Genomic DNA, 44480 nt, shown 5'->3' with positions numbered 1-44480 from the left:
GCGCCTGCTACGACGTCTGCCCCGTCGCCATCAACATCCCCCAAGTCCTCGTCCACCTCCGCGAACGCGTCGCCCAGGGCGCCACCACCACCCACAACGGCCAACGCGTCACCATCAAACCCGCCAAAGGCCACGCCGCCGAACGCGCCACCATGCGCGCCGCCCGCTGGACACTCGACCACCCCGCCCTCATGCGCCAGGGCCAGCGCCTCGCCACCCGCACCCGCCGTCTCCACCCCCAACGGCTCCCCGGACCCGCCAAAGCCTGGACCGCCACCCGCGACCTCCCCACCCTCCCCCCACAGACCTTCCGCGACTGGTGGCAGAAAAACCAACCAGCCAACCACCCCCAGACCAAGGAGAACGGCCAGTGACCTCCCGCGACACCGTCCTCACCCGCATCCGCAACGCCCTCGCGGACGTCCCCCGCGACGACCGCCCGCACGACACCCCCCTCACCAGGGACTACCTGCACACCCACGCCGACCGCACCCCGCAGGAAACCGCGACCCTCCTCGCGGAGAACCTCACCGACTACCGGGCCCACGTCCACCACACGGACGAGACCGGACTGCCCGCGACCGTCGCCCGCCTGATCGCCGAGCACGGCAGCCGCAGCGTCGTCACCCCGCAGGGCCTGCCCGCGCACTGGCTCGACGCGATCGGCCCCGACACCGAGCGGCACACCGACCGGCCCGAGCAGACCACCTACGACCTCGACGCGATCGACACCGTGATCACCGGCTGCGCCCTGGCCATCGCCGAGACCGGCACCATCGTGCTCGACACCTCCCCCGACCAGGGCCGCCGCCGGATCACCCTCGTCCCCGACCACCACATCTGCGTCATCACCCCCGCGCAGATCGTCGCCTCGGTCCCCCAGGCCCTCCCCCGCCTGGACCCCACCCGGCCCCAGACCTGGATCTCAGGCCCCTCCGCCACCAGCGACATCGAACTCGACCGCGTCGAAGGCGTCCACGGCCCCCGCACCCTGGACGTCATCATGGTTGTGTGATCGCACAAACGAGGCGGACAGCTGGATCATGCGGCTTATGCAATGCGCCAGGAGACTTATCCCTCGCAGATGCGTCACTATGATCGTCACAATGACCTGGTGCGCGGCAGAGAGAGAGTTCCTGTGATGATCCGTACCGAACGGCGCCGCGGCATGGTGGCGGCCGTCGGCGGCGCCGCCGTACTGCTGGCGCTCACTGCCTGCTCGTCCTCGGACAAGGGTTCCGACGCCTCGTCCTCGTCCCCCTCCGCCTCGTCCTCCGCTTCCGCGTCGGCGACCACGCCGAAGGTCACCGGTTCCGTGACCGTGTTCGCGGCGGCGTCGCTGAAGGAGTCCTTCACGACGCTCGGCAAGCAGTTCGAGGCCGCGTACCCCGGCACGAAGGTGACGTTCAACTTCGGCGGCAGCGACGTGCTCGCGGCCAGCATCACCTCGGGCGCGCCCGCTGACGTCTTCGCGGCGGCCAGTACGAAGACGATGAAGATCGTCACCGACGCCAAGGACGCGGCGGGCACTCCCGCCCCCTTCGTGCGCAACCAGTTGGAGATCGCGACGCTGCCCGGCAACCCGGACAAGATCGCGTCGCTGAAGGACCTGACGAAGTCCGGCCTCAAGGTCGCGCTGTGCGCGAAGACGGTGCCGTGCGGGGCCGCCGCGCAGACGGCGCTGACCGACAGCGGGCTGAAGCTGACGCCGGTCAGCTACGAGCAGGACGTGAAGGCCGCGCTGACGAAGGTGGAGCTGAAGGAGGTCGACGCGGCGGTGGTCTACAAGACCGACGTGAAGGCCGCGGGCGGCAAGGTGCAGGGCGTGGACTTCCCCGAGTCGGCGAAGGCGATCAACACGTACCCGATCGTGGAGCTGAAGAACGCGCCCAACGGGACGGCCGCGCAGGCGTTCATCGCGCTGGTGCGGTCCGCCGAGGGCCAGAAGGTGCTCACCGGGGCGGGCTTCCTCAACCCGTGACCGGTCGGGAGCGGTGGGGCGCCGCGGCCGGTCCGGGACTTCCCGGGCACCGGCCGCGGCGCCGCTTCGTGCGCAGCCGCGGCGGTGTCCCGCTGCCGTTGCTGCTGCCCGCGCTGATCGCGCTCGTCTTTCTGCTGCTGCCGCTGCTGGCGCTGCTGATCCGGGCGCCGTGGCGGAGCCTGCCGTCGCAGCTCACCAGTTCCGAGGTGTGGACGGCGCTGCGGCTGTCGTTGGAGACCGCGACCACGGCGACCGCCGTGTCGCTGGTGTTCGGGGTGCCGCTGGCCTGGCTGCTGGCCCGTACGACGTTTCCCGGCCGCGGTCTGGTGCGCTCGCTGGTGACGCTGCCGCTGGTGCTGCCGCCGGTGGTCGGCGGTGTGGCGCTGCTGCTGGCGCTGGGGCGCAACGGTGTGGTGGGGCGCTGGCTCGACTCGGCGTTCGGCGTCACGCTGCCGTTCACGACGGCCGGTGTGGTGGTGGCGGAGACGTTCGTGGCGATGCCGTTCCTGGTGATCACCGTCGAGGGGACGCTGCGGGCGGCCGACACGCGGTTCGAGGAGGCGGCGGCGACGCTGGGCGCCTCGCGGTTCACCGCCTTCCGCCGGGTCACCCTGCCGATGATCGCACCGGGTGTCGCGGCGGGCGCGGTGCTGGCCTGGGCCAGGGCGCTGGGCGAGTTCGGCGCGACCATCACCTTCGCGGGCAGTTTCCCCGGCCGTACGCAGACGATGCCGCTGGCGGTGTATCTGGCGCTCCAGGACGATCCGGCCGCCGCCATCGCGCTCAGCCTCGTCCTGCTCGCGGTCTCCGTCGCGGTCCTCGCCGGGCTGCGCGAACGCTGGACGGCCGCGTCATGAGACTCGACAAGGGGGACGGGCCCGACGTGCGGGGCGCCGAGGACGCCGACGGCCTCGACGCGCGTCTCGTCCTGGACCGCGGCACCTTCCGGCTGGACGTACGGCTGTCGGTGCCGCCCGGCGAGGTGCTGGCGCTGCTCGGTCCGAACGGCGCGGGCAAGACCACCGTGCTGCGTACGCTGGCCGGTCTCGCCCCGCTGTCCGGCGGCCATCTGCGGCTCGACGGGCGGACGCTGGAGGAACCGGCGGTACGGCGGCGGGTGCCGGCCGAGGACCGGCCGGTCGGAGTGATCTTCCAGGACTATCTGCTCTTCCCGCATCTGACCGCGCTGGACAACGTCGCCTTCGGGCCGCGCTGCCACGGCGCGTCCAAGGCGGACGCGCGGGCGCGGGCGGCGGATCTGCTGGACCGGATGGGGCTCGCGGACCACGCGGGCGTCAAGCCGCGGCGGCTGTCCGGCGGGCAGGCCCAACGCGTGGCGCTGGCCAGGGCGTTGGCGACCGGGCCGCGGCTGCTGCTGCTCGACGAGCCGCTGGCGGCGCTGGACGCCCGCGCGCGGCTGGACGTACGGGCGGAGCTGCGCCGCCATCTGGCCGCGTTCGAGGCGGTGGCGGTGCTGGTGACGCACGACCCGCTGGACGCGATGGTGCTGGCCGACCGGCTGGTGGTGATCGAGCACGGGCGGGTGGTGCAGGAGGGCACGCCCGCGGAGATCGCCCGCCGTCCGCGTACGGACTACATCGCGCGGCTGGTCGGGCTCAACCTCTACCGGGGCGAGGCCGAGGGGCATACGGTCCGGCTCGGTCCGGAGCTGACCGTGACCGCCACGGAGGAGCTGACGGGGCCCGCCTTCGTGGCCTTCCCGCCGAGCGCGGTCACGCTCTCCACCGACCGGCCGGACTCCAGCGCGCGCAACACCTGGCGGGCCAGGATCTGCGGCCTGGAGTCGCACGGCGACCAGATCCGTGTCGCCCTCACCGGAAGCGCCGACGACCTGCCGCTGACCGCCGACCTGACGGCGGTGTCCGTGGCCGAACTGGGCCTGCACGAGGGCGCGCAGGTGTGGGCGACGGTCAAGGCGGCCCAGACGCACGCCTATCCCGCGTGAGCCGGCCGGGCGGCGGGGCTCAGCGGTACCGACGCGGCGGCCCTCAGCGGGAGTTCGGCGGCGAGCCGGCCCCCGGTGTCACGGCCAGCAGATTGCGGGCGATGGTCAGCAGATAGGCGCGGACGGTGGCGCTGCCCGGCTCGATCCGGCCGAGGTGCAGCCAGGCGCGCAGCAGCGTCTCGTGGGCCACGTCCTCGGCCTGCGCGCGGTCGCGCACGTGGCCGAGGGCGAACGACACCAGCATCTCGTAGTGCTCGGTGTGCTGCCCGGTTTCGCGTTCTTCCGGTGTCACCGGTCGTCCCCTCCCCCGGGGGCGGCGCACGCCGCAACCCCTGTGGGAGTAATACGCGACCGGCGCGCGCCGCGTTCATCCGGGGTGGGTGTGGCCTCAGGTGGGCGTGGGGCGTACGAGTACGGAGCCGGGCCGTGGCCCGGCTCCGCTCGGGTGTCGGCCGGCCGCGGAGATCAGCCCGGCCGGGGGATCAACTCGGCAGCGTCCACTGCTGGTTGGCGCCCGTGCCGCAGGTCCAGATCTGGAGCCGGGTGCCGTTGGCGCTGCTGGGGCCCGTCGCGTCCAGGCACTTGCCCGACCCGGCGTTCACCAGCGTGCTCCCGCTGCGCGTCCACTTCTGGGCGGCGCTGCCGTTGCAGTCGTAGAGCTGCACCTTGGTGCCGTTGGCCGTGCCCGCCGAGGTGACGTCCATGCACTTGCCGAGGGCCTTGAGCGTGCCGTCGGAACCGACCGCCCAGGTCTGGGCGCTGGTGCCGTTGCAGTCGTAGAGCTGTACGGCCGCGCCGTTGGTGCTGCTGGCGCCCGCGATGTCCACGCACTTGCCGCCGTAGCCGTGGATGGCGCCGGTCGGGCCGCCCTGCGGCGGGGTGACCGGGCCGCTCTGGCCCGCCGCCCAGCGGATCTCCTGGATCAGCAACTGGTTCTGCTGGGCGCTGGCGAAGGTGGACGACAGCGCGGTGTTGGTGTCGTAGTTCATCGCGTTGTGCCCGAAGTTGTTGTAGACCATCTTGTAGTTCTTGTTGGTCCACACGATCGGGTAATAGCCGCTGTACCAGGTCTGGTTGGGGTCGGTCCCGATCGGGAACGTCGACTGGTCCATCGAGGCCAGGATGTCGATGTTCGGGTTCTGCCGCAGGTCGTTCTGCCAGCTATACCACTCGCTGACGGACGAGGCGATCGTGCCGGGCAGGCCCGCGGTGGCCGGGTGGTTCGGGTCCTCGATCTTCAGCGTCTCGGCGGTCGGCCCCCAGGTGTTGGACTTGAAGGTGCCGGTGCCGAGGAAGGTCTGGTGGTACCAGGACCAGCCGTTGGACGACGCGTCGTTGTAGGCCGCGACATGGAAGCCGATCCAGCCGCCGCCGTTGTTCATGTACGTCTGGAACGCGCTCTGCTGGGCCGCGGTCTGCGGGGCGTTGTCGAGGAACATGACCACCTGGTACTGGGCCAGGTTGGCGGTGTTGAGCTGGCTCCAGTCGTTGGTCGAGGTGTACGAGAAGCCGTACTGCGCCGCGTGCTGCGGGAACCACGCGTTCGCTTCGTGGACGAAGTTGATGTGGGCGGCGTCGTACGTGCCGTCGTAGAAGGCGATCACCTTGAAGTCGGCGGCCTGCGCGGTGTGCGCGGGCCCCGCCTGTACCCCGAGCACCACGGCGAACAGCGCGAACAGCCTCAACAGGGTGCGCGACCAGGGTATTTGTGTGCGGGATCTGATCATGTGGGGGACCTTCCTTGTGCGCGACGGTGGGGGACGTGCGCCTGTACCGCGATTGAAAGGTCCAGACTATGTTCATGTCAATGACTCGCGGTCGAATCCTTGACCTAGTAACAGCGTTGACCGGCGGGTGAGTTGTTTTTCGTTCACTTCCTTGACCCAGCCCTTGACGCGGCGGCCCGGTGGGGCGATCCTTCCGAACCAACGGACAAGAAGCTTTCCTTCCACGCACCACCGCATACCTCCCCCTTACCACTGGCCCGTACTCCTCCCCGTCGGGCCCCGTCCGACCCCATCGGCCTCATCCGACCCCAACGGCCTTCATCAGTCCCCATCGGCCTCATCGCATCCTTCGGACCGCGTCGCCCGCGGAGCACGGTGCGCGACCGCGGCGACGCTCACAACCCCGGTGGGGGCCGGGGGGTCGCAGGTCGGGCGCCGGGTGTCCGTTTCGTTCAAGACACCCGGCGCCCGGCCCGCCTAGCGTGACCGGCATGAACGCACCCCTCACGCCCCGTATCGATCTGATCGGCCTCGTCGTCGCGGACATGGCCGCCTCGCTCGCCTTCTACCGGCGCCTGGGCATCGAGCTGCCCGCGGCGGCGGACGCGGAGCCGCACGTCGAGGTCACGCTCCCCGGCGGTCTGCGGCTGGCCTGGGACACCGTGGAGACCGTCCGCTCCTTCGACCCCGACTGGTCGCCCGCCACCGGCTCCCGGATGTCGCTGGCCTTCGACTGCGGCGCCCCCGAGGGCGTGGACGCGGCCTACGCCGAGCTGACCGGGGCCGGGCACACGGGCCACCTCAAGCCGTGGGACGCCTTCTGGGGCCAGCGCTACGCCGCCGTGTACGACCCGGACGGCAACACCGTCGACCTCTTCGCCGCTATGCCGGAGCCGTCGGCTGGATGAGCCGCCCGAGCGGCACGCCCGCGAGCGACTTGACCTCGCGCGCGAGATGAGCCTGGTCGGCGTAGCCCGCGACCGCCGCGACCTGCGCGAACGCGGTGCCCCCGCGGGCCAGCTCCAGCGCCCTTTGCAGCCGCAGCACCCGGCCGAGCGTCTTGGGCCCGTAGCCGAACGCGGCCTCGCAGCGGCGGCGCAACTGCCGCTCCCCCAGGCCCGTCCCGGCCGCGATCGCGCCCACCGGGCGGCCTGCGGCCAGCGCCCTGGCGACGCCGCCCGGGAGGGGATCGACGGGCCCCGCCGCACGGAGCCGCGTCACCGCCCAGGCGTCGAGGACGGCCGCGGCGTCCCGGCCGCCCAGCCGGTCCGCCAGCCGTCCGGCGCGCGCCGCGGGCCACAGCGCGTCCAGCGGCACCCTGCGGTCGCGCAGCTCGCGGGCCGGCACTCCCAGCACCAGCGGGCCGAGCCCCGGCGCGAACCGCAGCCCCGCGTACGAGCCGCCCGGCGGGTCGTCGGCGACGAACGCGCGGGTGTCGGGGCCCGCGACCAGCAGACCGCCGTCGTACCAGATCAGGTCCATGCAGCCGTCGGGCAGCACGCGGTAGGACCCGCCGCCGTTCTCACGGGTCCACACGGTGACGCCCGGCACCGCGGCGGCACGTTCCTCGTACATGCCTCCATGGTGCACCGCGACCCGGCCGCCGGTCCCGCCGAGCCGAGCCGCGCGTCACAGCTCCGGCGGAAAGGGCGGCATCGGCGGCGGGGGCGCGGCGGGCGGCGGAGGCGCGGGCCGGGAGGCCGAGCGGTGCGGGGCCGAGTGCCGGGCGGGCGGGGGCGCCGGAGCCATCGGCGGTACGTCGGGGCGGCGGCGCAGCCGGGACCGCACATCGGCGTGCGGCAGGAATTCCGCCCACCGCTCGGGGTATTCGGCGGGCGGGTCGTCGTCGGGGTCGCCGTCCTCGTCCCCTGCGTACGCGGCCCTGCGGGCGGCGGCCTGCGCGACGACCTCGGCCGCCGCGGCCTCCCGCAGCCTGGCGTTCTCCTCGCGGGCCGCGGCGGTGGCCAGCGACGGCCACACCCGGTCCACGGCCGCGTTGACGGCCGCGCCGACCAGGACGGCGAAGGCGGACACGCCGATCCACAGCAGGACGGCGACCGGCGCGGCCAGCGAACCGTAGATCGTCGGTCCCTCGACGGTGTGGGTGAGGTAGATCCGCAGGACGAAGCTGCCGACCACCCACATCAGCAGCGCGATCAGCGCGCCGGGCACGTCCTCGTACCAGGCGGAGCGCACCGGCACCGACACGTGGTAGAGCGTGGTGAGGAAGGCGATCGTGGCGAGCAGGACGGCGGGCCAGTACAGCACCGCGACCGCGCCCTCGCCGCCCGGCAGCACGTCGACCACCGCGTCGGGTCCCGCGACGACCAGCGGCAGTACGGCGGCGCCCAGTATCAGCGCGACGACGTACAGCACCAGCGACATCAGCCGGGTCTTGACGATGCCGCGGCGGCCCTCCAGGCCGTACATGATGGTGATGGTGTCCACGAAGACGTTGACCGCGCGGGAGCCCGACCACAGGGCGATCAGGAAGCCGAGCGAGATCAGGTCCGGGCGGCGGCCGTGGAAGACGTCGTCGACCAGGGGTTTGACGAGCTGGTTGACGCCCTTGTCGGAGAGCACGGTGGAGGACGCCGTGAGGATGTTGTGCCGGATGTGGTCGATGGTGTCGAGGCCGATGACGGTGTCGACGTAGCCGAGGGCGCCGACCAGGCCGAGCAGCAGCGGCGGCAGCGACAGCAGGACGAAGAAGGCCGCCTCGGCGGCGAGGCCGGTCACCCGGTACTCCATGCAGGAGTTGACGGTGTCCTTCAGCAGCAGCCAAGCGACCTTGCGCTTGGAGACGTTGCGGTACACCACCCGAGCCCGGCGCCACCTGCTCGGGCGACGATGGCCTCTTTCTTCGGCTGCTTGCACCCCCTTACGTTAGCTGCCATGAGCACCCTCACTCACACGGTGACCAATCAGGCTCCGCCGCTGGTCGGCCATGACGTGTACAGCACCGACAGCGCCCTCGTGGAGGCCGTGGCCCGCCACGCCGATCCGGCCGGGCTCACGGAGATCACGGACGAGTTGAGCGAGCTGGGCAAGGCCGCGGGATCCGCCCAGGCACAGCGCTGGGGCGAGGAGGCGAACACGTACTCGCCCGTGCTGCGCACCCACGACCGCTACGGCAACCGGATCGACGAGGTGGACTTCCACCCCTCGTACCACCGGCTGCTCGGGCACGCGGTCACCGCCGGTCTCACCGACGCCTGGTCGCGGCCCGACGGGCACCTCAGGCGGGCCGCCGGGTTCCTGGTCTGGTCGCAGGTCGACGCCGGGCACGGCTGTCCGGTGTCGATGACGCACGCGGCGGTGCCCGCACTGCGCACCGACCCGGCGCTGGCCGCCGAGTGGGAGCCGCGGCTCGGGTCGCGGGTCTACGATCCGCAACTGGTCGCGGCCGGCGAGAAGCCGGGCGCGCTGTTCGGAATGGGCATGACGGAGAAGCAGGGCGGCTCCGACGTACGGGCCAACACCACGCACGCCGAGCCGCTGGCGGAGGACGGCGCGTACGCGCTGACCGGGCACAAGTGGTTCTGCTCCGCGCCGATGTCGGACGGCTTCCTCGTCCTGGCGCAGGCGCCGGGAGGGCTGACCTGCTTCCTGCTGCCGCGCGTGCTGCCGGACGGCACCCGCAACGTCTTCGCGATCCAGCGGCTGAAGGACAAGCTCGGCAACCGCTCCAACGCCTCCTCGGAGGTGGAGTTCAGCGGTACGTGGGCGCGGCGGGTCGGCGACGAGGGGCGCGGCGTGGCCACCATCATCGAGATGGTCGCGGCGACCCGTCTCGACTGCGCGCTGGGCTCGGCCGCCCTCATGCGGCAGGCGGTGGCGCAGGCCGTGCACCACGCCACGTACCGCAGCGCCTTCGGCGGGCCGCTTGCCGACAAGCCGCTGATGCGCAACGTGCTGGCGGACCTCGCGCTGGAGTCGGAGGCCGCGACGACCACGGCGCTGCGGCTGGCGGCGGCCTGCGACGCGGACACCGAGCAGGAGCGGCACTTCCGGCGGCTGGCGGTGGCCGTCACCAAGTTCTGGGTCACCAAGCGCTGTCCGGTCGTCGCGGCCGAGGCGCTGGAGTGCCTGGGCGGCAACGGCTACGTGGAGGAGTCCGGCATGCCGCGGATCTTCCGCGAGTCGCCGCTGAACTCGGTGTGGGAGGGCTCGGGGAACGTCCAGGCCCTCGACGTGCTGCGCGTCCTCCAGCGGGAGCCGCTGGCCCTCAACGCCTTCCTGGCCGAGCTGGGGCTGGCCCGCGGGGCCGACCACCGCCTCGACGGCGCCGTCAAGGACCTCCTCGGCGAACTCGCGGACCTCGACGGTGTCGAGACCCGCGCCCGCCGCATCGTCGAGCGCATGGCGCTGGTCCTCCAGGGCACCCTCCTGGTCCGCTTCGCGCCCCCCGAGGTCGCCGACGCCTTCTGCGCCTCCCGCCTCGGCCACGACTGGGGCGCCACCTTCGGCACCCTCCCCCACACCCTGGACCTGTCCTCGATCGTCGACCGCGCCCGCCCGGTCCAGTCCTAGGGCGCGTCCGCGAAGTCCCGTCGCGGCGGAACGGAAAACGGCGCGGCAGCGGCTGTCCCTCCGCTCGCCCCCCGAAGGGGGAGCAGAAAGGTTTCCGCCGCCGCGCCCACGGAGGGTGGCGCCGCGCCGACTCGGCACCACCCCCGGTCTGTTGGGCCGTCAGGCCGACCGTCCCGGCAGCGCGGGCGGGGGGCTGCCGCGCGCCGGTGACGCCGCGTCACTCTCCGTCGAAGTCGCGTACGCTCGCAATGGTTGCAGCCCGTTGCACATGTCGTCAGGCCGTGCGGGGACCTCCGGCGGAGGGGAGGGAAATCGCGACGGCCGGGCCCGTACGGCGGCACCATGGGCAGTGGAAGACGGAGAGCACGCAGGGCGGGGGCGACGTGACACACTTTCCGATCCAGGTCGGCCGGAGGGACGCGATGGACGCCCGCGCGTCCGCGCACCTGCTGGCCTCGGTCCGGGAAGCCACTCTTGCGGGTGATGTACCGCCGAAGCCGCCGCGGCCGGTGATCGGCGAGTCATGGACACGCGCCCTGAGCCGGGGCCTGGACCCGGACACCGGTCGCAATGACGGGCTGCTGGGCACCGACGAGCTGGAGTACCGGCGGCAGTCCACCCCGCTCGGCGCTCTGCTGCCGCTGCTGCGGGACGGTCTGCACGCGGTCGCGGACGTGGCCGGGCACATCATGATCGTCACCGACCCGGAGGGCCGGGTGCTGTGGCGCGACGGCAGCCTCGCGTCCCGCAAGTCCCTCGCGGACCGGCTGGGCTTCGCCGAGGGCGCGAGCTGGGCCGAGGACGCGGTCGGCACGAACGCGATCGGCACGGCGCTGGTGACGGGCACCCCCCTCCAGGTGCACTCGGCCGAGCACTACGTGCGCAATCTGCACGGCTGGACCTGCGCCGCGGCCCCGCTGCACGATCCGCGCGACGGACGGCTGCTGGGCGTGGTGAATGTGACCGGTCCCGCCTCCACCGCGCACCCGGCGAATCTGTCGCTGGTCTCCGCGGTGGCCAGGGTCGCCGAGGGCGAACTGCGGGCCAGGCACTGGGCGGCGGTCGAGCGGCTGCGGTCGGTGGCCGCGCCGCTGCTGGCCCGGATGGAGGGCCAGGCGCTGGCCGTCGACCCCAACGGCTGGGTGGCGGCGGTGGCCGGGATGGCGCCGCCGGACCGGCTGCAACTGCCCGCGGCCGTCAGCGCCGGGCAGATGTGGCTGCCCTCGCTCGGCCTGTGCTCGGTGGAGCCGCTGCCGGGCGGCTGGCTGGTACGGCTGGGCAGCCGCGAGCGGGCGTCGGGCGCGAGCCAGGTGGTGCTGGACGTGAGCCGTCCGCGCAACTGGATGGTGACGGTGAGCGGCGCGGCCGGGAGCTGGGCGCAGCAGCTCAGTCCGCGCCACGCGGAGCTGCTGTTCGTGCTCGCGGTGCACCGCGGCGGCAGGACCGCGGCCGAGCTGGCCGCCGATCTGTTCGGCGATCCGAGCCGTACGGTGACGGTGCGCGCGGAGCTGTCCCGGCTGCGGCGGAATCTGGCGGGCGTGCTGGCGCACCGGCCGTACCGCTTCGCCGACGGGGTGAATGTCGAACTCATCCGTCCGCACCACCCGTTGGACCTCCTCCCGCACTCGCTCGCGCCCGCGGTGCTGGCCGCGCGCCGCTGACCGTACGGCCGCCGGGCACGGCCGGTCACCGTACGTGTCCGGCCGCATTCGCGTGATGACCATCGAAACGAGTCGGCGGCGCGGCCGTCAAGAGGACGTGTCCGCGCGGTGGGGGCGCGCGGAGCGCGGTACGGGCGCGGGCCGGGGGCGAGATCCGGCCACCGGGTGCCCGGTCGCGGCGTCCGGGGCGGGCCCGGGGCGCCGGGCCGCACCGCCTAGGGTGGGCCGCATGAGTACGCCCGTGACCACCTGGTCCCTCGAACTGACCTCGCCCGACGAGCTGCGGGCCGCGGCCGTGCCGCCCGAGGCGTCGGGTGTCCGGATCGTGCGGTCGCAGGTCCCGTCGGCCGAATTCGGGCGCTTTCTGTATACGGCGGTCGGCGCGGACTGCGCGTGGCGGGACCGGCTGCCGTGGCCGCCAGAGCAGTGGCGGGCGCATCTGGCGCGGCCCGGCACCGAGGTGTGGGTGGCGTACGAACACGGCACCCCCGCGGGTTATGTGGAGCTGGGGGCGCAGGACGCGGGCGTGGTGGAGATCGTCTACTTCGGGCTGCTGCCGGACTCCAGGGGCCGCGGTCTCGGCGGCCATCTGCTGTCCTTCGGCACCGAGCGGGCCTGGGACCTGGGCGACCGCTGGGAGGGAAGGGAACCGACCGAGCGGGTGTGGGTGCACACCTGCTCGCTGGACGGGCCGTACGCGCTGGACAACTACCGGCGGCGCGGCTTCCGGGTGTTCGACACGACGGTCGCCGCTTCCCCGTCCACTCCGCCGGGCGCGTGACCGCCCACTCCGCCGGGCGCGTGACCGTCCGCGCGCCGGTCGCGCCGGGCGGGGCGTGACCGACGCCACAGTTTCTCACCTGGTGAGATTATCTGGTCCACATAATGGATGGCGGTGGACTCTCCGGAGACCCGCGTGCCACGCTTTCGTCATGTCACGCACTGGAATCGCCTTGGTAGGTCGGCCGCACGTCGACTTCTGCCGCGTGTCCAGCGCCATCTGTCCGGCGGTCTGACCGACTTAGCTCCGCTCCCCGCCATCCCCGTCGTCGTGGATGCCCGGGAGTCCCCGGCCGCCCCGCTGTGTTTCACAGCCCTGCGTTTTCCCAGGCCATAGGGTGCTCCCGCGCGTAATCGACCGTATTCGAGCCTGCCCGAAGGACGCATCGCCATGGCTTCCACCCCTGACCTGCCCCAGACTCCGGCCGGAGACGCCGCCGCCGGGGCTGCCGCGTCGCGCCGCAAGGCCGGACGGCACCGCGGTGAGGGCCAGTGGGCCATGGGGCACTTCACGCCGCTCAACGGCAACGAGCAGACCAAGAAGGACGACGACGGTCTCAATGTGCGGACACGCATTGAGACGATCTACTCCAAGGCCGGATTCCAGTCCATCGACGGCGCCGACCTGCGCGGCCGGATGCGCTGGTACGGGCTGTACACGCAGCGCCGCCCCGGGATCGACGGCGGCAGGACCGCCATCCTGGAGCCGGAGGAGCTGGACGACGAGTTCTTCATGATGCGGGTCAGGATCGACGGCGGCCGGCTGACCGTGGCCCAGCTCCGGGTGATCGGCGAGATCTCGCAGGAGTTCGCCCGCGGCACCGCCGACCTCACCGACCGGCAGAACATCCAGTACCACTGGATCCGGATCGAGGACGTACCGGAGATCTGGCGCCGCCTGGAGGCGGTCGGCCTGTCCACCATGGAGGCGTGCGGCGACACGCCCCGCGTCATCCTCGGCTCGCCCGTCGCGGGCATCGCCGAGGACGAGATCATCGACGGCACCACCGCGATCGACGAGATCCACGACCGCTACATCGGCAGCAAGGAATTCTCCAACCTGCCGCGGAAGTTCAAGACCGCGGTCTCCGGCTCGCCGCTGCTGGACGTGGCGCACGAGATCAACGACATCGCCTTCGTCGGCGTCCGGCACCCGGAGCACGGCCCCGGCTTCGACCTGTGGGTCGGCGGCGGGCTGTCCACCAACCCCAAGCTCGGTGTGCGGCTGGGCGCCTGGGTGCCGCTGGACGAGGTGCCCGAGGTGTGGGCGGGCGTCATCGGCATCTTCCGCGACTACGGCTACCGGCGGCTGCGCGCCCGCGCCCGGCTGAAGTTCCTGGTCGCCGACTGGGGTCCGGAGAAGTTCCGCCAGGTGCTCCAGGACGACTACCTCAAGCGCGAGCTGACCGACGGTCCGGCGCCCGACCAGCCGGTGCGGCAGTGGCGCGACCACATCGGCGTGCACCGGCAGCGGGACGGCCGCTTCTACGTCGGCTTCGCCTCGCGGGTCGGCCGGATCGACGGCGCGACGCTGACGAAGATCTCCGAACTGGCCGCCGAGCACGGCTCCGACCGGCTGCGGACCACCGTCGACCAGAAGATGCTCGTCCTGGACGTCGAGGAGTCCCGGGTCGAGTCGCTGGTCGCGGGTCTGGAGTCGCTGGACCTCCAGGCCACGCCGTCGCCCTTCCGGCGCGGCACCATGGCCTGCACCGGAATCGAGTTCTGCAAACTCGCCATCGTGGAGACCAAGGCGCGCGGCGCCTCGCTCATCGACGAACTGGAGCGGCGGCTGCCGGACTTCGACGAGCCGGTCACCATCAACATCAACGGCTGCCCCAACTCCTGCGCCCGTATCCAGGTCGCGGACATCGGTCTCAAGGGACAGCTCGTCACCGACGCCGACGGCGAGCAGGTCGAGGGCTTCCAGGTGCACCTGGGCGGCAGCCTCGGCCTGGAGGCGGGCTTCGGCCGCAAGGTCCGCGGTCTGAAGGTCACTTCGGCGGAGCTGCCGGACTACGTGGAGCGGGTGCTGACCCGCTTCCAGGCCGGTCGCACCGACGGCGAGCGCTTCGCGCAGTGGGCGGCGCGCGCCTCCGCTGAGGAGCTGTCATGAGCGAGCGGGCCGCGCCGTTCTACTGCCCCTACTGCGGGGACGAGGACCTGCGTCCGTCCGAGGAAGGCCACGGCGCGTGGGAATGCCACGCCTGCAATCGCGCATTCACGCTGAAGTTCCTCGGGCTGCTGTCCAGGGGAACGACCGCCAACTCCCCGCATGGAGGCGCCTCGTGACCACCGCACAGCACACCGCCGAGGACTTGCGCACCCTGGCCGAGCAGGCGGGCCGCGACCTGGAGGAGGCGTCCGCGCTCGACGTGCTGCGCTGGGCCGCCGACACCTTCGGGCCGCGGTTCTGCGTCACGTCCTCGATGGAGGACGCCGTGGTCGCGCACCTCGCCTCGCGGGCGCTGCCCGGCGTGGACGTGGTCTTCCTCGACACCGGCTACCACTTCCCCGAGACCATCGGCACGCGGGACGCGGTCGCGGCCGTGATGGACGTCAACGTCATCACGATCAGCCCGCGGCAGACCGTCGCCGAGCAGGACGCCGAGTACGGGCCGAAGCTGCACGACCGCGACCCCGACCGGTGCTGCGCGCTGCGCAAGGTCGCTCCGCTGGAGGAGGGCCTGCGCGGCTACGAGGCGTGGGCGACGGGCCTGCGCCGCGACGAGTCGCCGACCCGGGCCAACACCCCGGTGGTGTCCTGGGACGCCAAGCGGCGGAAGGTCAAGATCGCGCCGATCGCCCGCTGGACGCAGGACGACGTGGAGGCGTACGTCGCCGAGCACGGGGTCCTCACCAACCCGCTGCTGACGGACGGTTACGCCTCGGTGGGCTGCGCGCCGTGCACCCGCCGGGTGCTGGAGGGCGAGGACGCCCGCGCCGGCCGCTGGGCGGGCCTGGGCAAGACCGAGTGCGGGATCCACCTGTGACGGCCGGTCGGACGGGGACCGGTGCCACGAAGGCCGGCCCCACGCGGACCGGCGCGGTGACGACCGAGGCAGTGACGACCAGTCAGGAGTTGGGGATGACCACCGGCGCCACCGTCTGGCTCACCGGTCTGCCGAGCGCGGGCAAGACCACCATCGCCCACGCACTCGCCGAGCGGCTGCGCGCGCAGGGCCGCCGGGTCGAGGTGCTCGACGGCGACGAGATCCGCGAATTCCTCTCCGCGGGCCTCGGCTTCAGCCGCGAGGACCGGCACACCAATGTGCAGCGCATCGGCTTCGTCGCCGAACTCCTCGCCTCGCACGGCGTGTTGGCGCTCGTCCCGGTCATCGCGCCGTACGCCGACAGCCGCGAGGCCGTCCGCAAGCGCCACCAGCAGCAGGGCACCGGCTATGTCGAGGTGCATGTCGCGACACCGGTCGAGGTCTGCTCGGTGCGTGACGTCAAGGGCCTGTACGCCAAGCAGGCCGCGGGTGAACTGACCGGCCTGACCGGCGTGGACGACCCGTACGAGATCCCGGCCGACCCCGATCTGCGGATCGAGACCCAGGGCCGCACGGTCGAGGAGTCGGCTTCCGTACTGCACGCGCTGCTTGTCGAGAAGGGGCTCACCATATGACCGCCGCCGTCGCGCACTCCGGAAGCACGGACAGCCCGTACGCCCTCTCGCACCTGGACGCGCTGGAGTCCGAGGCCGTGCACATCTTCCGGGAGGTGGCGGGCGAGTTCGAGCGGCCGGTGATCCTCTTCTCCGGCGGCAAGGACTCGATCGTCATGCTGCACCTGGCGCTGAAGGCGTTCGCGCCCGCGGCGGTGCCGTTCTCGCTGCTGCACGTGGACACCGGGCACAACTTCCCCGAGGTGCTGGAGTTCCGGGACCGTACGGTCGCCGAGCACGGCCTTCGGCTGCATGTCGCGATGGTGCAGGAGTACATCGACGACGGGCGGCTGCGCGAGCGCCCCGACGGCACCCGCAACCCGCTCCAGACGGTGCCGCTGACCGAGGCCATCAGGGAGCACCGCTTCGACGCGGTGTTCGGCGGCGGTCGGCGCGACGAGGAGAAGGCGCGGGCCAAGGAGCGGGTGTTCTCGCTGCGCGACGAGTTCTCGCAGTGGAATCCGCGCCGCCAGCGCCCCGAGCTGTGGCAGCTCTACAACGGCAAGCACGCGCCGGGCGAGCACGTACGGGTCTTCCCGCTGTCCAACTGGACCGAGCTGGACGTGTGGCAGTACATCGCCCGCGAGAAGATCGCGCTGCCCGAGATCTACTTCGCGCACGAGCGCGAGGTGTTCAACCGGTCGGGGATGTGGCTGACCGCGGGCGAGTGGGGCGGCCCGAAGGCCGGTGAGCCGGTGGAGACCCGCCAGGTGCGCTACCGCACGGTCGGCGACATGTCCTGCACGGGCGCCGTCGACTCCGCGGCCACCACGCTCGACGCGGTGATCACCGAGATCGCCGCCTCCCGGCTGACCGAGCGGGGCGCGACCCGCGCCGACGACAAGATGTCGGAAGCCGCGATGGAAGACCGCAAGCGCGAGGGGTACTTCTAACCATGACCGCCACCACGGGTCCCACCAACCCCCTCACCGCCGAGCAGTTGTCGGCCACCACGCTGCTGCGCTTCGCCACCGCGGGCTCCGTCGACGACGGCAAGTCCACGCTGGTGGGGCGGCTGCTGCACGACTCCAAGTCGGTGCTCACCGACCAACTGGAGGCGGTCGAGCGGGCGTCGCTCGGCCGCGGCCAGGAGGCCCCGGACCTGGCGCTGCTCACCGACGGCCTGCGGGCCGAGCGCGAGCAGGGCATCACCATCGACGTCGCCTACCGCTACTTCGCCACCGCGCGGCGGCGGTTCATCCTCGCCGACACCCCGGGCCATGTGCAGTACACCCGCAACATGGTCACCGGCGCCTCGACGGCGGAGCTGGCCGTGGTGCTGGTCGACGCCCGCAACGGCGTGATCGAGCAGACCCGGCGGCACGCGGCCGTCGCGGCCCTGCTGCGCGTCCCGCACGTGGTGCTCGCGGTCAACAAGATGGACCTGGTGGACTACGCGGAGCCCGTGTTCGCCGCCATCGCCGAGGAGTTCACCTCCTACGCGGCCTCGCTGGGCGTCCCGGAGATCACCGCGATCCCGATCTCCGCGCTGGCCGGTGACAATGTCGTCGAGCCGTCCGCGCACATGGACTGGTACGGCGGCCCGACCGTCCTGGAGCACCTGGAGACGGTCCCGGTCAGCCACGACCTGACCGGCTGCCCCGCGCGGTTCCCCGTGCAGTACGTGATCAGGCCGCAGACCGCGGAGCACCCGGACTACCGCGGTTACGCGGGCCAGATCGTCTCGGGGCTACTGCGCGTCGGCGACGCGGTGACCGTGCTGCCGTCGGGCCGTACCACCACGATCTCCGGGATCGACGCGCTCGGTGAGGCCGTCGACACCGCGTGGGCGCCGCAGTCGGTGACGGTGCTGCTCGCCGACGACCTGGACATCTCGCGCGGCGACATGATCGCGCCGACCGCGACGGCGCCCGCGATCACCCAGGACATCAGGGCCACGGTGTGCCATCTGCACGAGCGTCCGCTGCGGATCGGCGACCGCGTGCTGCTCAAGCACACCACCCGGACGGTGAAGGCGATCGTCAAGGGCCTGCCGTACCGGATCGACCTCTCGCACGGTCTCGCGCACGACAACGAGCCCGCCGAACTGGAGGTCAACGACATCGGAGCGGTGCTGCTGCGCACCGCGGAGCCGCTGCCGGTGGACGCGTACGCGGACTCCCGGCTGACCGGTTCCTTCCTGCTGATCGACCCGGCGGACGGTACGACGCTGACCGCGGGCATGGCGGGCGAGGCGTTCGCGGAGAAGACGGATCCGGCCGCGGATGGCGCGGCCGACGACGAGGGTTGGGACTTCTGACGATGACTCAGGATGCCTTCTCGGGTTTCGCGAAGGAGGGCGGCCGCGTCGGCAGCGGCTCGCTCGGCGCGGGTACGGGCGGGGTCGCACGATGTGTGGGCTGACGCGCCCGGCCGCGGACCACGGGCACGCCGTGACCGCCGCCGTACCCCAGCGCCGCGCACAGCGGCCCCCGTTGCACCGCTTTCGAAGACCTGACGAACTTCCGGCCGCGCCCTGACCACGAGCGCGACACGCCGGGCCTTACGAGAGGACACCCACGTGTCTGCCCAGTCCCGTCCCGTATCCCGCGCCCTCCGCCGCCGCAGACTCACCGCCGCGGCCGCCGCCCTGCCGATCCTGTTCGGCGCTCTCGCCGCCTGCGGCTACGGCTCCAACGACGACAAGTCGAGTGACGCGACGACCGCGCCGGCCGCCAGTGCCGGGGCCGACGCGAAGAAGCTCTCCGCCGACCAGGTCAAGATCGGCTACTTCCCGAACCTGACGCACGCCACCCCGCTGGTCGGCCTCAAGGAAGGCATCTTCCAGAAGGAACTGGGCGCCACCACGGTCAAGGAACTGACCTTCAACGCGGGCCCCGAGGAGATCGAGGCGCTCAACGCCGGTTCCATCGACATCGGCTGGATCGGCCCCTCCCCCGCGATCAACGGCTACACCAAGTCGAACGGCGCCAGCCTGAAGATCATCTCGGGTTCGGCGTCCGGCGGTGTGAAGCTCGTCGTCAACCCCGACAAGATCAAGACGCTGGACGACGTCAAGGGCAAGAAGATCGCCACCCCGCAGCTCGGCAACACCCAGGACGTGGCGCTGCTGAACTGGATCAAGACCAAGGGCTGGAAGGTCGACGCGCAGAGCGGCAAGGGCGATGTGTCGGTGGTCCGCACCGACAACAAGATCACCCCCGACGCGTACAAGCAGGGCTCCATCGACGGCGCGTGGGTGCCGGAGCCCACCGCGTCGAAGCTGGTCGCCGAGGGCGCGAAGGTGCTGCTGGACGAGAGCACGCTGTGGCCCGACAACAAGTTCGTGATCACCAATGTGATCGTGTCGCAGAAGTTCCTCAAGGCGCACCCGGACGTGGTCGAGGCGGTGCTGCGCGGTTCGGTGAACACCAACGCGTGGATCGCGGCCAACCCCGACAAGGCCAAGGCGGACGCGAACGAGCAGCTCAAGAAGCTGACGCAGAAGGCGCTCCCGGCCAACGTCCTCGACCCGGCGTGGAAGTCCATCCAGGTGCTGGACGACCCGCTGGCGAAGACCGCGGGCGAGGAGGCACAGCACGCCGTGGACGCCGGTCTGCTCAAGGCGCCGAAGCTCAACGGGCTGTACGACCTGACGCTGCTCAACAAGGTGCTCACGGCGGACGGCAAGCCGACGGTGGACGCCGCGGGGCTCGGCGCTCAGTAGCCCCGCCCGCGACACCCGCCCCCCGACGACCCGTAGCGGCGTCAACCGCACCCGCCCCGTAGGACCCCAGGAGGTGACACCCATGGCCGACACCCTCACCAGTGCCGACGCGCAGACCGCGGAGCCCGAGGCGTACGCCGCGCGGCTCGACCATGTGTCGAAGGCGTTCGGCAGGCCCGGCGCCCGGCAACTCGTGCTGGACGACATCACGCTCGACGTGCGGCCCGGTGAGTTCGTCTGCCTCCTGGGGGCCTCGGGGTGCGGCAAGTCCACCCTGCTCAATCTGGTCGCCGGACTCGACAAGCCGTCCGCGGGCGCCATCGCGGCGCCCGGCGGGCGGCCCGCCCTGATGTTCCAGGAACACGCGCTGTTCCCGTGGCTGACGGCGGGCAAGAACATCGAACTGGCCCTGCGGCTGCGGGGCGTGCCCCGTGAGGAGCGCCGCCCCGAGGCCGAGCGGCTGCTGGACCTCGTACGGCTCGGCGGCGCGTACGGCAAGCGGGTGCACGAGCTGTCCGGCGGTATGCGGCAGCGCGTGGCACTGGCCCGCGCGCTCGCCCAGGACAGCCAACTGCTGCTGATGGACGAGCCGTTCGCGGCGCTGGACGCCATCACCCGCGATGTGCTGCACGACGAGCTGACCCGGATCTGGTCCGAGACCGACCTGTCGGTGCTGTTCGTGACGCACAACGTCCGGGAGGCGGTACGGCTCGCCGAGCGGGTCGTGCTGATGTCGTCGCGGCCGGGGCGGATCGCCCGTGAGTGGACCATCGACATCCCGCAGCCGCGCCGTATCGAGGACGCGGCCGTGGCGGACCTGTCCGTCGAGATCACCGAAGAACTGCGTGGGGAGATCCGCCGCCATGGCCAGCACTGAGACGTCCGCGCAAGGCGCCGTCCCGCTCGGGAAGACGGACGGGCCGGGCGCCGCGGACCGGCACGACCTGTCAGGGCTCGAAGCGGGCCTCGACGCGCTGGAGACCGTCGAGGTCCGGCGGGCGCCCTTCTGGGAGATCCTGTTCAAGAAGGTGCTGCCGCCGGTCACCGCGATCCTGCTGGTGCTGGTGGTCTGGCAGCTCGCGGTGTGGGGCGGTTTCTCCGACCCGACGAAGCTGCCCAGCCCGCACGCCGTCGGCCAGGCGCTGTCCGAGCGGTGGAACGAGGGCGACCTGCTCTCCATCATCTGGACCAGCGTGCAGCGCGGCCTGCTCGGCTTCGTCGCCGCGCTGGCCATCGGCACCCCGCTGGGCCTGCTGGTGGCCCGTGTGCCGTTCGTCCGGGCGGCGATCGGCCCGATCCTGTCCGGGCTCCAGTCGCTGCCGTCGGTGGCGTGGGTGCCCGCCGCGGTGATCTGGCTGGGCATCAACGACTCGGCGATGTACACGGTGATCCTGCTGGGCGCGGTGCCGTCGATCGCCAACGGCCTGGTGTCCGGCATCGACCAGGTGCCGCCGCTGTACCTGCGCGCGGGCCGCACCATCGGCGCGACCGGCCTGCGCGGCGCCTGGTTCATCCTGCTGCCCGCCGCGCTGCCCGGTTACGTCGCGGGCCTCAAGCAGGGCTGGGCGTTCTCCTGGCGCTCCCTGATGGCCGCCGAACTCATCGCGTCCTCACCGGACTTGGGCGTCGGCCTCGGCCGCTACCTGGAGAACATGCGCGAGGGTTCCGACATGGCCGGGGTCTTCCTCGGCATCCTGCTGATCCTGTTCGTCGGCATCGCCATCGACCAGATCATCTTCAGCCCGCTGGAGCGCTGGGTGCTGCGCAGCCGCGGCCTGACCGCCGGGGCCCAGCAGTAGTGCGCCCCGCCGCCCGGCCCCCCTTGGTCGTCATCGCGCACGGTTCCCGCGACCCGCGGCACGCCGAGACCGTGCGCGCGCTGACCCGGCGGGTCAGGGCGGCGCGGCCGGGTCTGCGGGTCGAGACCGGCTTCCTGGACTTCTGCGCCCCCTCGGTGCCCCAGGTGCTGGAACGGCTCGCGGCCGAGGGCGTACGGGAGACCGTCGCCCTTCCGCTGCTGCTGACCCGCGCCTTCCACGCCAAGGCCGACATCCCCGCCGTACTGCGGGACGCCCCCTCCCGGCTGCGGATCACGCAGGCCGACGTGCTCGGCCCGTCGCCGCTGCTGGTCGCCACCTTGGAGCGGCGGCTGACGGAGGCCGGGCTGCGGCCGGGCGACCGCGCCTCGACCGGTGTGGTGCTGGCCTCCGCGGGCTCCACCGACCCGGAGGCCAGGGCGGTGATCGCCGACATCGCGCGGGAGTGGCGGCGCACCGGATGGCGCGCCGTGCGGCCCGCGTTCGCCTCCGCCGCCCTGCCGCGCACCGAGGACGCCGTACGCGCGCTCCGCGCCGAGGGCGTCCGCCGGATCGCCGTGGCCCCGTACGTCATCGCGCCGGGCTTCCTGCCCGACCGGATCGCCCGCGGCGCGCGGGAGGCGGGCGCCGACGTGCTCGCGCCGGTGCTCGGCGCCGCGCCGGAGCTGGCCGAACTGCTGCTGCGCCGGTACGACGAGGCGCTGCTGCCCGCGCGCCGACTGGTGTCGGTGTAAGGGCCAACTTCCCGGCCATGGTGGGGTTGTCCCCACCCCTGAGGGGGAGCCCGCCCTCCCGGAAGTCACCAGCAGGCCGGATGGGTCGGCGCCCCGCGTCCCCATAGCGTCATAGGCGTACGGAGCGGCCCCGGATCACCAGGTCAGGCCGCCACCCATGACGATCCTTCAAGGGGGACACCGTGAGTCGCTCAGGCGCACACGGCAGCAGGATGGGCATCGCGGCGGCTATGGGCGGTTGGAGCGCCCGGCACCGCTGGGCGGCGGTGGGCGGGTGGCTGCTCTTCGTCATCCTGGCGATGTTCGTCGGACAGTCGGCGGGCCGGGTCGACCTCGACCAGGACAAGTCGATGTCCGGCGAGATCAACCAGGCCGCCACGATAAAGGAGAACGCCGGGCTCAAGAGCGCGGCGGGCGAGATGGTGCTGATCCAGGCCAAGGGCTCGGGTCACGCGACCGACCCGGCCTTCCGCACCGCGGTCGCCGAGGTGATGACCGCGGTCAAGGGCACGGGCAAGGTCACCGCGGTCACCTCGCCCTATGACACCAAGGCCGTCTCCGCCGACCGGCGTTCGGCGCTGGTCCGCTTCGACATGCTCGGCCTGGCGGACGACGCGCCCGACAAGGTGCAGCCGGTCATGGACGCGGTGAAGAAGGTCCAGTCGCGCCACACGGACCTGCGGATCGAGGAATTCGGCGACGCGAGCGGCGGGAAGGTGCTCAACGACGCCTTCGGCAGCGACTTCAAGACCGCCGAGTTCTCCGCCGTGCCCGTGGCACTGGGCATCCTGCTGATCGCGTTCGGCGCGCTGGTCGCGGCGCTGCTGCCGGTGGCGCTGGCGATGACGGCGTTCATGGCCGCGGGCGGTGTGGTGGCGATGGTCAGCCACATCATCCCGATGAGCGACACCGCCAACTCCGTGATGCTGCTGGTCGGCCTGGCCGTCGGCGTCGACTACTGCCTGTTCTACCTGCGCCGCGAGCGTGAGGAGCGGGCCGCGGGGCACGACGGACAGACCGCGATCAAGATCGCGGCGGCCACCTCGGGGCGGGCCATCCTGATCTCCGGCATCACCGTGATCGTGGCCATGGCGGGCATGCTCTTCACCGGCATCGGTGACTTCAAGGCGATGGGCCTGGCCACGATGATCGTCGTCGCCATCGCGATGTTCGGTTCGGTCACCGTGCTGCCCGCGCTGCTGTCGCTGCTCGGCCACCGGGTCGAGAAGGGCCGCATCCCGTTCCTGAACCGCGGCCGGAAGAACACCGCCCGGCGCGCCGCCAACCCCAGCAGCCGCTTCTGGAAGACCGTCCTGGGCCCGGTGCTGAGCCACCCCAAGACCGCCACGGTGATGGCGGGCGGCGCGCTGCTGGTCATCGCGCTCCCCGCGTTCGGCATGAAGACCGCGAATCTGTCGATGCCGCAGGAACTGGGCAGCAAGCTGCCGATCATCCAGACCTACGAGCACATCAACGAGGCGTTCCCCGGCGGTCCCGACCAGGCCAACGTGGTCGTCAAGGCCGACGACATCAACGCCCCGGCGGTCAAGAAGGCCATCGCCGCCTTCCGCGCCGAGGCCGTGTCCTCGGGCGCCAGCAAGGGCCCGGTCACCCTGACCGTGCACGCCGCGCAGAACGTCGCCCAGATCGACGTACCGCTGGCCGGCGGCAGCGACCGCGCCAAGGCCCAGGACAACGTGCGGACGCTGCGCGACCACGTACGGCCCGACACGCTCGGCAAGGTCGACGGCCTCCAGGCGCCGGTGACCGGCGGGACGGCCGGGTCGATGGACTTCACGGCCAAGATCACCAGCAGTGTGCTGCCGGTCTTCGCCTTCGTGACCGTCTTCGCCTTCCTGCTGATGCTGCTGTCCTTCAGGTCGCTGGCCATCGCGCTGACCTCGATCGTGCTGAATCTGCTCTCGGTGGGCGCGGCCTACGGCATCCTGTCCGCGGTCTTCCAGCACGGCTGGGGCGCGTCGCTGGTGGGCGCCACCGGTACGGGCGCGGTGGTGGCCTGGCTGCCGCTGTTCCTCTTCGTGATCCTGTTCGGGCTGAGCATGGACTACCACGTGTTCGTGGTCTCCCGGATCCGCGAGGCCAAGGTGCGCGGGATGAGCACCCGCGGCGCGATCGAGCACGGCATCACCACCACCGCGGGCGTCGTGACCAGCGCCGCCGTCATCATGGTCGCGGTGTTCGCGATCTTCGGGACGCTGTCCATGCAGAGCATGAAGCAGATGGGTGTCGGCCTGGCCTTCGCGGTGCTGATCGACGCGACCGTCATCCGCGGGGTGCTGCTCCCGGCCGTGATGAGCCTGCTCGGCGAGCGCAACTGGTACCTGCCGCGCTGGATGCACCGGCTGCCCGACATGACGCACGACGAGTCGACCCTGGCCCCGCCGCCGGTCGTCGCGCTGCCGGAGGAGCCGTACCGGGACCAGGTGCCCGACCGGGTCTGATCCCCGGCCGGGGTCTGATCCCCGGCCGGGGGCCGGGGAGGACCCCGGGACCTGTTCCCGGCCCGGCCCGGCCCGCCTCGGCCCGGCGCGAAAATTACCTCGGAAAATTCGGATCCCGCGTTTCTCCGCAGGTCACGGAGCCCCTGTCCCGCCCGGGACGGGGGCTCCGGCGCGTTCCGGGCGGTGTTCCGGGCCCCTTTTCCGGGCTCGTTGTCAGTGGGCGGGCCTAGTGTGGAAAGCGTGACCGTGAGAGAGAGCGAAAGCGCCGGGAGCGGTACCGCCCTGGCTGCCGACGAGGTGGAGCTCCGTCTTGAGGAGCACCGGGCAGAGCTGACCGGCTACTGCTACCGCATGCTCGGCTCGGTGTTCGAGGCCGAGGACGCCGTGCAGGAGACGCTGGTCCGCGCCTGGCGCGGGCAGCGCGGCTTCGAGGGGCGGGCCTCGTTCCGCTCCTGGCTGTACCGGATCGCGACCAATGTGTGCCTGGACAGTCTCAACGCGGGCAAGCGCCGGGCCCGCCCGATGGACCTGTCCCCCGCGTCGCACGCCGACGCGACGCTGCCCGCCGCCTCCCCGGAGAGCGTCTGGATCGAGCCGGTGCCCGACGTCCGCGCCCTGCCGTCCTCCGGCGACCCGGCCGATGTCGTGGTCTCCCGCGAGACGATCAAGCTGGCCTTCGTCGCCGCCCTCCAGCACCTGCCCGCCCGGCAGCGGGCCGTCCTGATCCTGCGCGAGGTGCTGGCCTGGAAGGCCAGCGAGACCGCGGAACTGCTCGGTACGACGGTGGCGTCGGTCAACAGCGCGTTGCAGCGCGCCCGCGCCACGCTCAGCGAGGCCGGGGTGAGCACGGCGGGGACCGACTACGCCAAGGCCGCCGCCGCGCCGATGGACGAGGCGCAGGAGAAGCTGCTCGCGCGCTATGTGGACGCCTTCGAGCGCTACGACCTCGATTCGCTGACCGCCCTGCTGCACGAGGACGTCACGCTGTCCATGCCGCCGTACGCCCTGTGGCTCCAGGGTCACCAGGACATACGCGACTGGTTCCTCGGCACCGGTATCGAGTGCAAGGACTCCCGGCTGCTGCCGGTGTGGGCCAACGGATCGCCCGGCTTCGGGCAGTACCGGTCGAACGGCCCGGAGGGCGGCCACCACCCGTGGGCGCTCCAGGTGCTGGAGATCACCGACGGCCGGATCACCGGCATCAACGCGTTCCTCGACACCGCGCACCTATTCCCGCTTTTCGGCCTCCCACTCGAACTGCCCCGCTAGCCCGGCGAGTTCGAGCAATTCGCGGAGTTCCGCGGTGGCGCCGCGCAACCGCACGGTGTGCCCGGTCCTGTGCGCGGCCAGGCCCAGCCGGGCGAGCGCGCCGATGGTGCCGGGCGCGCCGCCGGGGAGCCCGGTCACGTCCACGACCAGGGGTTCCGTCGGGCCGGGTGCCGCCGTCACAGTCTTCTCCACCTCTCCTGGACCTGGCCCCCGGACGGGCCTTCATGGATACCGACCGGCCGGGCGGCCAGGATTCATCGCTGCGCGCCCGACGTATTCGGGCGTATTCACGGCGCATTCTCAGCCGGTGACGCGCGTTCAGGGGGCGCGCGGATGCGACACTGGCCTAGTTCCGCGCCGTTGACCGATGCTGTCGGCATATGCGGTACGGAAAGCGGCACGTCGGTGGGGCGGCGCGTGACACGGCGGGGGCGTACGGGGAGGGCGCGGGCGGGCGCGGCGGTACGGGACAGTGGACGATTCGGGACTGCGGGCGATTCGGCGAAGGGTTCGGGTTTCGGCATGGCGGACACGAGGGTGTTCACGCGGGAGCGGGCGCGGGCGGTGCTGGATGCCGCCGGGCATCACGAGGCCGAGCTGCTCGCCTTCGGCGAGAACGCGGTCTACGCCGCCGGGCGTCTGGTGATCAAGATCGGCCGCAGCGCCGATCTGCTGGAGCGGGCCCGGCGCGAGGTGCGCACCGCCGACTGGCTGGCCAAGCACGATGTGCCCGCCGTGCGCTCGGCGGAGTCCGAGGTGCGGCTGGTGGACGGCCACCCGATCACGTACTGGCAGCGGCTGCCCGAGCCGCTGCGGCCCGCGGAACCCGCCGATGTGGCGCCGCTGCTGCTGCTCGTGCACGCGCTGCCCGAGCCGGACTTCGGACTGCCGCCGCGTGAGCTGCTCGGCGGGGTCGAGCGCTGGCTGCGGCTGGCCGGGGACGCGATCGATCCGGCGGACGCCGCGTATCTGCGCAATCGGCGCGACGGTTTCGCGACCGCCGCGGCCGAGCTCGTACCGCATCTGGAGCGCGGGCCGATCCACGGGGACGCGCTGCCGCGCAACGTGCACATCGGGCCCGACGGGCCGGTCCTGGTCGACCTGGAGACCTTCTCCTCCGACCTGCGCGAGCACGACCTCGTCGTCCAGGCGCTCAGCCGTGACCGCTACGGGGTGCCCGCGGCGGCGTACGACGCCTTCACCGCCGCCTATGGCTGGGACGTCACCGAGTGGCCCGGCATCACCGTCCTGCGCGGTGCCCGCGAGACCGCCAGTTGCGCCTGGGTCGCCCAGCACGCCCCCGCCAGCCCGGCCGCCCTCAACGAATTCCGCCGACGTGTCGCTTCGCTGAGAGCCGCCGACCCCACCGTCCGCTGGTACTCCTTCTGACCCCGCCCCACCGCGGCGGCCTTCAAGGAAGGCACCGCCCTCCCCCACCCCATCACCCCTTGCACGGCCCCCAGTTGACCGCGACGCACAGGTGAGCCGAAGAGGGGGCGCCTCTTCGATCCGCCGCCGCGGCGGGCCGCGGGTTGGCGGGTGACCGGCCCCGGAGGGGTCAGGCGGCGGAGACGCGCAGCGGCCAGGCGCGGTCGATGGTGGAGGCGTCGGCGGACCCCTTGCGGCGGAGCCAGGAGGCGAAGTCCTCGGCCCAGTCGGCGTACCAGCCGCGCTGCTCGTCGTAGAGGTCCCAGAGGTCGGCGGCGGCGACCTGGGGGTAGCGGGCGGCGAGGGCGCGGGCGACGCGGACGGCGGCGAGGGCGTCGGCGCCCGCTTCGTGCGCGCCGTCGAGGACGACACCGTAGACGCCGCAGGCGGCCTCCAGGGTGCGCTTGCCGCGCCGGTACTTGTCGAGGGCGCGGTCGATCACCAGCGGGTCGAGCACGGGCCCCGGGCGGGCCCCGGGAACGGCCAGCGGCGGCAGCGCGTACCGCCGCAACTCCTCGTCCAGCAGGGTGAGATCGAAGGGCGCGTTGTAGACGACGACGGGCACCCCGGCCGCCCAGTACCCCCGCAGGGCGTCGGCGATCTCGGCGACGACCTCCGGCGCCGGGCGCCCCTCGGCCGCCGCGCGGGCGGTGCTTATGCCGTGGATGGCGGTGGTCTCCTCGGGAATGGCGACGCCGGGATTGGCCAGCCACGCCCGGTGCCGTACCGGCTCCCCGTCCTTCACCTCGGTGACCGCCGCGGTCACGATCCGCGCCTGGCGCGGATCCGTCCCCGTCGTCTCCAGGTCGAACCCGACCAACAGCTCCTCATGCCATGCCATGGCGAGCATCCTTCCCACCCATTTCCCCGTAACCCCCCGTGTGCCCTGCCATCATCGCGCGGACCACTGACAGCGCCGGACGGCGGGGTTCCGTTTCCCGGGGCGTCCCCGCCCCTCCCCCGGAGGTCACGACACGGGACGGGAATCCGTCCAGATGCCCTCGAACTCCTCGCGGTAGACCTCGAAGAGCCCGTGTTCCGCGGGCCCTTCCTCGGCGACCACCTGCCGGGACCCGCCGCGCAGCAGCAGCACCGGCACCTCCATGCCGCGGGCCCGCCGCAGATAGGACTGCACGACGGCCAGGCCGTCGCCGGTGTCGCCGTCGACGAGGTACGCGGTGAAGCGCGGGGTCTCGTCGAAGACCCGGATCTCGAAGGCATCGGGGTCCCGCAGCCGGGCCCGCACCCGGCGCATGTGCATGATGTTCATCTCGACCGACCTGGCCAGCTCACCGCGCCCCAGGCCCAGTTCCCGCTCGCGGCGGCGGACCGTACTGCTCGCGGGGTTGAGGAAGAGCAGTCTGACCCGGCAGCCGGACTCGGCGAGCCGCACCAGGCGCCGCCCCGAGTAGTTCTGCACCAGCAGATTGAGGCCGATGCCTATCGCGTCGAGCCGGCGCGCGCCGGAGAACAAGTCCTCGACGGGGAGCTGCCGTTGCAGCCGCACGCGGTCCGGGTAGACGCCGATGACGTCGGAGTAGCGGTCGGCGACCAGGTCCTCGACGGCGTCCACCGGCAGCCGCTGCGCGGCCGTACGGGCGGGTCCCGCGCCCAGCAGCTCCAGCAGCTTGGCGGCGGCCCGCTCGGCCTGGTCCAGGACAGTCCTGGACAGCGCCCGGTTGCGCGAGACGACGTGCCGGGCCACCTCCAGCTCGTCCAGGGCGAGTTCGAGGTCGCGGCGGTCGTCGAAGTACGGCTCGAAACACGGCCAGTGCTGGACGACCAGTTCGCGGAGCTGGGGCAGCGTCAGAAAGCTGAGCACATTGTCGTCGGCGGGGTCGAGCAGGAAGCCCTTACGGCGGCTCACTTCCCGTACGGCGACGGCCCGTTGCACCCATTCGTGCCCGGCCGGGCCCGCCGCGGCGACCACCCACTCCTCGCCGTGCACGGGCTCGTAGATCGGGCGCAGCACCGCGTTGACGACGGCGCGCAGGCGCTGTTCCACGAGGTTGAGCCATACGTAGGCCCGCCCGGCGCGCGTGGCGCGGGTGCGTACCTCCGACCAGGCTTCCGCGCCCCAGTCCAGCTCCGCTCCGATCTCCAGCGGCTGGGCGAGGGTGACCGCGCTCTGCACCGCCTCGGCGGCGGCACCGTCCGCGACCTGACGGTCCTCCTGATCTCCACCACCCGGGAGCATCAGACCTCCGGACGTCTCCACGCCACCCGCCTCCCACCCCCGTCCACGATCAAGGAAGGGTACTGCGGTGCAGGGTGCCCCGCAGCCCTGTTGACCCTACTTGACTACTACCGGACAAGCTCATCACCCTTGCGGTAGCTGGCTGTTGTGGCTTTGTCACCCTCGGGTGGACCAGGTGGGAGGATGCACTCTCGGCAACGAATTCGGCAACGAAGCTGGCCGGGTGCGCGGAATCGGTCCGCGCTCTCCCGGTCCGGGAGTGGAAGAGTCACGAGATGCAAGTCTGGCCGGGTCAGTCGTACCCCCTGGGTGCCACCTTCGACGGCGCGGGCACCAACTTCGCCGTCTTCTCCGAGGTGGCGTCCCGTATCGAGCTGTGCCTGCTGCACGACGACGGGTCGGAGACGGCCGTCGAGCTGCGCGAGGCGGACGCCTTCGTACGGCACGCCTACCTGCCGGGGGTGATGCCGGGTCAGCGGTACGGCTTCCGGGTGCACGGGCCCTACGACCCGCCCCGCGGCCACCGCTGCAACTCCGCGAAGCTGCTCCTCGACCCGTACGCCAAGGCGATGAGCGGCAGCATCGACTGGGACGAGGCCGTCTACGGCTACCGCTTCGGACAGCCCGACTCGCGCAACGATCTGGACTCCGCCCCGCACACCATGACGTCCGTCGTGGTGAATCCGTACTTCGACTGGGCCGACGACCGCGCCCCGCGGATCGATTATCACAAGACCATCATCTACGAGGCCCACGTCAAGGGCCTGACGATGACTCACCCGGGTCTGCCGGAGGAGATCCGCGGCACCTACGCGGCGCTGGCTCACCCGGCGGTGATCGGCCATCTGGTGGAACTCGGGGTGACGACACTGGAACTGATGCCGGTGCATCAGTTCATCCAGGACCACCGTCTGGTGGACGCGGGCCTCGCGAACTACTGGGGTTACAACACCATCGGCTTTTTCGCACCGCACCATTCGTACTGCTCGCTGGGCGACCGCGGGCAGCAGGTGCTGGAGTTCAAGACGGCGGTCCGCGCACTGCACCGGGCCGGGATCGAGGTGATCCTGGACGTGGTCTACAACCACACGGCCGAGGGGAGCCACCTCGGGCCGACGCTGTCGCTGCGCGGCCTGGACAACGCCTCGTACTACCGGCTCGGCGGCGACAAGCGGTACTACACGGACACCACGGGCACCGGCAACAGCCTGCTGATGCGTAGCCCGCACGTCCTCCAGCTCATCATGGACAGCCTGCGCTACTGGGTCACCGAGATGCACGTGGACGGCTTCCGCTTCGACCTCGCGGCCACGCTGGCCCGGCAGTTCCACGAGGTGGACCGGCTCTCGTCCTTCTTCGACCTGGTCCAGCAGGACCCGGTGGTCTCGCAGGTGAAGCTGATCGCCGAGCCGTGGGACGTCGGCGAGGGCGGCTACCAGGTGGGCAACTTCCCGCCGCTGTGGACCGAGTGGAACGGGAAGTTCCGCGACACGGTACGGGACCTGTGGCGCGGCGAGAGCGCCACGCTGGCCGAGTTCGGCTCCCGGCTGACCGGTTCCTCCGACCTCTACCAGGACGACGGCCGCCGCCCGTTGGCCTCGGTCAACTTCGTCACCTGCCACGACGGTTTCACGCTGCGCGACCTGGTGTCGTACAACGACAAGCACAACGACGCCAACGGCGAGAACAACCGTGACGGCGAGAGCTTCAACCGGTCGTGGAACTGCGGTACGGAGGGGCCGACGGAGGACGAGAAGGTGCGGTCGCTGCGCGGGCGGCAGATGCGCAACTTCCTCGCCACGCTGATGCTCTCGCAGGGCGTGCCGATGATCTCGCACGGCGACGAGTTCGGCCGCACCCAGAAGGGCAACAACAACGTCTACTGCCAGGACAACGAACTGGCGTGGGTGTCCTGGCCCGGCAAGCCGGACGACGGCGGGCCGAACGACGAGGCGCAGCAGTTGCACGAGTTCCTGCGCACGATGGTGTGGCTGCGGCGCGACCACGCCGTGTTCAGGCGGCGGCGCTTCTTCCACGGGCGGCCGGTCGAGGGCACGCACGACGAACTGTCGGACATCGCCTGGTTCACGCCCGAGGGGCAGGAGATGGCGCAGCGCGACTGGCAGGCGGCGCACGCCAGGTCGATGTCGGTCTTCCTCAACGGCAACGCGATCTCCGAACCGGGGCCGCGCGGCGAGCCGGTCACCGACGACTCGTTCCTGCTGATGGTCAACGCGGCGCCGAAGCCGCAGGAGTTCGTGGTCCCGGTCAACCACGGCTTGGAGTGGCAGCTCGTGGTGGACACCCAGTTGGCCGGGGGCGTCCCGCCGGGCACCGGCCAGCGCGTACAGGCCGGGGACCGGGTGGAGCTGGCCGACCGCAGCATGGTGGTGCTCCAGCGCCCGGCGCTGTAGCGGCCCGGCGGCGCGACACGTGCTCCGTGTGTCGGCGGCGCGGCCGGTGGCCCGCGGGTCGGCGGCGCGGCAGGTGGCCCGCGGGTCAGCGGCGCGGCCGGCCTGCCGCGGGGAAGGACGGGCCGCTTTCGGCGATACGGACGGCGTCCGGGGAGACCCGGGCGCGTTCGGCCGCTTCACGGCCGAATCCGGGGTAGAGAAGACCTCATGACCGGACTTCCCGTGACGCCCTCCGCCACCTACCGGGTGCAGGTGCAGCCCGGCTTCACCTTCGCCGACACCGCCGCGCACGTGCCGTACCTGGCCTCGCTCGGCGTCTCGCACCTGCATCTGTCGCCGATCCTCGAAGCGGTGCCCGGCTCCACCCACGGCTACGACGTGGTGGACCACTCGCGGGTACGCGAGGAGCTGGGCGGCGAGCAGGGCCTGCGGGCACTGTCGCACACCGCCCGCGAGCACGGCCTCGGCCTGATCCTGGACATCGTCCCCAACCACATGGCGGTGCCCGCGCCCGAACACCTCAACGGCCCGCTGTGGGAGGTGCTGCGCGACGGTCCCGGCTCCGCGTACGCCGACTGGTTCGACATCGACTGGGCCGCGCTGGGCGGCAAGGTGCTGCTGCCCGTGCTGGGCGACCCCCTGCCCGACGTCCTCGGGCAGCTCTCGGTGGTCTCCGACAAGCGCGCGGGCGGCGAGGTGCTGCGCTACTACGACCACCGGTTCCCGCTGCGGCCGGGCACGGAGAATCTGCCGCTGCCGGAACTGGTGGAGGCGCAGTGGTACCGGCTGGCGTACTGGCGGCAGGCCCGCACCGAGCTGAACTACCGCCGCTTCTTCACGATCTCCGACCTGATCGCGGTCCGCGTCGAGCGGCAGGACGTCTTCGAGGCCACCCACGCGACCGTGCTGCGGCTGCTGCGCGAAGGCGTCGCCGACGGGCTGCGGATCGACCACCCGGACGGCCTCGCCGACCCGGCGGGCTATCTGCACCGCCTGGCCGAGGCCAGCGACGGGCGGTGGACGGTGGTGGAGAAGATCCTCCAGCGCGACGAGGCGCTGCCCGCCGACTGGGCGTGCGCGGGCACCACCGGGTACGACGCGCTCGACCGGATCGACGGGCTGTTCACCGACCCGGCGGGCGTCGCCGAAGTGACCGACTTCTACCGGGAGTTCACCGGCGTCGAGGACAGCCGCGGCGGCCGGTGGGAGCCGACCGCGCGGCGCGCCGCCCACCGCATCGTCGGCCACGACCTCGCCGCGGAGGTCTCCCGCCTCGCGGCGAGCGCACAGCGGGCGCAGCGCCCCGGCACGGGCGGCGGGACCGAGGGGGCGGCCGGGCCGGTAACAGCCGAGCGCCAGGAGACCGACCCTTACACCGCGCCCTATGCGACGTCCGTGCTGGAGGAGGCGCTGCGCGAGCTGCTGGTCCGTATCCCGGTGTACCGCCCGTACGTACGCCCCGGCACCCCGGCGACGCCCGGCGACACCCTGATGGTGACCGAGGCCGCCTCCAGTGCGGCGGAAAGCGCCGACGGGCGGCTCGCCCCGGCGATCGGCCTGCTGCGCGACCTTGCGCTCGGCCGCCCGGCCGAGGGCGCGACGGTGCCCGGTGAGGACGCCGACGACTTCGCCGTCCGCTTCGCGCAGGTCGCCTCCGCGCTGCACGCCAAGTCCGTCGAGGACACCGCCTTCTACCGCTACTCGCCGCTGCTGTCACTGTGCGAGGTCGGCCGCAGCCCGGCGCATCCGGCGACGGCCCCGGAGGAATTCCACGCCTATTGCGCGCGGATCCAGCGCGACCACCCCGGTACCGGCACCGTCCTGTCCACGCACGACACCAAGCGCAGCGCCGACCTGCGGTTGCGGCTGGCCGTCCTGTCCGAACTCCCCGACGCCTGGCGGGAGTGGATGGGCGCCCGCGAGGCCCGCGCCGAGCGGTCGGGCGACGCGCCCGCGCCCGACCGGCACACCGCGTACACCGTCTTCCAGACCGGCGTCGGCCTCGGCTTCTGCCACCCGGACCGGCTGGTGCCCGCCGCCCTCAAGGCGGTCCGCGAGGCGGGCCTGCACACCTCGTGGACCGAGCAGGACGAGGCGTACGAGAAGGCCGTCACCGACTTCACCGAGCAGGGCCCGTGCGGCGCGGGCGTCTACGACGTGGGCGAATTCGTCAACTCCCTCGCCCCGTACGCCGATGCCAACGCGCTCGGCGCGGCGCTGGTGCACCTGACGATGCCGGGGGTGCCCGACGTCTACCAGAACACCGAATTCCCGGTGTACACCCTGGTCGACCCGGACAACCGCGGCCCCATGAACGGGCCGGTCGGCGGGACCCAGCGGTTCGGCGTCGACCGCACCCTGGACCGCCTGCTGGACGGCGCCGCGCCGGGCTCCTTCGACGAGGCCAAGCTGCGCCTGACCGCGGTGGCGCTCCGGCTGCGGCGCGACCGCCCCGAGTGGTACGGCCCCACCGCCTCGTACATCCCCCTCGTCGCGCAGGGTCCTGCCGGTGACCACTGCCTCGCCTTCCTGCGCGGCGGCTCCGCCCTCACCGTCGTCACCCGGCTCTCCGCCCGCCTCGCCGCGGCGGGCGGCTGGCGCGAGGCGTCGCTGCCGCTCCCTCCGGGCCGCTGGCACGACCGCCTGGGCGGCGGGACGTACGAGGGCGCGGCCCCGCTGGCCGAACTGCTGGGCCGCAGCCCTGTGGCCCTGCTGACCCCGGAGAGGTGAGCGCGGAGAGGTGAGCCCGGCAGGTGAGCCCGGCGGGCTGAGCCGCCCACACCCGCTCCCGCGCACCCGCGTCGACATCCCGACAAGGCCGCCGCGTAAAACCGGTGGCCTTGTCGGCCGTCGCCCGCCTAGGGTGCCGATCACGCCCATGACCGGACGAGAAGGAGGCGAGAGCGATGACGTACATCACTGTGCCGCGCTCCCGCCCCTCCGCAGGGCGTCCGTAGATCCACGGGGAGATGGTCCCGGGAGCGCTCCGTCGAACTCCCGAAGGAATCGCTTCACCATGTCCGATCTGGTTTTCCGCCCGCTCGTCGCGGGCGAGTCCGCCCTGTTCAACTCCCTTGCCGAGACGGCATCCGGCACGCGCACCGGCACCGGCGACGCGTTCGTCGGCCGCGCCCTGCTCGGCCAGTCCTTCGCGACCCTCGACGCGGGCGGCGAGTACCGGCCCGAGTGGTCGTGGGTCGCGCTGCGCGGCGCGAAGGTCGTCGCGCGGGCCGCGTGGTGGGCCAAGCCCGAGGACAGCGAGCCGCTGGCCCTGGACTGGTTCGACTTCGCCGAGGGCGAAGCCGAGGCGGCCACCGAACTGCTGCGCGCCGCGCCGCTGAACACCGAGTACAGCCTGCTGCTGCCGCCCGACTGGCGCGAGCGCCCCGACGTGACGGCGGCGGCGCGGAGCCGCGCGGCGGCCGTCGAGGCCGCGGGGCTGCGCGAGTTGGTCGAGCGGTACCGCTACGAGTGGACGGCGGACTGCCCGCTGCCGCCGCGCACCGGGCGTCTTGAGTACCGGCCCGAGCCGGACGACACCGCCTTCCGGGCCGTCATGGCCCGCATCATGGAGGGCACCCTCGACGCCCACGACCGCCGGATGATCGCCGAACAGGGCCTGGAGGCCGCCCTCGACGAGACCATCGGCTTCTTCGACTGGTTCCCCTCGCCCGCCGACTGGCGGCGGGTGGCGTACACCCCGGACGGCGAGGTGGCCGGGCTGCACGTGCCCGCGCGCAATCCGGCCGGCCCGTGCATCGGCTTCATCGCCGTGGTGCCCGAGCAGCGGGGCCGCGGTTACTCGTACGACCTGCTGGTCGAGTGCACTCACGACCTGGTCGACCGCGGCGCGGTCAAGGTCGCGGCGGCCACCGACCGGACGAATGTCCCGATGGCGCGGAATTTCGCGAAGGCGGGGTATCCGATCGTTCAGGAGCGGATCGACTTCGTCCCCGACGCAGTGTGATGTTCCCCCGCTGATCCGCTCGCGGTGATGCGGGAGGCCGTTCCGTGGGCATGCATGTGCCCGGGGTCCGTGGCGCGGCCACGGCCCCGGGCACCCGCGAGGAACGGCCTCGGGGGCGCCCGCACAGAAGACCGCCGTACAGAAGACTGCCGTACAGAAGACCGCCGTACCGCCGTACAGAAGAACGCTGTACGGAGAACTTCCGCGCGGAAGACCGCCGCGCGGAAGACCGAAGACGCTGAACGAACCGGATGACGAGACGGGAGCCGTGGGTGCTGTTCGAGGTGTGGGCGCCGGATGCCCAGCAGGTGGAGATCCTGATCGACGACCGCACACGGCACGGCCTCGGCCCCGACCCGGCGCGGGCCGGCTGGTGGCGCGCGGAGGTGTCCGCCGGGCCGGGCACGCGGTACGCGTATCTGCTCGACGGCGGTCCGCCGCTGCCCGATCCGCGCTCGCGCCGCCAGCCGGAGGGCCCGGACGGGCCGAGCGCCGTCGTCGACCACGACGCGTTCGCCTGGACGGTGCCGTGGCCGGGCCGCGCGCTGCCCGGCGCGGTGGTCTACGAACTGCACGTCGGCACCTTCACCCCCGAGGGCACCTTCGACGCGGCGATCGAGCGGCTGCCGCACCTGGCCCGGCTGGGCATCACGCACATCGAGCTGATGCCGGTGTGCCCGTTCCCCGGCACCAACGGCTGGGGGTACGAGGGCGTGTCGCTGTGGGCGGTGCACGAGCCGTACGGCGGCCCCGAGGGAATGAAGCGATTTGTCGACGCGGCGCACAAGCAGTGCCTGGGCGTCGTCCTCGACGTGGTCCACAACCACCTGGGCCCGTCGGGCAACCATCTGCCGCCGTTCGGCCCGTACTTCACCGACCGGCACCACACCCCCTGGGGCGACGCGGTCAATCTGGACGCGCCCGGCTCCGACGAGGTGCGGGACTTCCTGATCGGCAGCGCGCTGTCGTGGCTGCGCGACTACCGGCTCGACGGGCTGCGGCTCGACGCCGTCCACGCGCTGGTGGACACGCGCGCCCTGCACTTCCTCGAGGAGCTGTCGACGGCCGTGGACGGGCTGTCAGCCGCGCTCGGCCGCCCGCTGTTCCTGATCGCCGAGTCCGATCTGAACGACCCGCGGACGACGGCCCCGCGCCAGGCGGGCGGCCTCGGCCTGCACGCCCAGTGGAGCGACGACTTCCACCACGCCCTGCACGCGGCCGTCACCGGCGAGGCGCAGGGCTATTACGCGGATTTCGCCGCCGCCGGGCCCGCCGCGGTGGCCAAGACGCTCACCGGGGGCTTCTTCCACGACGGCAGTTGGTCCTCCTTCCGCGGCCGGCACCACGGCCGCCCGCTGGACCGGGCCGCCGCGCCCGCCCACCGGCTGCTGGGCTACGCGCAGACGCACGACCAGATCGGCAACCGCGCGACCGGCGACCGGCTCACCCCTGACCAGCTCACCGTGGCCGCGGCCCTCGTCCTGACCTCGCCGTTCACCCCGATGCTCTTCATGGGCGAGGAGTGGGGCGCGGGCACGCCCTGGCAGTTCTTCACCGACCACGACGACCCGGAGCTGGGCGCGGCCATCACGCGCGGGCGGCGCCGCGAATTCGCCGACCACGGCTGGGCGGAGGAGGACGTGCCCGATCCGCAGGACCACGCGACCCGGGACCGCTCGTGCCTGGACTGGGCCGAGCCGGACAAGGCGGGGCACCGCGAGCTGCTGGAGTGGTACCGCGGGCTGATCGCGCTGCGCAGGTCGGAGCCCGCCCTGACCGATCCCCAGCTCGACACGGTCGCGGCGACCGCGGGCGGCCGGACGCTGCGGCTGGCCCGCGGCCCCTTCCGTACGGTCGTGAACTTCTCCGACGCGCCCGCGCGGGTGCCGCTGGACGTGCCGTGCGAGGTGGTGCTGGCCCGGCCGTCGTGCAAGGTGCTGCCGGGCCCGGACGCGGCCGTCCAGCTTCCGCCCCGGGGGGCCGCCGTGCTGCGCGCCCGCGCTACGGTGAACGGGTGACACAGACGACCCCGACGCCCGACGCGGAAGCCCTCGCGGACTGCGTACTGTGCGGCGAGCCGACCGAGTATCCGGCGAGCACGCGCGGCGCGACGTACTGCCCGGTGTGCGAGTGGCAGGAGGCGCAGCGCACCGCGTGCTCCGGCTAGGGCGTGTCCGTGAAGTCGCGTCGTCCGCCCGGAGGGTCAGACGAGACTTCACGGACACGCCCTGGGGCCGGGGCACGCGGGTCAGGTCTTGAGGAGCGCGACGCGGTTCTCCTCAATGTCGAAGTCGGCCTTCGGATAGGCCGGGTCGATCAGTTCGAGGTGTTCGAGCAGCAGCTTGGCGACCGCCCAGTTCCGGTACCACTTGCGGTCGGACGGCACGACGTGCCAGGGCGCGGCGTCGGTCGAGCAGCGCTCCAGGGCCACCTCGTACGCCTTCTGGTACGCGGGCCACAGCGCGCGCTCGCTGATGTCACCGGGGTTGAACTTCCAGTGCTTGTCCGGGTTGTCGAGCCGCTTCAGCAGCCGCTCGCGCTGCTTGTCGTAGCTGATGTGCAGGAAGACCTTGACGACGGTGACGCCGTCGTCGGCGAGCGACTGCTCGAAGCGGTTGATGACGCTGTAGCGGCGGCTCCAGGTGGCGCGCGGCACGAGGTCGCGCACGCGGGCGATCAGCACGTCCTCGTAGTGCGAGCGGTCGAAGACGCCCAGCTCGCCGGGGCGGGGCAGCGCGCGGCGGATGCGCCACAGGAAGGGGTGCTGACGCTCCTCCTCGGTGGGCGCCTTGAACGCGGTGACGCGGATGCCCGACGGGTTCAGCCCGGAGGACACGTGCTTGACGGTGCCGCCCTTGCCCGAGGTGTCCATGCCCTGGAGCACCAGCAGGACGCAGTGCGGGTCGCCCGCGGTGCTCTGCGCCCACAGCCGCTCCTGGAGCTCGGCCAGCCGGGCGCGCAGCTCCGCGGTCGCGGCCAGGGCCGTCGCCTTGTCGCGCGGGCCGCCGGGGGTCGCGGAGGGGTCGTACGCCCGCAGGTTGACCGGTCCGCCACCGGGCGGCACGCGCAGCAGGGAGCGCAGGCCCGGGTCCTTCTGCGCCTTCTTGGCGGCGGCGTCGGCGTGCTTGCCGCCCCGGCCGTCCTCGTGCGCGTGCCGGTCCACGTGCGCGTGCTCGGCGCCGTGCTTGCCCTTGCCCTTGTCCTTGCTCCCGCTCTTGGCCATGCACCGATCCTGCGCCGGATCAGCGGTCTCCGCCAGTGCCGGTCAGCTTCTCGGCGTCCCGCGCGAGCGCGGTGAGCCGGGAGACGGCGCGGAAGTACTTCTTGCGGTAGCCGCCCGCCAGCATGTCCTGGCCGAAGACGCGGTCGAAGGGCACGCCGGAGGCCAGTACGGGGATCTCGCGGTCGTAGAGCCGGTCGGCGAGCACCACCAGGCGCAGCGCGGTCGCCTGGTCGGTGACGGGTTCCACGCCGCGCAGGAAGACCGCGCCGACGCCGTCGCAGAGCGCGCCGTAGCGGCTGGGGTGGACGGTGGCCAGGTGCGCGGCCAGCGCGCCGAAGTCGTCGAGCGCGGCGCCGGGTGTGACGGCCGCGGCGGCGGTGACCTGCTCGTCGGTGTGCGGGGTCGGCGCCTCGGGCAGGCCGCGGTGCCGGTAGTCCTCGCCGTCGATCCGCAGGCTGGTGAAGCGGGCGGACAGGCCCTGGATCTCCCGCATGAAGTCGGCGGAGGCGAAGCGGCCCTCGCCGAGCTTGCCGGGCAGCGTGTTCGACGTCGCCGCCAGCCGTACGCCCGCGTCGGCGAGCTTGCCGAGGAGCGTGGACACCAGCACCGTGTCGCCCGGGTCGTCCAGTTCGAACTCGTCGATGCAGACCAGCCGGTGGTCGCTGAGCGCCGCCACCGCGTGCTGGAAGCCGAGGGCGCCGACCAGATTGGTCAGCTCCACGAACGTGCCGAACGCCTTGCGCTCGGCGGGCGCCGGGGTGGCGTGCCACAGCGACGCCAGCAGGTGGGTCTTGCCGACGCCGTAACCGCCGTCGAGGTAGACCCCGCCGGGGCCGCCGGGCGCGGGCGCCTCCCGCCGGAACCACCGCTTGGGCGTCGGCGCGGCCGTCAGCGACGCCGCGAAACCGGCCAGGGCCCGTACCGCCGCGGCCTGGCTGGGCTGATTCGGGTCGGGCACGTAGGTCTCGAACCTGACGCCGTCGAACCGCGGCGGCGGCACCATCTCCGCCACCAATCGCTCCACCGGCACATGCGGCGTGCGCGCGCTGAGTGACACGGGCCCGCCATCGCCGCCTATCGCGGCACTCCCAGACGAAACGACAGAGGTCGACACAGCTCACCAGCGTAGTGCCTCCCGGTTCCGCCCCCGCCGGCATGTGTCCGACCCCACGCGTACGGGAGCGGCGGGCCGAGGGCGCCGACCGGCCCGTAGCGGCGCGGCGTGGGAGACTTCGGGGATGCGACGGCTCTATCCCGTAGCGGGAGCGAACGATTCGGCCGGGCTGGAGACACCGCTCGGCCTGGCGGACGCGTACGCGTACCCCGAACGGGGAGCGGGCCCGTACCTCCGGGCCAACATGGTGTCGTCGCTGGACGGCGCGGCCCGGTACGACGGCAGGTCGGCGCCGCTGTCGTCGGAGGCGGACATGCGGGTCTTCGGCGTGCTGCGCGCACTGGCCGACGTGGTGCTGGTGGGTGCGGAAACGGTTCGCCTGGAGGGTTACCGGCCCGCGAGGGCCCGCGAGGTGTTCGCGGCGCGCAGGGCGGCGGACGGCCAGACCCCGGCCGCCGCCGTCGCGGTGATCAGCCGCGGACTCGATCTGGACTTCACGACACCGCTGTTCACCGCGCCGGTCACCCCCACCCTGGTGCTGACCGGCGCGTCGCCGCCCGCCGACCGTGTCGCCGCCGCCCGCGCGGCGGGCGCCCATGTGGTCGTCGCGGGCGACGGCGAAGGCGTCGACCCGGTCCGCGCGGTGCGCGAGTTGGCCGCGCTGGGCCACACGCGGCTGCTCCACGAGGGCGGCCCGCGAGTCCTCGCGCAGTTCGCCGCGGCCGACACGCTGGACGAACTGTGCCTGACCGTCGCCCCGGTGCTCGGGGGCGGCGACGCGCCCCGGATCATGCACGGCCCCGACGTTCCGGGCCCGGCCCGCCTCGTCCCGCGCTCCGTCCTGGAGGAGGACGGCTTCCTGTTCACCCGTTACGTCCGGGCCTGACCGCCCGACCGTCCCACCGACACACCTCATGCCACCCACCTGACCAGCGGCGCGCCGCACGGTGGAACCGCGACCGAAAAAAGCGGATTCCCTCGTTCCGTTTTGCTCCGCGCGGGAACACTTACCCGAGTGCCCCGCGAAGATCGGGGCAGGATTGTTCCAACGCCGGCCCGGTGGCCCCGACGAAGCACGAGAAAGAAGGACGCGTCCGTGTTCACGACCGTACTCATGATCGAGAAGCCGCTCGCACCGGCCGACGTGGAGCTCGTCACCTCTCTCCACGGCGACGAGCAGGTCTCCTTCGTCGTGCTCATGCAGCCACGCGGCGACCAGGACCGGCTGTTGCGGGCCGTGGACGACGTGGCGCTCGGCTATCTGGATGACGCCGCGCACGAGGACCGCGAGCCGGAGGGCGACGACGCCACCCCGGTCGCGGAGCGGGCCCTGGCGCACTCCCTGGAAGCGCTGCGCGCCTCCGGCGCGGAGGCGGTGGGCCGGATCGTCGACAAGCACCCGCTCGACCTGCTGCGCACGGTCGTCGAGGAGACCAACGCCGACGAGGTCATCGTGCTCACCGCGCCGCACTTCGTGGAGGAGTTCTTCCACCGCGACTGGACGTCGCGGGCGCGGCACAAGGTGGGGGTGCCGGTGCTGAAGCTCTTCGCCGAGCACGATTAGGCGCAGCGCGCGATGAGGCGGCGAGCGCGGTGAGCCGCAGGGCACGATGAGGCGCAGGGCACGATGAGGCGGCGAGCGCGATGAGGCGGCGCCGCGCCACCCGGCGGCTCGGGCGTCGTGTGTCCCGGGCACCCCTTGCAGAAACGTCTCGCCGGGCGGGGGGTGCCACGGGTGCGTGGTCAGGGTCGGCGCGCGGTGCCACGGGCGCGCGGGCAGCGCCGGCGGAAGGTGCCACAGGTGCGCGGGCAGCGCCGGCGGAAGGTGCCACGGGCGCGCGGGCAGAGTCGTCCGCCCGCCCGGAGGTGCGAGAATCAGGACCCGGTCAATAAACGAACCACGCACATCTCCGGGAGACCTCCGTATGAGCCCGTCCGTTCCCCCCGCCATGGACCGACCGCACTTCATCGGCATCGGCGGCGCCGGAATGTCGGGGATCGCGAAGATCCTCGCGCAGCGCGGGGCGCGGGTGGCGGGCAGTGACTCACGTGAGTCGGAGACGGCGGGCGCGCTGCGCGCGCTCGGCGTGACCGTGCACATCGGCCACGACGCGGCGCACCTGGCGCAGGACGCCACCTCGGTGGTCGTCTCCAGCGCGATCCGCCCGGAGAATCCGGAGCTGGCGGCGGCCCGCGAGCGCGGCGTCCCCGTGGTGCACCGCAGTGACGCGCTGGCCGCGCTGATGGAGGGCACCCGGCCGATCGCGGTCGCGGGCACCCACGGCAAGACCACCACCACCTCGATGCTGGCGGTCGCGCTGACGGCGCTCGGCAGCGAGCCGTCGTACGCGATCGGCGGCGACCTGGACGCGCCCGGCTCGAACGCGCACCACGGCGGCGGCGAGATCTTCGTCGCGGAGGCCGACGAGAGCGACCGCAGCTTCCACACGTACGCGCCCGAGGTCGCGATCATCCTCAATGTGGAGCTCGACCACCACGCCAACTACGCCTCGATGGACGAGATCTACGACTCCTTCGAGACCTTCGTCGGCAAGATCCGCCCCGGCGGCACGCTGGTGATCTCCGCCGACCAGCCGGGCGCCGTCGAGCTGACGAAGCGGGTACGGGACATCGGCGGTCTGACGATCGTGACGGTGGGCGAGGCCGAGACCGCCGACGTACGCATCACGAAGATCAACCCGCGCGGGCTGACCAGCGAGGTCACCGTCGTCATCGACGGCCGCCCGCTGACCTTCACCGTCTCCGTGCCGGGCCGCCACTACGCGCACAACGCCGTCGCCGCGCTCGCCGCGGGCACCGCGATCGGCGCCCCGACCCGGAATCTGGCCTCGGCCCTCGCGAAGTACACCGGGGTCAAGCGGCGCCTCCAGCTCAAGGGCGAGGCGGCGGGCGTCCAGGTCATCGACTCCTACGCCCACCACCCGACCGAGATGGCCGCCGACCTGGAGGCGATCCGCGGCGCCGCCGGGGACGCCCGCGTCCTGGTCGTCTTCCAGCCGCACCTCTTCAGCCGCACCCGCGAGCTGGCCACCGAGATGGGCGCCGCCCTCGCCCTCGCCGACGCCTCCGTCGTCCTTGACATCTACCCGGCCCGCGAGGACCCGATCCCCGGTGTGACCAGCGCACTCATCATCGACGCGGCCCGCGCGGCGGGCGCCGACGTGACCGCGGAACACGACAAGCAGGCGGTGCCGGACGTGGTCGCAGGAATGGCGAAGCCGGGTGATCTCGTTCTCACCATGGGCGCGGGCGACGTGACCGACCTCGGTCCCCTGATTCTCGCCCGCCTCGGCAGCTGAGGAGACCTCCATGTCCTACGAAGTCAGCAAGTCCGACGAGCAGTGGCGCGCCGAGCTGTCGCCGGAGGAGTACGCGGTCCTGCGCAAAGCCGGTACCGAGCGGCCCTTCGTCGGCGAGTACACCGACACGAAGACGACCGGCGTCTACGCCTGCCGTGCGTGCGGCGCCGAGCTCTTCCGCTCCGACACCAAATTCGAGTCCCACTGCGGCTGGCCCTCCTTCTACGACCCCGCCGACACCGACGCCGTCGAACTCATCGAGGACCGCACCCTCGGGATGACCCGCGTCGAGGTCCGCTGCGCCCGCTGCGGCTCCCACCTGGGCCACGTCTTCGAAGGCGAGGGCTACGGCACACCGACCGACCAGCGCTACTGCATCAACTCCATCTCCCTGACCTTGACCCCCACGGAGTAACCCCTCCGGGGGTGCGGTGCGCCTCCGGCGGGGGGCAGCCGTTCAGCGCCGCGGGGACTGCGCGACCAGCCCCCACGGCGGAACGGGCCCCGAAGGGGCGCTGGGGGCACCTCCCGGCCGAAGGCTGGGGGAGGAACT

The 44480-nt window shown here is 72.4% G+C and carries 41 protein-coding genes; 32 read left to right on the top strand and 9 right to left on the bottom strand.

Going from position 1 to position 44480, the window contains the following annotated elements; translation table 11 throughout:
- From ABZX65_RS15410 to ABZX65_RS15390, 5 genes are all read left to right on the top strand, one after another.
- Positions 1–374 (top strand): lactate utilisation protein LutB domain-containing protein (locus ABZX65_RS15410; RefSeq protein WP_355338777.1); only part of this gene is annotated, 374 nt, incomplete at its 5' end.
- The gene (locus ABZX65_RS15405; RefSeq protein ID WP_355338774.1) at positions 371–1015 is read left to right on the top strand and encodes a lactate utilization protein C; all 645 of its coding nucleotides are present in this window, start codon (positions 371–373) and stop codon (positions 1013–1015) included. The genes ABZX65_RS15410 and ABZX65_RS15405, both read left to right, overlap by 4 nt.
- Before the next feature lie 126 nt (positions 1016–1141).
- Positions 1142–1981, top strand: a complete 840-nt coding sequence (gene modA / locus ABZX65_RS15400; RefSeq protein WP_355338771.1) for a molybdate ABC transporter substrate-binding protein — start codon at positions 1142–1144, stop codon at positions 1979–1981.
- Positions 1978–2838, top strand: a complete 861-nt coding sequence (locus tag ABZX65_RS15395) for an ABC transporter permease (RefSeq protein ID WP_355338768.1) — start codon at positions 1978–1980, stop codon at positions 2836–2838. The genes modA and ABZX65_RS15395 overlap by 4 nt, the downstream gene beginning before the upstream one ends.
- Entirely contained in the window at positions 2835–3947 is a 1113-nt protein-coding gene (locus ABZX65_RS15390) for an ABC transporter ATP-binding protein (protein ID WP_355338765.1), read from the top strand. Before ABZX65_RS15395 ends, ABZX65_RS15390 begins: the two co-directional genes overlap by 4 nt.
- Before the next feature lie 43 nt (positions 3948–3990).
- Here the strand turns inward: ABZX65_RS15390 and ABZX65_RS15385 are convergent, their stop codons facing one another.
- Both ABZX65_RS15385 and ABZX65_RS15380 read right to left on the bottom strand, forming a co-directional pair.
- A complete protein-coding gene (locus tag ABZX65_RS15385; protein WP_355338762.1) occupies positions 3991–4239 on the bottom strand; it encodes a sigma factor in 249 nt (82 codons plus the stop codon).
- 190 nt (positions 4240–4429) lie between these two features.
- Positions 4430–5674: a ThuA domain-containing protein gene (locus ABZX65_RS15380; RefSeq protein WP_355338759.1), complete on the bottom strand. Its 1245-nt coding sequence runs from the start codon at positions 5672–5674 to the stop codon at positions 4430–4432.
- A gap of 491 nt (positions 5675–6165) precedes the next feature.
- On the opposite strand from ABZX65_RS15380, the gene ABZX65_RS15375 reads away from it, so the two are divergent.
- Complete coding sequence (locus ABZX65_RS15375) at positions 6166–6582, top strand: VOC family protein (RefSeq protein WP_355338756.1); 417 nt, start codon at positions 6166–6168, stop codon at positions 6580–6582.
- On the opposite strand, the gene ABZX65_RS15370 is transcribed toward ABZX65_RS15375, so the two are convergent.
- The gene (locus ABZX65_RS15370; protein WP_355338753.1) at positions 6557–7249 is read right to left on the bottom strand and encodes a helix-turn-helix domain-containing protein; all 693 of its coding nucleotides are present in this window, start codon (positions 7247–7249) and stop codon (positions 6557–6559) included. The genes ABZX65_RS15375 and ABZX65_RS15370 overlap by 26 nt on opposite strands.
- Before the next feature lie 54 nt (positions 7250–7303).
- Positions 7304–8494, bottom strand: coding sequence for a YihY/virulence factor BrkB family protein (locus tag ABZX65_RS15365; protein WP_355338750.1), 1191 nt, complete (start codon positions 8492–8494; stop codon positions 7304–7306).
- Positions 8495–8569: 75 nt separating this feature from the next.
- On the opposite strand from ABZX65_RS15365, the gene ABZX65_RS15360 reads away from it, so the two are divergent.
- The 16 genes from ABZX65_RS15360 to ABZX65_RS15285 all read left to right on the top strand — a co-directional run bounded on the left by ABZX65_RS15360 (position 8570) and on the right by ABZX65_RS15285 (position 26264).
- Positions 8570–10207, top strand: a complete 1638-nt coding sequence (locus tag ABZX65_RS15360; protein ID WP_355338747.1) for an acyl-CoA dehydrogenase family protein — start codon at positions 8570–8572, stop codon at positions 10205–10207.
- 422 nt (positions 10208–10629) lie between these two features.
- The gene (locus tag ABZX65_RS15355) at positions 10630–11868 is read left to right on the top strand and encodes a GAF domain-containing protein (RefSeq protein WP_355338826.1); all 1239 of its coding nucleotides are present in this window, start codon (positions 10630–10632) and stop codon (positions 11866–11868) included.
- Between the two features lie 229 nt (positions 11869–12097).
- Positions 12098–12649, top strand: a complete 552-nt coding sequence (locus ABZX65_RS15350; protein WP_355338744.1) for a GNAT family N-acetyltransferase — start codon at positions 12098–12100, stop codon at positions 12647–12649.
- A gap of 151 nt (positions 12650–12800) precedes the next feature.
- Complete coding sequence (locus tag ABZX65_RS15345) at positions 12801–12884, top strand: putative leader peptide (RefSeq protein WP_355338823.1); 84 nt, start codon at positions 12801–12803, stop codon at positions 12882–12884.
- Positions 12885–13039: 155 nt separating this feature from the next.
- Positions 13040–14764, top strand: coding sequence for a nitrite/sulfite reductase (locus tag ABZX65_RS15340; RefSeq protein ID WP_355338741.1), 1725 nt, complete (start codon positions 13040–13042; stop codon positions 14762–14764).
- Positions 14761–14940 carry a hypothetical protein gene (locus ABZX65_RS15335; RefSeq protein ID WP_355338738.1) on the top strand — a complete coding sequence of 60 codons (180 nt, stop codon included), beginning with the start codon at positions 14761–14763 and terminating at the stop codon, positions 14938–14940. Before ABZX65_RS15340 ends, ABZX65_RS15335 begins: the two co-directional genes overlap by 4 nt.
- Positions 14937–15641, top strand: coding sequence for a phosphoadenylyl-sulfate reductase (locus ABZX65_RS15330; protein ID WP_355338735.1), 705 nt, complete (start codon positions 14937–14939; stop codon positions 15639–15641). Before ABZX65_RS15335 ends, ABZX65_RS15330 begins: the two co-directional genes overlap by 4 nt.
- Before the next feature lie 95 nt (positions 15642–15736).
- Positions 15737–16276 carry an adenylyl-sulfate kinase gene (gene cysC / locus ABZX65_RS15325; protein ID WP_355338820.1) on the top strand — a complete coding sequence of 180 codons (540 nt, stop codon included), beginning with the start codon at positions 15737–15739 and terminating at the stop codon, positions 16274–16276.
- A complete protein-coding gene (gene cysD, locus ABZX65_RS15320) occupies positions 16273–17208 on the top strand; it encodes a sulfate adenylyltransferase subunit CysD (protein ID WP_355338732.1) in 936 nt (311 codons plus the stop codon). Before cysC ends, cysD begins: the two co-directional genes overlap by 4 nt.
- A gap of 2 nt (positions 17209–17210) precedes the next feature.
- Positions 17211–18575 (top strand): GTP-binding protein, encoded by a 1365-nt coding sequence (locus ABZX65_RS15315; protein ID WP_355338729.1) that lies wholly within the window; start codon positions 17211–17213, stop codon positions 18573–18575.
- A 261-nt stretch (positions 18576–18836) separates the two neighbouring features.
- On the top strand, positions 18837–19982 hold the full coding sequence (locus ABZX65_RS15310; protein WP_355338726.1) for an aliphatic sulfonate ABC transporter substrate-binding protein: 1146 nt from the start codon (positions 18837–18839) through the stop codon (positions 19980–19982).
- An 82-nt stretch (positions 19983–20064) separates the two neighbouring features.
- Complete coding sequence (locus tag ABZX65_RS15305) at positions 20065–20859, top strand: ABC transporter ATP-binding protein (RefSeq protein WP_355338723.1); 795 nt, start codon at positions 20065–20067, stop codon at positions 20857–20859.
- Positions 20846–21781, top strand: coding sequence for an ABC transporter permease (locus tag ABZX65_RS15300; RefSeq protein WP_355338720.1), 936 nt, complete (start codon positions 20846–20848; stop codon positions 21779–21781). Before ABZX65_RS15305 ends, ABZX65_RS15300 begins: the two co-directional genes overlap by 14 nt.
- A complete protein-coding gene (locus ABZX65_RS15295; RefSeq protein ID WP_355338717.1) occupies positions 21781–22533 on the top strand; it encodes a sirohydrochlorin chelatase in 753 nt (250 codons plus the stop codon). The genes ABZX65_RS15300 and ABZX65_RS15295 overlap by 1 nt, the downstream gene beginning before the upstream one ends.
- A gap of 212 nt (positions 22534–22745) precedes the next feature.
- A complete protein-coding gene (locus ABZX65_RS15290; RefSeq protein WP_355338817.1) occupies positions 22746–24995 on the top strand; it encodes an MMPL family transporter in 2250 nt (749 codons plus the stop codon).
- Positions 24996–25241: 246 nt separating this feature from the next.
- Positions 25242–26264, top strand: coding sequence for a sigma-70 family RNA polymerase sigma factor (locus ABZX65_RS15285; RefSeq protein ID WP_355338814.1), 1023 nt, complete (start codon positions 25242–25244; stop codon positions 26262–26264).
- On the opposite strand, the gene ABZX65_RS15280 is transcribed toward ABZX65_RS15285, so the two are convergent.
- On the bottom strand, positions 26223–26456 hold the full coding sequence (locus ABZX65_RS15280) for an STAS domain-containing protein (RefSeq protein WP_355338714.1): 234 nt from the start codon (positions 26454–26456) through the stop codon (positions 26223–26225). The two genes, ABZX65_RS15285 and ABZX65_RS15280, sit on opposite strands and share 42 nt — an antisense overlap.
- A 330-nt stretch (positions 26457–26786) precedes the next feature.
- Here ABZX65_RS15280 and ABZX65_RS15275 point away from each other — a divergent pair, with 330 nt between their 5' ends.
- The gene (locus ABZX65_RS15275) at positions 26787–27653 is read left to right on the top strand and encodes an aminoglycoside phosphotransferase family protein (RefSeq protein WP_355338711.1); all 867 of its coding nucleotides are present in this window, start codon (positions 26787–26789) and stop codon (positions 27651–27653) included.
- A gap of 169 nt (positions 27654–27822) precedes the next feature.
- On the opposite strand, the gene ABZX65_RS15270 is transcribed toward ABZX65_RS15275, so the two are convergent.
- Positions 27823–28533 (bottom strand): 3'-5' exonuclease, encoded by a 711-nt coding sequence (locus ABZX65_RS15270; protein ID WP_355338708.1) that lies wholly within the window; start codon positions 28531–28533, stop codon positions 27823–27825.
- A gap of 126 nt (positions 28534–28659) precedes the next feature.
- Positions 28660–29889, bottom strand: a complete 1230-nt coding sequence (locus ABZX65_RS15265) for an SAV2148 family HEPN domain-containing protein (RefSeq protein WP_355338811.1) — start codon at positions 29887–29889, stop codon at positions 28660–28662.
- Between the two features lie 275 nt (positions 29890–30164).
- Between ABZX65_RS15265 and glgX the strand changes: the two genes are divergently transcribed.
- From glgX to ABZX65_RS15240, 5 genes are all read left to right on the top strand, one after another.
- On the top strand, positions 30165–32303 hold the full coding sequence (glgX, locus tag ABZX65_RS15260) for a glycogen debranching protein GlgX (RefSeq protein WP_355338705.1): 2139 nt from the start codon (positions 30165–30167) through the stop codon (positions 32301–32303).
- Between the two features lie 207 nt (positions 32304–32510).
- Complete coding sequence (gene treY, locus ABZX65_RS15255; protein WP_355338702.1) at positions 32511–35033, top strand: malto-oligosyltrehalose synthase; 2523 nt, start codon at positions 32511–32513, stop codon at positions 35031–35033.
- A 286-nt stretch (positions 35034–35319) separates the two neighbouring features.
- The gene (locus tag ABZX65_RS15250) at positions 35320–36270 is read left to right on the top strand and encodes a GNAT family N-acetyltransferase (protein WP_355338699.1); all 951 of its coding nucleotides are present in this window, start codon (positions 35320–35322) and stop codon (positions 36268–36270) included.
- A gap of 272 nt (positions 36271–36542) precedes the next feature.
- On the top strand, positions 36543–38288 hold the full coding sequence (treZ, locus tag ABZX65_RS15245) for a malto-oligosyltrehalose trehalohydrolase (RefSeq protein ID WP_355338808.1): 1746 nt from the start codon (positions 36543–36545) through the stop codon (positions 38286–38288).
- Positions 38285–38437 carry a hypothetical protein gene (locus ABZX65_RS15240; protein WP_223186409.1) on the top strand — a complete coding sequence of 51 codons (153 nt, stop codon included), beginning with the start codon at positions 38285–38287 and terminating at the stop codon, positions 38435–38437. Before treZ ends, ABZX65_RS15240 begins: the two co-directional genes overlap by 4 nt.
- Positions 38438–38518: 81 nt before the next feature.
- On the opposite strand, the gene ABZX65_RS15235 is transcribed toward ABZX65_RS15240, so the two are convergent.
- Together ABZX65_RS15235 and zapE are read right to left on the bottom strand one after the other, a co-directional pair.
- The gene (locus ABZX65_RS15235; protein WP_355338694.1) at positions 38519–39493 is read right to left on the bottom strand and encodes a PPK2 family polyphosphate kinase; all 975 of its coding nucleotides are present in this window, start codon (positions 39491–39493) and stop codon (positions 38519–38521) included.
- Positions 39494–39512: 19 nt separating this feature from the next.
- Positions 39513–40607, bottom strand: a complete 1095-nt coding sequence (zapE, locus tag ABZX65_RS15230) for a cell division protein ZapE (RefSeq protein ID WP_355338691.1) — start codon at positions 40605–40607, stop codon at positions 39513–39515.
- 124 nt (positions 40608–40731) lie between these two features.
- Here zapE and ABZX65_RS15225 point away from each other — a divergent pair, with 124 nt between their 5' ends.
- The 4 genes from ABZX65_RS15225 to msrB all read left to right on the top strand — a co-directional run bounded on the left by ABZX65_RS15225 (position 40732) and on the right by msrB (position 44342).
- A complete protein-coding gene (locus tag ABZX65_RS15225) occupies positions 40732–41493 on the top strand; it encodes a pyrimidine reductase family protein (protein ID WP_355338688.1) in 762 nt (253 codons plus the stop codon).
- A 210-nt stretch (positions 41494–41703) separates the two neighbouring features.
- Positions 41704–42171 carry an indole-3-glycerol phosphate synthase gene (locus ABZX65_RS15220; RefSeq protein WP_355338685.1) on the top strand — a complete coding sequence of 156 codons (468 nt, stop codon included), beginning with the start codon at positions 41704–41706 and terminating at the stop codon, positions 42169–42171.
- Positions 42172–42532: 361 nt separating this feature from the next.
- A complete protein-coding gene (murC, locus tag ABZX65_RS15215; protein ID WP_355338682.1) occupies positions 42533–43927 on the top strand; it encodes a UDP-N-acetylmuramate--L-alanine ligase in 1395 nt (464 codons plus the stop codon).
- A 10-nt stretch (positions 43928–43937) separates the two neighbouring features.
- Complete coding sequence (gene msrB, locus ABZX65_RS15210; RefSeq protein ID WP_355338679.1) at positions 43938–44342, top strand: peptide-methionine (R)-S-oxide reductase MsrB; 405 nt, start codon at positions 43938–43940, stop codon at positions 44340–44342.
- Positions 44343–44480: the final 138 nt, after the last annotated feature.

Origin of the sequence: Streptomyces sp. NPDC003300 (assembly GCF_040610915.1) — a bacterium.
In the GTDB taxonomy this organism is placed as follows: Bacteria; Actinomycetota; Actinomycetes; order Streptomycetales; family Streptomycetaceae; genus Actinacidiphila.
This window is presented reverse-complemented; position numbering and strand designations above follow the sequence as displayed.

What these genes read in the sequence shown, in the direction of transcription:
- modA (WP_355338771.1), top strand. Translation starts at nt 1,142, where the DNA reads ATGATCCGTACCGAACGGCGCCGCGGCATGGTGGCGGCCGTCGGCGGC.
- ABZX65_RS15390 (WP_355338765.1), top strand. Translation starts at nt 2,835, where the DNA reads ATGAGACTCGACAAGGGGGACGGGCCCGACGTGCGGGGCGCCGAGGAC.
- ABZX65_RS15380 (WP_355338759.1), bottom strand. Translation starts at nt 5,674, where the DNA reads ATGATCAGATCCCGCACACAAATACCCTGGTCGCGCACCCTGTTGAGG.
- ABZX65_RS15375 (WP_355338756.1), top strand. Translation starts at nt 6,166, where the DNA reads ATGAACGCACCCCTCACGCCCCGTATCGATCTGATCGGCCTCGTCGTC.
- ABZX65_RS15370 (WP_355338753.1), bottom strand. Translation starts at nt 7,249, where the DNA reads ATGTACGAGGAACGTGCCGCCGCGGTGCCGGGCGTCACCGTGTGGACC.
- ABZX65_RS15360 (WP_355338747.1), top strand. Translation starts at nt 8,570, where the DNA reads ATGAGCACCCTCACTCACACGGTGACCAATCAGGCTCCGCCGCTGGTC.
- ABZX65_RS15355 (WP_355338826.1), top strand. Translation starts at nt 10,630, where the DNA reads ATGGACGCCCGCGCGTCCGCGCACCTGCTGGCCTCGGTCCGGGAAGCC.
- ABZX65_RS15350 (WP_355338744.1), top strand. Translation starts at nt 12,098, where the DNA reads ATGAGTACGCCCGTGACCACCTGGTCCCTCGAACTGACCTCGCCCGAC.
- ABZX65_RS15345 (WP_355338823.1), top strand. Translation starts at nt 12,801, where the DNA reads ATGTCACGCACTGGAATCGCCTTGGTAGGTCGGCCGCACGTCGACTTC.
- ABZX65_RS15340 (WP_355338741.1), top strand. Translation starts at nt 13,040, where the DNA reads ATGGCTTCCACCCCTGACCTGCCCCAGACTCCGGCCGGAGACGCCGCC.
- ABZX65_RS15335 (WP_355338738.1), top strand. Translation starts at nt 14,761, where the DNA reads ATGAGCGAGCGGGCCGCGCCGTTCTACTGCCCCTACTGCGGGGACGAG.
- cysC (WP_355338820.1), top strand. Translation starts at nt 15,737, where the DNA reads ATGACCACCGGCGCCACCGTCTGGCTCACCGGTCTGCCGAGCGCGGGC.
- cysD (WP_355338732.1), top strand. Translation starts at nt 16,273, where the DNA reads ATGACCGCCGCCGTCGCGCACTCCGGAAGCACGGACAGCCCGTACGCC.
- ABZX65_RS15315 (WP_355338729.1), top strand. Translation starts at nt 17,211, where the DNA reads ATGACCGCCACCACGGGTCCCACCAACCCCCTCACCGCCGAGCAGTTG.
- ABZX65_RS15305 (WP_355338723.1), top strand. Translation starts at nt 20,065, where the DNA reads ATGGCCGACACCCTCACCAGTGCCGACGCGCAGACCGCGGAGCCCGAG.
- ABZX65_RS15300 (WP_355338720.1), top strand. Translation starts at nt 20,846, where the DNA reads ATGGCCAGCACTGAGACGTCCGCGCAAGGCGCCGTCCCGCTCGGGAAG.
- ABZX65_RS15290 (WP_355338817.1), top strand. Translation starts at nt 22,746, where the DNA reads ATGGGCATCGCGGCGGCTATGGGCGGTTGGAGCGCCCGGCACCGCTGG.
- ABZX65_RS15275 (WP_355338711.1), top strand. Translation starts at nt 26,787, where the DNA reads ATGGCGGACACGAGGGTGTTCACGCGGGAGCGGGCGCGGGCGGTGCTG.
- ABZX65_RS15270 (WP_355338708.1), bottom strand. Translation starts at nt 28,533, where the DNA reads ATGGCATGGCATGAGGAGCTGTTGGTCGGGTTCGACCTGGAGACGACG.
- ABZX65_RS15265 (WP_355338811.1), bottom strand. Translation starts at nt 29,889, where the DNA reads ATGCTCCCGGGTGGTGGAGATCAGGAGGACCGTCAGGTCGCGGACGGT.
- glgX (WP_355338705.1), top strand. Translation starts at nt 30,165, where the DNA reads ATGCAAGTCTGGCCGGGTCAGTCGTACCCCCTGGGTGCCACCTTCGAC.
- treY (WP_355338702.1), top strand. Translation starts at nt 32,511, where the DNA reads ATGACCGGACTTCCCGTGACGCCCTCCGCCACCTACCGGGTGCAGGTG.
- ABZX65_RS15250 (WP_355338699.1), top strand. Translation starts at nt 35,320, where the DNA reads ATGTCCGATCTGGTTTTCCGCCCGCTCGTCGCGGGCGAGTCCGCCCTG.
- ABZX65_RS15235 (WP_355338694.1), bottom strand. Translation starts at nt 39,493, where the DNA reads ATGGCCAAGAGCGGGAGCAAGGACAAGGGCAAGGGCAAGCACGGCGCC.
- ABZX65_RS15225 (WP_355338688.1), top strand. Translation starts at nt 40,732, where the DNA reads ATGCGACGGCTCTATCCCGTAGCGGGAGCGAACGATTCGGCCGGGCTG.
- murC (WP_355338682.1), top strand. Translation starts at nt 42,533, where the DNA reads ATGAGCCCGTCCGTTCCCCCCGCCATGGACCGACCGCACTTCATCGGC.
- msrB (WP_355338679.1), top strand. Translation starts at nt 43,938, where the DNA reads ATGTCCTACGAAGTCAGCAAGTCCGACGAGCAGTGGCGCGCCGAGCTG.